57 protein-coding genes, 1 tRNA gene, 1 pseudogene and 1 riboswitch (1 of these 60 only partly in view) are annotated in these 56,760 nt (G+C 52.7%); of the genes and pseudogenes, 18 read left to right on the plus strand and 41 right to left on the minus strand.

Features of this window, described 5'->3' with window-relative positions:
* The 3 genes from AC2FNE_RS11230 to AC2FNE_RS11240 all read left to right on the plus strand — a co-directional run.
* The coding region (locus AC2FNE_RS11230; protein ID WP_496805394.1) for a TRAP transporter large permease subunit at positions 1-542 on the plus strand (542 nt) is incomplete at its 5' end.
* 23 nt (positions 543-565) lie between these two features.
* Entirely contained in the window at positions 566-1,540 is a 975-nt protein-coding gene (locus AC2FNE_RS11235) for a TRAP transporter substrate-binding protein (RefSeq protein WP_496805395.1), read from the plus strand.
* Between the two features lie 55 nt (positions 1,541-1,595).
* Positions 1,596-2,123 carry a TRAP transporter small permease gene (locus AC2FNE_RS11240; protein WP_496805396.1) on the plus strand — a complete coding sequence of 176 codons (528 nt, stop codon included), beginning with the start codon at positions 1,596-1,598 and terminating at the stop codon, positions 2,121-2,123.
* Between the two features lie 466 nt (positions 2,124-2,589).
* Here AC2FNE_RS11240 and AC2FNE_RS11245 read toward each other — a convergent pair whose 3' ends face one another.
* The 3 genes from AC2FNE_RS11245 to AC2FNE_RS11255 form a co-directional block, all read right to left on the minus strand.
* Entirely contained in the window at positions 2,590-3,318 is a 729-nt protein-coding gene (locus AC2FNE_RS11245) for a hypothetical protein (RefSeq protein WP_496805397.1), read from the minus strand.
* Positions 3,315-5,753 (minus strand): Lon protease family protein, encoded by a 2,439-nt coding sequence (locus tag AC2FNE_RS11250; RefSeq protein WP_170606369.1) that lies wholly within the window; start codon positions 5,751-5,753, stop codon positions 3,315-3,317. The genes AC2FNE_RS11245 and AC2FNE_RS11250 overlap by 4 nt, the downstream gene beginning before the upstream one ends.
* 253 nt (positions 5,754-6,006) lie before the next feature.
* Complete coding sequence (locus tag AC2FNE_RS11255) at positions 6,007-6,246, minus strand: hypothetical protein (protein WP_170606373.1); 240 nt, start codon at positions 6,244-6,246, stop codon at positions 6,007-6,009.
* An 18-nt stretch (positions 6,247-6,264) separates the two neighbouring features.
* Between AC2FNE_RS11255 and AC2FNE_RS11260 the strand changes: the two genes are divergently transcribed.
* Positions 6,265-6,567 carry a hypothetical protein gene (locus AC2FNE_RS11260; protein WP_170606375.1) on the plus strand — a complete coding sequence of 101 codons (303 nt, stop codon included), beginning with the start codon at positions 6,265-6,267 and terminating at the stop codon, positions 6,565-6,567.
* Between the two features lie 370 nt (positions 6,568-6,937).
* On the opposite strand, the pseudogene AC2FNE_RS11265 reads toward AC2FNE_RS11260, so the two are convergent.
* A pseudogene (locus AC2FNE_RS11265) lies at positions 6,938-7,156 on the minus strand (transposase); the annotation flags it as partial.
* The gene (locus AC2FNE_RS11270) at positions 7,153-7,455 is read right to left on the minus strand and encodes a hypothetical protein (protein WP_170606377.1); all 303 of its coding nucleotides are present in this window, start codon (positions 7,453-7,455) and stop codon (positions 7,153-7,155) included. The pseudogene AC2FNE_RS11265 and the gene AC2FNE_RS11270, both read right to left, overlap by 4 nt.
* A 448-nt stretch (positions 7,456-7,903) precedes the next feature.
* Between AC2FNE_RS11270 and AC2FNE_RS11275 the strand changes: the two genes are divergently transcribed.
* Positions 7,904-8,059 (plus strand): hypothetical protein, encoded by a 156-nt coding sequence (locus AC2FNE_RS11275; protein ID WP_170606379.1) that lies wholly within the window; start codon positions 7,904-7,906, stop codon positions 8,057-8,059.
* A gap of 122 nt (positions 8,060-8,181) precedes the next feature.
* Here the strand turns inward: AC2FNE_RS11275 and AC2FNE_RS11280 are convergent, their stop codons facing one another.
* Positions 8,182-9,771: a winged helix-turn-helix domain-containing tetratricopeptide repeat protein gene (locus AC2FNE_RS11280; protein ID WP_496805398.1), complete on the minus strand. Its 1,590-nt coding sequence runs from the start codon at positions 9,769-9,771 to the stop codon at positions 8,182-8,184.
* Between the two features lie 179 nt (positions 9,772-9,950).
* Here AC2FNE_RS11280 and AC2FNE_RS11285 point away from each other — a divergent pair, with 179 nt between their 5' ends.
* Positions 9,951-10,205, plus strand: coding sequence for a hypothetical protein (locus AC2FNE_RS11285; RefSeq protein ID WP_170606383.1), 255 nt, complete (start codon positions 9,951-9,953; stop codon positions 10,203-10,205).
* 142 nt (positions 10,206-10,347) lie between these two features.
* Here the strand turns inward: AC2FNE_RS11285 and AC2FNE_RS11290 are convergent, their stop codons facing one another.
* Both AC2FNE_RS11290 and AC2FNE_RS11295 read right to left on the minus strand, forming a co-directional pair.
* Positions 10,348-10,872, minus strand: coding sequence for a hypothetical protein (locus AC2FNE_RS11290; RefSeq protein WP_496805399.1), 525 nt, complete (start codon positions 10,870-10,872; stop codon positions 10,348-10,350).
* A gap of 369 nt (positions 10,873-11,241) precedes the next feature.
* Positions 11,242-11,469 carry a hypothetical protein gene (locus AC2FNE_RS11295; RefSeq protein ID WP_496805400.1) on the minus strand — a complete coding sequence of 76 codons (228 nt, stop codon included), beginning with the start codon at positions 11,467-11,469 and terminating at the stop codon, positions 11,242-11,244.
* An 820-nt stretch (positions 11,470-12,289) separates the two neighbouring features.
* On the opposite strand from AC2FNE_RS11295, the gene AC2FNE_RS11300 reads away from it, so the two are divergent.
* On the plus strand, positions 12,290-12,484 hold the full coding sequence (locus AC2FNE_RS11300) for a hypothetical protein (protein ID WP_496805401.1): 195 nt from the start codon (positions 12,290-12,292) through the stop codon (positions 12,482-12,484).
* Positions 12,485-12,493: 9 nt separating this feature from the next.
* Here the strand turns inward: AC2FNE_RS11300 and AC2FNE_RS11305 are convergent, their stop codons facing one another.
* From AC2FNE_RS11305 to AC2FNE_RS11320, 4 genes are all read right to left on the minus strand, one after another.
* Entirely contained in the window at positions 12,494-12,964 is a 471-nt protein-coding gene (locus AC2FNE_RS11305) for a hypothetical protein (RefSeq protein WP_496805402.1), read from the minus strand.
* 145 nt (positions 12,965-13,109) lie between these two features.
* Positions 13,110-13,553 carry a hypothetical protein gene (locus tag AC2FNE_RS11310; RefSeq protein WP_496805403.1) on the minus strand — a complete coding sequence of 148 codons (444 nt, stop codon included), beginning with the start codon at positions 13,551-13,553 and terminating at the stop codon, positions 13,110-13,112.
* Between the two features lie 198 nt (positions 13,554-13,751).
* Positions 13,752-14,693 carry a hypothetical protein gene (locus AC2FNE_RS11315; RefSeq protein ID WP_496805404.1) on the minus strand — a complete coding sequence of 314 codons (942 nt, stop codon included), beginning with the start codon at positions 14,691-14,693 and terminating at the stop codon, positions 13,752-13,754.
* 170 nt (positions 14,694-14,863) lie between these two features.
* Positions 14,864-14,940, minus strand: a tRNA-Arg gene (locus tag AC2FNE_RS11320).
* A gap of 116 nt (positions 14,941-15,056) precedes the next feature.
* Between AC2FNE_RS11320 and AC2FNE_RS11325 the strand changes: the two genes are divergently transcribed.
* Together AC2FNE_RS11325 and AC2FNE_RS11330 are read left to right on the plus strand one after the other, a co-directional pair.
* Complete coding sequence (locus AC2FNE_RS11325) at positions 15,057-16,082, plus strand: LacI family DNA-binding transcriptional regulator (RefSeq protein ID WP_496805405.1); 1,026 nt, start codon at positions 15,057-15,059, stop codon at positions 16,080-16,082.
* Between the two features lie 10 nt (positions 16,083-16,092).
* Positions 16,093-17,304, plus strand: a complete 1,212-nt coding sequence (locus AC2FNE_RS11330; RefSeq protein ID WP_496805406.1) for a winged helix-turn-helix domain-containing protein — start codon at positions 16,093-16,095, stop codon at positions 17,302-17,304.
* 10 nt (positions 17,305-17,314) lie between these two features.
* Here the strand turns inward: AC2FNE_RS11330 and AC2FNE_RS11335 are convergent, their stop codons facing one another.
* From AC2FNE_RS11335 to AC2FNE_RS11345, 3 genes are all read right to left on the minus strand, one after another.
* A complete protein-coding gene (locus AC2FNE_RS11335; protein ID WP_496805407.1) occupies positions 17,315-18,232 on the minus strand; it encodes a helix-turn-helix transcriptional regulator in 918 nt (305 codons plus the stop codon).
* Positions 18,233-18,328: 96 nt separating this feature from the next.
* Complete coding sequence (gene hpaR, locus AC2FNE_RS11340) at positions 18,329-18,763, minus strand: homoprotocatechuate degradation operon regulator HpaR (protein WP_170480826.1); 435 nt, start codon at positions 18,761-18,763, stop codon at positions 18,329-18,331.
* 168 nt (positions 18,764-18,931) lie between these two features.
* Complete coding sequence (locus AC2FNE_RS11345) at positions 18,932-20,080, minus strand: DUF3095 domain-containing protein (RefSeq protein ID WP_496805408.1); 1,149 nt, start codon at positions 20,078-20,080, stop codon at positions 18,932-18,934.
* A gap of 126 nt (positions 20,081-20,206) precedes the next feature.
* On the opposite strand from AC2FNE_RS11345, the gene AC2FNE_RS11350 reads away from it, so the two are divergent.
* The 3 genes from AC2FNE_RS11350 to AC2FNE_RS11360 all read left to right on the plus strand — a co-directional run bounded on the left by AC2FNE_RS11350 (position 20,207) and on the right by AC2FNE_RS11360 (position 23,568).
* Positions 20,207-21,379 (plus strand): MFS transporter, encoded by a 1,173-nt coding sequence (locus AC2FNE_RS11350; RefSeq protein WP_496805409.1) that lies wholly within the window; start codon positions 20,207-20,209, stop codon positions 21,377-21,379.
* A gap of 17 nt (positions 21,380-21,396) precedes the next feature.
* Positions 21,397-22,434, plus strand: coding sequence for a glycosyltransferase family 4 protein (locus tag AC2FNE_RS11355; RefSeq protein ID WP_496805410.1), 1,038 nt, complete (start codon positions 21,397-21,399; stop codon positions 22,432-22,434).
* A gap of 111 nt (positions 22,435-22,545) precedes the next feature.
* On the plus strand, positions 22,546-23,568 hold the full coding sequence (locus tag AC2FNE_RS11360; RefSeq protein WP_170606408.1) for an aspartate-semialdehyde dehydrogenase: 1,023 nt from the start codon (positions 22,546-22,548) through the stop codon (positions 23,566-23,568).
* A 153-nt stretch (positions 23,569-23,721) separates the two neighbouring features.
* Here the strand turns inward: AC2FNE_RS11360 and AC2FNE_RS11365 are convergent, their stop codons facing one another.
* Positions 23,722-24,195, minus strand: coding sequence for a metal-independent carbonic anhydrase family protein (locus AC2FNE_RS11365; protein WP_496805411.1), 474 nt, complete (start codon positions 24,193-24,195; stop codon positions 23,722-23,724).
* Positions 24,196-24,324: 129 nt separating this feature from the next.
* Positions 24,325-24,861 (minus strand): SRPBCC family protein, encoded by a 537-nt coding sequence (locus tag AC2FNE_RS11370; RefSeq protein WP_496805412.1) that lies wholly within the window; start codon positions 24,859-24,861, stop codon positions 24,325-24,327.
* A 342-nt stretch (positions 24,862-25,203) separates the two neighbouring features.
* On the opposite strand from AC2FNE_RS11370, the gene AC2FNE_RS11375 reads away from it, so the two are divergent.
* From AC2FNE_RS11375 to AC2FNE_RS11385, 3 genes are all read left to right on the plus strand, one after another.
* Positions 25,204-25,593 carry a hypothetical protein gene (locus AC2FNE_RS11375; protein WP_496805429.1) on the plus strand — a complete coding sequence of 130 codons (390 nt, stop codon included), beginning with the start codon at positions 25,204-25,206 and terminating at the stop codon, positions 25,591-25,593.
* A 65-nt stretch (positions 25,594-25,658) separates the two neighbouring features.
* Positions 25,659-27,041 carry a leucyl aminopeptidase family protein gene (locus tag AC2FNE_RS11380; RefSeq protein WP_496805413.1) on the plus strand — a complete coding sequence of 461 codons (1,383 nt, stop codon included), beginning with the start codon at positions 25,659-25,661 and terminating at the stop codon, positions 27,039-27,041.
* Positions 27,038-27,775, plus strand: coding sequence for an NlpC/P60 family protein (locus AC2FNE_RS11385; protein ID WP_496805414.1), 738 nt, complete (start codon positions 27,038-27,040; stop codon positions 27,773-27,775). Before AC2FNE_RS11380 ends, AC2FNE_RS11385 begins: the two co-directional genes overlap by 4 nt.
* Here the strand turns inward: AC2FNE_RS11385 and AC2FNE_RS11390 are convergent.
* The 13 genes from AC2FNE_RS11390 to AC2FNE_RS11450 form a co-directional block, all read right to left on the minus strand.
* Positions 27,772-28,122: a DUF2794 domain-containing protein gene (locus AC2FNE_RS11390; protein ID WP_170480851.1), complete on the minus strand. Its 351-nt coding sequence runs from the start codon at positions 28,120-28,122 to the stop codon at positions 27,772-27,774. The two genes, AC2FNE_RS11385 and AC2FNE_RS11390, sit on opposite strands and share 4 nt — an antisense overlap.
* A 74-nt stretch (positions 28,123-28,196) precedes the next feature.
* The gene (locus AC2FNE_RS11395) at positions 28,197-29,861 is read right to left on the minus strand and encodes an ABC transporter permease (RefSeq protein WP_170606415.1); all 1,665 of its coding nucleotides are present in this window, start codon (positions 29,859-29,861) and stop codon (positions 28,197-28,199) included.
* A 111-nt stretch (positions 29,862-29,972) separates the two neighbouring features.
* A complete protein-coding gene (locus AC2FNE_RS11400) occupies positions 29,973-31,193 on the minus strand; it encodes a phenylacetate--CoA ligase family protein (protein ID WP_170606417.1) in 1,221 nt (406 codons plus the stop codon).
* A 19-nt stretch (positions 31,194-31,212) separates the two neighbouring features.
* On the minus strand, positions 31,213-32,046 hold the full coding sequence (locus tag AC2FNE_RS11405; RefSeq protein WP_170606620.1) for an ABC transporter ATP-binding protein: 834 nt from the start codon (positions 32,044-32,046) through the stop codon (positions 31,213-31,215).
* Positions 32,047-32,127: 81 nt separating this feature from the next.
* A complete protein-coding gene (locus AC2FNE_RS11410; protein WP_170606419.1) occupies positions 32,128-33,411 on the minus strand; it encodes an ABC transporter substrate-binding protein in 1,284 nt (427 codons plus the stop codon).
* Between the two features lie 74 nt (positions 33,412-33,485).
* Entirely contained in the window at positions 33,486-34,562 is a 1,077-nt protein-coding gene (locus AC2FNE_RS11415; protein ID WP_170480859.1) for a branched-chain amino acid ABC transporter permease, read from the minus strand.
* Positions 34,563-34,565: 3 nt separating this feature from the next.
* On the minus strand, positions 34,566-34,823 hold the full coding sequence (locus AC2FNE_RS11420) for a hypothetical protein (protein ID WP_170606421.1): 258 nt from the start codon (positions 34,821-34,823) through the stop codon (positions 34,566-34,568).
* Positions 34,824-34,825: 2 nt separating this feature from the next.
* Positions 34,826-35,812: a branched-chain amino acid ABC transporter permease gene (locus AC2FNE_RS11425; protein ID WP_170480863.1), complete on the minus strand. Its 987-nt coding sequence runs from the start codon at positions 35,810-35,812 to the stop codon at positions 34,826-34,828.
* A 29-nt stretch (positions 35,813-35,841) separates the two neighbouring features.
* Positions 35,842-36,660, minus strand: a complete 819-nt coding sequence (locus tag AC2FNE_RS11430) for an ABC transporter ATP-binding protein (RefSeq protein ID WP_170606423.1) — start codon at positions 36,658-36,660, stop codon at positions 35,842-35,844.
* Between the two features lie 60 nt (positions 36,661-36,720).
* Positions 36,721-38,664, minus strand: a complete 1,944-nt coding sequence (locus AC2FNE_RS11435; RefSeq protein WP_170606622.1) for an AMP-binding protein — start codon at positions 38,662-38,664, stop codon at positions 36,721-36,723.
* A 234-nt stretch (positions 38,665-38,898) separates the two neighbouring features.
* A complete protein-coding gene (gene mutT, locus AC2FNE_RS11440) occupies positions 38,899-39,297 on the minus strand; it encodes an 8-oxo-dGTP diphosphatase MutT (RefSeq protein ID WP_170480869.1) in 399 nt (132 codons plus the stop codon).
* On the minus strand, positions 39,294-40,520 hold the full coding sequence (gene argJ / locus AC2FNE_RS11445; RefSeq protein ID WP_170606425.1) for a bifunctional glutamate N-acetyltransferase/amino-acid acetyltransferase ArgJ: 1,227 nt from the start codon (positions 40,518-40,520) through the stop codon (positions 39,294-39,296). Before argJ ends, mutT begins: the two co-directional genes overlap by 4 nt.
* 7 nt (positions 40,521-40,527) lie before the next feature.
* Positions 40,528-41,376 (minus strand): peptidylprolyl isomerase, encoded by an 849-nt coding sequence (locus tag AC2FNE_RS11450; protein ID WP_170606427.1) that lies wholly within the window; start codon positions 41,374-41,376, stop codon positions 40,528-40,530.
* Between the two features lie 176 nt (positions 41,377-41,552).
* Between AC2FNE_RS11450 and secA the strand changes: the two genes are divergently transcribed.
* The 3 genes from secA (at position 41,553) to AC2FNE_RS11465 (ending at position 46,872) form a co-directional block, all read left to right on the plus strand.
* Positions 41,553-44,270: a preprotein translocase subunit SecA gene (gene secA / locus AC2FNE_RS11455; protein WP_170606429.1), complete on the plus strand. Its 2,718-nt coding sequence runs from the start codon at positions 41,553-41,555 to the stop codon at positions 44,268-44,270.
* A gap of 100 nt (positions 44,271-44,370) precedes the next feature.
* Complete coding sequence (locus AC2FNE_RS11460) at positions 44,371-45,291, plus strand: hypothetical protein (RefSeq protein ID WP_170606431.1); 921 nt, start codon at positions 44,371-44,373, stop codon at positions 45,289-45,291.
* A gap of 24 nt (positions 45,292-45,315) precedes the next feature.
* Positions 45,316-46,872, plus strand: coding sequence for a phosphate ABC transporter substrate-binding/OmpA family protein (locus tag AC2FNE_RS11465; protein ID WP_496805415.1), 1,557 nt, complete (start codon positions 45,316-45,318; stop codon positions 46,870-46,872).
* Positions 46,873-46,875: 3 nt separating this feature from the next.
* Here the strand turns inward: AC2FNE_RS11465 and radC are convergent, their stop codons facing one another.
* The 11 genes from radC to dnaK all read right to left on the minus strand — a co-directional run.
* Entirely contained in the window at positions 46,876-47,631 is a 756-nt protein-coding gene (radC, locus tag AC2FNE_RS11470) for a RadC family protein (protein WP_170606435.1), read from the minus strand.
* Positions 47,632-47,666: 35 nt separating this feature from the next.
* Positions 47,667-48,401: an ABC transporter permease gene (locus tag AC2FNE_RS11475; protein WP_496773645.1), complete on the minus strand. Its 735-nt coding sequence runs from the start codon at positions 48,399-48,401 to the stop codon at positions 47,667-47,669.
* The gene (locus AC2FNE_RS11480) at positions 48,398-49,126 is read right to left on the minus strand and encodes an ABC transporter ATP-binding protein (protein ID WP_496805416.1); all 729 of its coding nucleotides are present in this window, start codon (positions 49,124-49,126) and stop codon (positions 48,398-48,400) included. The genes AC2FNE_RS11475 and AC2FNE_RS11480 overlap by 4 nt, the downstream gene beginning before the upstream one ends.
* Positions 49,127-49,395: 269 nt before the next feature.
* Entirely contained in the window at positions 49,396-50,361 is a 966-nt protein-coding gene (locus tag AC2FNE_RS11485; protein WP_496805417.1) for a HesA/MoeB/ThiF family protein, read from the minus strand.
* Complete coding sequence (locus AC2FNE_RS11490; protein WP_496805418.1) at positions 50,358-50,954, minus strand: thiamine phosphate synthase; 597 nt, start codon at positions 50,952-50,954, stop codon at positions 50,358-50,360. The genes AC2FNE_RS11485 and AC2FNE_RS11490 overlap by 4 nt, the downstream gene beginning before the upstream one ends.
* Entirely contained in the window at positions 50,951-51,715 is a 765-nt protein-coding gene (locus AC2FNE_RS11495) for a thiazole synthase (RefSeq protein ID WP_496805419.1), read from the minus strand. Before AC2FNE_RS11495 ends, AC2FNE_RS11490 begins: the two co-directional genes overlap by 4 nt.
* 2 nt (positions 51,716-51,717) lie before the next feature.
* Complete coding sequence (gene thiS / locus AC2FNE_RS11500; protein WP_496805420.1) at positions 51,718-51,912, minus strand: sulfur carrier protein ThiS; 195 nt, start codon at positions 51,910-51,912, stop codon at positions 51,718-51,720.
* Positions 51,896-52,873 (minus strand): FAD-dependent oxidoreductase, encoded by a 978-nt coding sequence (locus tag AC2FNE_RS11505; RefSeq protein ID WP_496805421.1) that lies wholly within the window; start codon positions 52,871-52,873, stop codon positions 51,896-51,898. The genes thiS and AC2FNE_RS11505 overlap by 17 nt, the downstream gene beginning before the upstream one ends.
* Positions 52,870-53,673, minus strand: a complete 804-nt coding sequence (gene thiD, locus AC2FNE_RS11510; RefSeq protein WP_170606439.1) for a bifunctional hydroxymethylpyrimidine kinase/phosphomethylpyrimidine kinase — start codon at positions 53,671-53,673, stop codon at positions 52,870-52,872. Before thiD ends, AC2FNE_RS11505 begins: the two co-directional genes overlap by 4 nt.
* 42 nt (positions 53,674-53,715) lie before the next feature.
* A riboswitch (TPP riboswitch) is annotated at positions 53,716-53,822 on the minus strand.
* Positions 53,823-54,028: 206 nt separating this feature from the next.
* Entirely contained in the window at positions 54,029-55,177 is a 1,149-nt protein-coding gene (gene dnaJ / locus AC2FNE_RS11515; RefSeq protein WP_496805422.1) for a molecular chaperone DnaJ, read from the minus strand.
* A 74-nt stretch (positions 55,178-55,251) separates the two neighbouring features.
* Positions 55,252-56,760, minus strand: partial view of a molecular chaperone DnaK gene (gene dnaK, locus AC2FNE_RS11520; protein WP_170480933.1) — the 3' portion only. It continues 399 nt past the right edge of the window; only the last 1,509 of its 1,908 coding nucleotides appear in the window; the start codon falls outside the window, past its right edge; the stop codon is at positions 55,252-55,254.

Here is a 56,760-nt window from a genome sequence, read left to right on the forward strand (position 1 = left end):
TGCTGGCTGGCCAGTTCTATAAAGGTCTGAACTGGCGGATGATCTTTGACGCGGTCGAGGCCACGGCAAAGATGACCGGGACGATCTTTATCATTCTCGCGGCGATTTCGGTGCTGGGGTACCTGGCGGGACAGCTGGGTTGGTCACAAGCTTTGGCGAATTGGGTGGAGTCCTTTGGGCTAACGGGCACAAAGTACCTGTTTTTCCTTGTGGTCATCTTTCTGGTCGCGGGCATGTTTATGGACACGCCTGTGGCCTTAACCCTGTTGATCCCCTTATTCGCGCCGCAGGCCTTGGAACAGGGGATCAGCCCGATCCAACTAGGCATCGTGCTGTGCTTTAATCTATGCGTCGGTTTGATCACGCCACCATTGGGCAAATGCCTTGTCGTCGTGTCTGCACTGACAAACCTCAATTATTGGCGGCTGGCATACGCTGTGCTGCCCTTCATTTTCGTTCAGGTGTTGTTGTTGCTCGCTCTGGTCTATTGGCCGGCGCTTAGCCTCACTTTGCCTCGCCTGTTCGGACTATCCGTGAACTAACCAAACCTAAGGGAGGACGACTCATGAAACTTAAGGCACTTACATTTGCGACATTGCTCGCAATGGCTACATCTGCGTCAGCAGAGGTCAAAATCGCACTTGACAGCAAGCCGGATCTGGAAACATCCGGCTCGTACAACTGGGCATTCACATTTGGCAACGCACTGAAAGAAGCAGGCATGGATGTGCGCGAAATGCCACGCGGCTCTGTCGGTAATGAGGCTGAAAAATTTGATCAGGTTTCAACCGGTCTTCTAGAAGTGTCGCTGTCTGATGTGCGCGCCGTTGCGCAGGTTGATCCATTTATGTACGGGGTCCGCCTGCCTTACATCTTCGAAAGCATCGCGCATATGGACCGCGCTTTGGCTGCCGGTGATGTCTATACGCGGATCAACGAAAACCTGGCCGAACAAGACGCGATCTTGTTGGCTTTGGCTCCGCTTGGGCCCGCATCTGGCGTAATCACCACCACTCAAGCTGTGCGCTCTCCGGCGGATATGGCTTCGCTGCGGATGCGTGCTTTGGACGATGCGCAGATCGCTATGTATCAGGCTTGGGGTTCCAGCGGCACGATCGTCCCATGGGGTGAAGTTCCTGCGGGCCTGCAAACAGGTGTGATCGATGGATATCTAAACTCGCCTTTCGTGCCAGTGATGTTTGGGCAAACAGACTTCGTTAAAAACTTTGCCGATGCAGATGTGATCTGGCCATTGCGCGCCGTGATCGCGTCCAAAGACTGGTATGATGGGTTGTCTGATGAAGATCGTGCAAGCGTTGACGGTGCTGTTGCAACTGCAGACGCAGCAGCACGTGAATGGTTGGACGCCGCGTCGGTAAATGGCTTGCTAGCACTGGAAGAAAAAGGCGTGACAGTTCAGCGTCTAACACCAGAAGAGCGCGCGGTATTCCGCGAAGCGTCTTTGCCAGTTTATGAATCAGACCTGATGTCCGCAGAAGACACTGCTTTGTGGAAAAAATTATCTGACGAAAACCGCTAAAATGATGGGCGGGCCGCGCTGTGTGGCTCGCCCCTTTTGACACCGGGAAAACAAGATGCGCGACCTAATCATCAGCACCAGTGATCGTTTGCATTTGCTAATGCGTCGCGTCGCCGTTTTTGCGGTCTGCCTGATGTTTATGACCGTCGTTGTGCAGATCATAGCGCGCTATGTCTTTTCCTCTCCACCCATCTGGACAGAGGATGTCGCGCGCTACTCTATGGTGTGGTCTGGGCTGCTGGGCGCGACGCTGTCTTTCAAAACCCAGTCGGATGCAGTTTTGATGCAAAGCGTGTTTCCCAAGCCACCGCATATTCTGGCGGTCTTCGCCACCGCCATCCAAAGCGCTGCGGTCCTGACCTTTATTCTACCAGTCATCTACTTTTGCTTCATCGGCTTAAAAGGCGGTTTTGCGAAAGGTTATCTTGCGCGGCAATCGGGTCTAACAGCAGATACACTTGGCATACCAATGGTGTGGATTTCCGTGGCGGTGCCAGTGTCTATGATCATCATTCTGATCCATCTCGTTGCCAGATGGGCCGGAGATGACGTGACTGAAAATTCTGCGGCTAAGCTTGACTAGAATAACTGTGTTGAGGCATTTGTGACGATTGGCAATGTTCAGAGTCCAATGATGGCTTTTGTAGAGGCTGGCACGCGCTTAAAGCTGTTCTCATTCAATAGTTAGAAAAAGCCTCAACCTGTCAAACAGGCTTATATTTCTAAAGACATTGATTGGCTGCTAAGCGCTTTTTGCGCAGCTAAAAACTCGGACTAACAAGCGGATGGTGCAGGCGAAAATCCTATTGAAGCGGCCATTGATCCGAAAGAGCCAAAGGTCTGAAAAGTCCGCAGAGCAGTCATTCACTGAATTCTGCCGAACGTCTGCTCCGAGCCCGTTCCAGTCATTGGTCCTAACTGCGCCATCATCTAAAAAGAGCGAAAGGTCCTCACTTGGCACACGTACGCTTTGAACTGAAATTTTGTAGAACGTGGACATCCAGGTATGAACGGTCCGTGCGAAAATCAGACCGCCTTCAACCATGCGCTCAAACTCCCAATCCTTGACCATCCGCATCTTCGACCAGGGCAGGGTGCCTTGTCCGGTTGGCCCCGATGACGACAACGGGGCAGCGTGCCGCAGAAACCAGTCGCCTGAGGTCTTCTTCGCTCGTGAGTGGCCCCACGTTGAGATCGACAACAATCGCCGCGGTACGGCTTCGATCCACTCGACTAAAAATTTCTTCTGCGTCCACATCCCCCGCCTCGATCTCAAGGACCGAAGTCTCAGACGCTTTGGCGAGTGCCTGCGCTAAATTCAAAGCGGTCGCCGAGTGTATTTTCGCCGCTCCCAGAAGTAAAACTTTGCCGTTAAACCCAAGCATCGGACGTTGACAAAGCAGCAAGACGTCATCCCCCGCTGTGGCGGCACAGGCGCAGGCCACAAGATCGCCTTCGGCGACCTCGCAGCTCCAACGAGTGGACCGCTCGGCAGCAAGCTGGGACATTAGGGTCCTTAGTGCGCGCGCTTCGCTTTTTGAGACTTGTTGCAGTTTCTCATCGGAAGGAATGTCCTGAAGCGCACCGCCTTTGGAGACGATCCTGTGTCCCGTACCGGTTGCAAAGTTTGAAATCCTCATTTTGACGAGAAGTCCCGCCGGCACAACTTGTAGTCGTTCCAGTATCAATCGGGCGAACGACATTGTCGCCTCCACATCGGCAAGGCTGATGCCTGCGACCAGAAGATGGCTCTCGGGCAAAGCGTTTTCATTAATCACCGATCCCCAGCCTCGCTCGAGTCATTGCGCGACGCGAAAGCCTTTCGATCCTTCGCGAAGCCGCGAAGCCGTTCTTCGACTTCGGCATTCACGCTTCCGTTTGGGAAATTGCCGCCATCTTCTCTTTCCCCTGCCAGGCAGCCGGTCAGGATTTCGACGCCTTCGTCCACGGTCGTGATCGGGATGATCCGGAAGGTGCCATTGTTAACTGCATCGACGACACGGTCACGCAACATAAGATGCTCGATATTCGACGCGGGGATAATGACCCCTTGGTTCCCCGTCAGGCCACGCTCGGCGCAGACATCGAAGAAGCCTTCGATTTTCTCGTTTACGCCGCCAATTGCCTGCACCTCGCCTAGCTGATTGACTGATCCGGTAATCGCGTGGTCTTGCCTGAGCGCCCTACCTGAAAGCGCCGAAAGCAAGGCAATGAGTTCCGCGCAGGACGCACTGTCGCCATCGACCCCGCCATAGCTCTGCTCAAAAACAAGGCTGGCCTGCAAAGAAAAGGGCACGTCGAGCGCGAAGGTTGACGTGAGATACCCAGCCAGAATCATCACACCTTTGGAATGAAGAGCGCCGCCGAGTTCGACCTCTCTCTCAATGTCGATCAGCTTTCCCGCTCCCAGCCGGACCCGCGCTGTGATCCGCGACGGCCTGCCAAACCTATGCGTGCCCGTCTCGATTACGGACAACCCATTTATTTGACCAATCCTTTTGCCATCGGAGTCGATCAGTATTGTTCGCCGTGAAATCGCTTCCTGAAACCGTTCCTGCACGCGCGAGGCACGCCGCTCGCGCTCCTGCACGGCGCGTTCAATGTCTACGTCATTAATTGTCGAATTTCCATCCGCGCGAGCGTAGTGTTCCGCTTCGCGCAGGAGGTCCGTCAGCAAGCCTAATCGCAGCGTCAGCTTCCTCGCATCGTCGGCGATCCGCGTGGCTTCGTCCATAAGCCTGGCGGTGCCAACATCTGATATCGGAAGCAGGTGGTTCTGCCGGACGAAGGCGCGAATGATTGATGCTATGCCGGCCAAGGTTTCGTCGCTACGTTCCACGGCGCCTTCGAAATCCGCCTGCACCTTGAAAAGTTCGGAAAATTCCGAGTCCAGTGCGACAAGCAGGGCGTGCAACATACGGTCGCCAACAAGAACCACCCTCACGTCGAGAGGAATAGGTTCTGGCTCCAGCGACGTCGTTGAGAAAAGACTCATCCGATCCGCAAGAGAGGTAATTGAGATGGATCGTTTCTTCAGGCAACGCTTCAGCGCGTCCCAAGCATAGGGTTCGCCGAGAAGTCGTCGCGCGTCGACAAGGAGGTACCCCCCATTCGCGAGGTGCAGCGCCCCGGGACGTATGAGCGAAAAATCCGTAACCAGTGAGCCCATCTGGGATAAGTGCTCAATCCGCCCGGCCAGCCGCTCCAGCGTAGGAAGGTCCTCTACAACTACGGGCGCGGCAGAGTCCTTCTCTGGGTCGTGGGAGACGATAACGTTGACCTCGTAACGGCGGAAGATCGGGTCCAGATGCGACTTTCCAACTGCTTCAGGAAAGGGGCCGGCTTGCCTCCGTGACGCAGCCTGCAAAAAGATTTCGGGGTTCTCGATCATGTCTTTTCGAACCCGGGCAAGATATTTCGTAGCGCCTTCAATCTGATTTAGGGCCACCTCCGCCTCGCTGATCCTGCCAGAAACCGCGCGCTCCGCCATCTCGGCATTCAGGGCAACGACACGCGCGCGGTGTTCACGTTCCAGTTTTGAGGCATCTCTCAGGATCTCGGAAAGTTCATCCTGGTAGCTTTCCACCTTTTCTTCAATGTAAACTTTCTCGTCTTTGGCCAGCTTCTTGAAATCCTCGGTTTTCAGGACTTGCCCGTCGCGAGTGGCGGCGACCATGAAACCCATTGGTGTCCTGATCAATGTGATATTCTCCGCGCGGGCGCGCTCGGTGAGATCGGCCATCGACTGTTCGTGACGATCGCTATACTCCTCTTCAATCGACCGCCTCTGAGTTTGGTACTCGTCGGATTCGAAAAGGGCTGGCACGTCTGCGGCCAGATCGTCGATTATGCTCTCCATCTCGATTTTCAGACGACTCGCCATGCCAAACGGTAGTTTGAGCGCGTTCGGTTTGTGCGGAGTGTCGAAATTGTTGACATATGCCCAATCACAAGGGGGGGTACGGGTTTCAGCATGAGCGCGCAGGGCTTGTTCGACCGCTGTATGACGCCCGGTACCTTTCGGCCCCAGCACGAAGAGGTTGAAGTCCTCGTGGCGAATCTCGACTGCCAGCCGCAAGGCGCGAAGTGCGCGTTCCTGCCCGACAAGTCGTTCTTCGCCAGCACTCTCGGTTCTGCCAACTTGAAGAATTGCAGGATCACATTTTTGGCGGAGCATCTCTGCCGGTAATGCGCTTGGCGCTCGGGTTACCATCTCAGTCCCCCTAAGAATTTTCAGTCAGAATCTATCTTATCATTTGTAAACAGGCGGACGTTGATTTCCATCAAGGGCTTTGTTTCCATTGATTACGAGCGGTTTGCTTGTCAGAACATTCCAGTCCTGTTCGCGAGCCAACAGTGCGATATGAAAAGCGACGCGTGCAACATAGTCGGCATTATCGCGACATGCCGCCGAAAACTGCCTCATGGAACCGCAAATGCGCGGATCCGGTAAAAACGGTAAGGTCTCAACTTGTTTCCACCTGTCGCCTGGCCAGAGTTTCGGCAGCACTCAATTCTAGTGGCGGAGACTGAAAGATCAACTTGGGCACGCCATAACTCGATAGCGTCACGGCCGGTTCCTTTGCAAGCGCGGCCTGCCACTCGGACGCATCCACAATTGAAATTTCAATCTTCTGCGCTTCCGAATTTAGTGGATAGTTGCGCCGCGCCTCGCGCAGGATTTTATTCCGAAAGCGCAACTGCACCGAAGCTACATCCTATTCATGCGTGCCGTATACTTCAGTATCGTGTATTCTTTCCAGGAGTGTCTCGATATCCTCGCTTTCATGCAGCCGGATTTCTCGGCCCGTGGAAAGAAGGATCACCCGGACTCCCGAATTATTACCGCTGATGGCGACAATGTGCCGGACGTTGACGACGTGTCTCGTGAGATCCTCGTCAATGATTTCAATCATTCGTATCATGTTTTTGCCATTGATCTACCGGCTGTTTACCGTGTCCCAGAGTGCGATCACGACATTTGCAAACCTGACCTCAACGCGACCTCCCGGCAAGTACTTCCATAGAACTATCGGAGAAAACCTGGTTTTAAAGGGCTTCGCTCAACGCGGCAGAGAGCTCGCATTGCGCAATGCTGGGTGACAAAAAATGGACTTGAGACCGGTGTAAGTAGAACTGATTCGACAAAATGCACGAAGACGAAGCTTCCGCCTGCAAACATTCTTGGAGTGACAGCGAAGTCCGCACAATGGTCATTCGTCGCGATTGAGTGAATGACCGCGTCGAGCTCAAATGTATGAACCGGCTGCTGTTCACAAGTGAGATTTTGCGTGTTCTCGGAAGTCGCTGATACGTATCCGATCTTTTGATCGGTGCGCAGGCCGTGGCCATTTTGGGGTTACGCGTGCACCTTGGTCTCATTAGCGGACAGGCCGGGATGAGCTTGTCGAGTGTTAGGTCAGAAACGGCCTTCCGCAGACGCTCATTCTCCTTCTGCAAACGCTTGAGTTCCTTTAGTTGATCGGTTCCCATCCCACCATATTGCTTGCGCCACCGGTAATAGGTTTGTTCCGTTATGCGAACCTCGCGGATCGCATCTGCACGCATCATTCCCTGGCCGACAAGCACATCAACTTGCCGCAGCTTCTGAACTATTTCCTCTGGCTTGTGTCGAAGTCAGTTTCCTCGTGTTCCTCAAAGTCGAAAACTCGATGATTGAAAGGGTTTTCAAGCGTTTCCAGCCCGTTAGCAGTGTGTCCGCAATCACCGCATTGCCAATCGGACAACTCATCGAACGTACTTGGTCCGCCATCGCAGACATTGGAGAAAGACTGGCCCGAGATGTCGACGTTCTCTGAACCACAAATTGGGCAACGCCATTCAATACTGAATGAGACGCGCACTGGGTTTTCGTTTCCAATGGGTCCAAAGGAACCGCTATATTTCTTAATCATGCCTGAAAGCTACCAGCTACGAATGACCAAGAGAAGTCACTTGCTCTCAAGGCGTTTCGGTTGACACGAAATCACAAGTCTTTTGCTCATCTTCGAAAGCCGGTCTTTTGGTTGAGAGGTATCGGATACCCGGCGCACTTTGAATTGCGACGGTTAACAAAAGTTAATCTGAAGCCAACTCAAACAGAAAGTTCAGCGCCCATTTTCGAATAAGCCAATTTACTAATCGCTTAGCTCGAGGATAAACCATGGCGCACGGATTGAGTGTAGACATAGCCCTTTGTGCTAAGAAAATTTCTTCAGAAGGGATTGAAGCTGACTTTCAACATCATGCCAAAGACGTTTGTAGAGCAATGGGGTTCCCCAAGAGCAGGGGTTAGGTTTCCGCTTATCTAATCGAATACAGCCCCCTATCAATGTTTGGTCGGAAAGATGGGATGAAGATGAAATGCGGCAAACGGCCGATCCGTCCGCAAAGTGGAAGTTCAAGCAAGGTGCAGCGAATGTCCGCTGCGATCTCAAAGCAGGCGCTGATCCAACATTTTTGTGCGGCGTTGCAGCTAACGACGGCTTTAAGGCCAAAGGCGACGTTCTAGTGGATTGATGCCGTCCGCAGTGAGTACGAAACGCAAAAACGCCGTGCAGAATGCGGCGCAGACCAAATTTCGATCAGGAGCCGAGCCATCCGCGGTAGCTTTTCCGCCAGAACTTTACACTTAAATTTTGTCAATCCGGCACGCCGGCGGCTCGGAGACCCTCGGAATATTCTGAGCGAAGTGAGGGGTCGCGGATCAACTCGTTTGAACGCAAGATTGCATCTACCGTATCCGGTGCACCGAGGGCCAAAGCCTCCTCCAGTTCCCATTCCGCGTCCTCGGTTTGTCCGGCCCGAGCAAGTGTAGCTGCCAGCCAAATTCTGGAAAAATGCGCAGTCGGATTCATTTCGGCGGACATTGTAAAATCGACAATTGCTGCATCGTAATTTCCTTCAAAATACGAAATGATTCCGCGGTTGCGGATATACCAGGAAGGTGGCTTCTGGTTCAAACCGAAGGCTTTTTCGATCGAATTGCGCGAAGCGTCGTATTCACCGTTTCCAATTTTCAAAAGTGCTAAGAAAGCATAAGCGTCAGGGTAATCCGGCTCGAGTGTGATCGCGTGCTCAAGATGATTAATTGCGCGTGCCGCACTTTCGTTGCTGCCATCTACGCGGGACAAAATTCGGGCAAGCGACCAGTGCGCAAAGGGGTTTTCCGGATCAAGCCGCGTGGCGCGCTCCGCCATTTCGAGAGCAAGTGCTCGATCTCCTTCGGCAGAGGCACTCCATCCATACCGTGACATGAAATCATACATGTTGGCGAGACGCGCGTACGCATCACCATAGGATGGATCAATATCGATCGCGCGTTTGTACAACTCGATCGCCTCAACAACCCCTGAGTGCGTCAGACTTGCCTCGAAATAACGCCCCTGCAAGAGCATTTCATACGCGCGAACATCAGCGGGACGGGCTGCGTATGCTTCATTTAGGCCGAATTCGGCCAACAGCTCGCCGAGAATTCGCTCCCTCAGGTCATCTTGCAGGTCAAATAGTTCGCCAATTTCTCGATCGAAACGCTCTGCCCAAACGGTAGCACCGGTGCTGGTGTCGACAAGCTGTACACTTATTCTAATGCGTTCGCGGTCCCGTTGGACGCTTCCATCGATAATGTGAGATGCACCAAGCTCTTCACGTATCTTTTCCGCGGCGTCATCGAATTGTCGATAACTGAAAGTGGCGCTGCGAGACAGTACTGTCAGTTCGTTATTGTGAGAAAGATCAGTCAGCAAGTCCTCAGCCAGACCGACGGACAAATATTCTTGTCCAGTGTTTTCGCTCAGATTGGCGAATGGGAGTACCGCTAAAGTCACTGGGCCGTCCAGCGTCGTATCCAAAGGTCGCAAGTACAAGATTGTTCCTGCAACCAAGAGAACCACCGCGGCAGTCGCCACAAAAAAAGCGTTTCTCAGGCGTTTTTGATTTTGCCTCGCAGACAACCCGGATTTTACCTCCGCTTCGAAATTGTGCCCCGGGGAAGCCATGAGTTTGTAGCCATGTCTTGGGACGGTCACCAACAGTTTGCTATTCGATGGGCCGAGCGCCCGACGAATTTCCGAAATGCATTGCACGAGGCTATCGTCTGTTACGTGGGTGTCTGTCCAGACTGAGTTCAGTAGATCGTTTTTTGTAACGAGCTGACCTGGATTGGCGGCTAATCTTTTCAGGACACGTGCCGTTTGGGGGCGGAGTGTCACGTTCAAACCGCCGTCGGACATTAGGACCCCGGTTTCTACGTCGAATCTAATAGATCCTAACAGAAGGATATTTTCAGTTTTCGCCAAATTTCGTGCCGGCTTTCGTGACTTTCGTGACCTGGGACAGGTTTCCTATCGGCATTCGCTCTGGGCGACCTAGCAAACGGTACCGGGCCACACAAAATTTTAAGGAGAATACTATGTCCAAGGCAATTACTTTTTGCGCCATCCTCGCAACAGTAGCTTTTCAAGAAGGTGCACAGGCTGACGAGTTCTACGATCTTTCCTTACTTCCTCCTGATGTAGCGGAACGCGTCGTCGAACTGGAAATTTACGGGGATCGGTTTGAGCCCGCCATTCGCGCAGTCCTTGCCGAGGCGACAAAACCCTTTTGGGCTCCTGCTGACTGTGGTGTTCTCAAGCAAGATGACGCCAGTGCAGAGCCACAAGGTTGACTCAGGGTGTTTTGATCTGCTGACTACCAGCACCGCATAGCAGCGAACGGCTGCTTTGTCCGCAAGGCAGACGTTCACGGAATTTTGCCGAATGACCGCGACGAGCCCAAATGGGACGTTCGTTCGAATTGTTTTATCTGGGCTAATTTCGAGACAACAGAGGCAAAATGCTTATGGAAAAGACTGCTCCTGCTGCTGATCCAACGATAACTCCTACCGCACCAACAACCAAAAACGCCGGTAATGTGAGCATCCAAAGTGCTGTCATCATGCCGACGACTTCACCCAAACCTCGCTCCGAAAGGAAGGCGCTCAAAATCAGATAGCCTAGCGCCGCACTTAGCCCTAGGACGGCACCAACGGAAACGGACATTAGTGCAGTCAAGGAGGGTGGCTCACCAGGCGTCGAGCTCTTGAGCACCTTAGAAACAATAAGCGCCAGAAGCGCATAGGGAATTTCCGTCAGAAGCATGATTGGGATTAGCAAAAAAAAGCCGTTAACTAGCCCGTCGGTCTGCACGCCGCGAGACTGCAATACTGCAATAGCAACCAAACCGAGTAGCGGTGGTAAAGCAATTCCGCCTAACAAGATGAAGTTCACCAATAACCAACTTCGGTAGCTGGGATAACCTTTGAACTCAGGTGGGTGTCTGGCAATATTTTTCATTCTCTGGCGCGTATCTGTCTAAGGCCGGTGCAATTCGGCGTTTTCAATTAACGCTAATGATACGAAAATGAGGCGGTATTCGCTTTGATTTGCAGCAATTTCCTTTAAAGATCTGAACGGAAGCTTTGTCCGCATAGCAGTCGTTCATTCCAGGCGATACGAAAGTCCGCTTTCTTTCTTCTGCCAGAATGTCCAGTCGGTGAACTTAAGTTCATTTATTCTGTCCAACAGCTCTTCTAAAATTTTCATCAGGGCTCCACAAAGAAACATACTTATATTCTAAGACTACGATAGGCGTAGCCGACTGTACGCGACGGTCACGGAGCAGAACTTAATAGTTGCAAACGTCACAAATCGCTGCGTCTGGCGTCACTGTCCCCTCAGACCTAAGGAATGGATTATTGCAATGTAAACATACCGCGTACCTATTTGAGCCCCAGCATCGCCCTGTTCCGCTAAAGGCTGCCATTCTTTGAGGGCGGTTTCGTAGTCATTTGCTTCGTATGCCTCCCTACCTTTTTCATAACTCTGTGCAAAGGCAGGGCCGCAAATGGCAAAAATCGCTGCTAAAGCTATTGCACGAAATTCTCGTTTCAATTTAGAGCCTCCGATTTTCGGAACTGGGTAAAGATCGCTGTTATTGTCTAAGCAATGCGTCACTGCTGAATTAAAGGTTTGAGACAGTCAGCAGATCGTTGGTAGGCCAACTTGTATAAAAGCCATTTTTGAAGTGGAGTTGCGTTTTGCTGGCCGAAAACAACAAGCCCGCGTTGCCAGTTTTAAAGGGGACGAGGCAACGCGGGCTTTCTGAGGTAGCAATCAAACAAATAGGCCGGGTCGACCGGAAAAAAAGTCCACACTGCCGAGGGGCTGAACAGGTGGCTGTTCAGCCCCTCTTGTGGGGGTCTTCGGAAGCAGAACTTCCCGGCTTCACTTGTGAAAACAAGAATGTCCACGTTCCGTAAACAATCAACTTATATTGTTTCTTAAATTGAAACAAAAAGATTTTGGAACCGCTCTTTCGCCACACCTAATGTGTGCAGTTCCCGTGACCGCATTTAGTCAAGCCATAGCCCTCACCATCCCTGATAGGCCAATTCCTTCAAACATTCCGCAAACGAACTGTTTCCCTGAGGTTAACAGTGAAGACATACAGTGGGTCATTGTCCGCCAAAACGATCCACGAAACGCAGTAAATTCGATCAAACCCCAATTTCGTTTTCCGCCATTTTGAACAAGCGCTAATTTGTTCCGGTAAGTTGTAATGAGTTTTGTGTTTTATCTGAGTGTTCGGGAATTTGAGCTACACACCTGGCGCTCCGCAAAAAACCCCACGCCTCCTGTCCCTCCGAAGCGGCGGCGTGGGGTTTTTATTTTCAGCGTTGACCTCTGTGAGAACAAGAGTAGAACATTTGCTATGCGCAAATGGCCTCGAACAATCCCATACGACCTGAAATGCAAGCTGGAACAGCAGCAGGAATACCGTTCCAAACCTAGCTTGCAGGACCAATGGGCGACGGTGTTGGAGTGGTTAGAGAAGCACGGAGCGGAAGCGCCATTACATCCGTTGCCAATGGAACCGGAATTGGATGGACCACCGGGGCACCAATGACACCTTGGATTATGAACCTTCGGCTGCCTTCTCCATCTCGTCGGTTAGCTTTTGGATATAATCCAACACAATTAGGTTAGCGTTTTCATACCCTTGAAAAGCGCCTCCTGCTTTGCCGACTATTTCCGAAGCAAAACCGTACCCATGCAAAAGTGAAGCTGGGGCCGCCAAATCAATAGAAACCGATCCCCAACAAATACCGTTGGTTCGTTGGGCATCTGCTTTTATTTGCATAAAAAGGTCAGGTTCTTGGTTATCTTTGACGACCGTATAACCTAGCTCCGATAGCTTATCCTCGGCGTAGGTCCGTGCTTCACCAATATTAGTCCAACAGCCATCTTCGGCCCCATCGGTAATAGCAACCGATACGGTCTCTAAATTGTTTGGGGTTACGACATCTTCCAGCACCCATGAGCCAGCCTTCGCGCTCGCCGGAATTGCCATAGCTGCCGCTAATGCGAATGGTATTATTCTAAGCATGGATTTGTCCTCCAAATGTGTTGCCTGATATTTGGGGCCGCACGCTCAGAACTGCTTGCGAATAAACGCCAATATCGGAATGGGATTGTGTTTTGTTGGCAGGAAATAAAAACCCGTTGCCGAAGGACAGTTGTCGGGGTCGTACCTAATCTGCGCTCAGGGTCCATCCCATGGCATCGGCCATCGCGGACGGAATGATCGTGTTCAGGATTCTTTTCAGGATGAGATGATCAAGCGTGTGGCCGTCGTCCTTGTCTTCTGTTCGATCTAATCCTGCGCCCTGAAGGAGCCGAAAAATGCCCCCATCACTTTGATGGTAGCATGCAGCAACCTTTGTCCAATGGAACATCTCGGTGCTGTGTTGATTGGGTGTGTTCAGTGCCGTCGTCAAGCCGAGCGCGGCGCCCGTACATTGATCGACCAAAAGGCCGAGCTCCCATAGATGGTATTCCCGCGTTTGGAACACGCGATCTAACCGCACATTGTCGGTCGTTTTCAACTCACCCGTCACCCATTCAAGCTCACTTGGCGACAGCCTCGGCAGGCGAGAGTCGAAGTCACTCCAATAGTCGCTAATGGCCTGTGCCATCTCTACGCGCTGATCACGCTCTGCATAGATTTGACAAATTGGACCGCTTTAAACGCGCGCGCCGCGGATTCTTTGTCGGCGTACGAGGCGGCTGGAGTTCCAAAGATGCCGAAACACAGAATCGCCAACAACGGGGTCGAAAAGGGTTTCATATCGATCAGAATCCTATCCAATTTAAGACTTGGCTCAGAATAAGTATCACGGCGACCAAGATCGCACCTTGATAGAACGTGTCCATGCGACCAAGATCGCACCTTGATAGAACGTGTCCATGCGCCCGCGGATGCCCCGAACGTCCCGTGCAAGGAGATTCACGACTTTCTCGAGGTCACGCTCAACAGGTTCCATCCCTGGCTCAAGATAGTCGTCGTCGGGTTCGTCGCGGCGGTCTCCCATTTTCGCTTCGAGCTTTGGAGACCACTCTAGTGTTATATCCTCCAAGCGCGCCTTTGTGTAACCGCGCGCGGCCTTTGGCGCTGCAAATGCGTCTTCGCCTTCGTCCTCACAAAGTATGGCATAGTTGTAGCGGTCACCGACTGATCCTTCCCACCAGAGCTGGTACATGTCAGCTAGGATGGTGAGCCGAACAGATCGGAGGTTGCCTCCTTTGATCGCTTGAGCCAAATCGTCAAATTTGTCTTCTTCCAGGAATACCATCGCGTAGAGTTCCAGACTGTCGTAGTACTCGCCAGCGCCGTGATAGTTAATTTGCCCGCGCTCATCCTTTAGCAAGCCGCCTTCTGGCCTTTCTTCCTCATGCCAAAAGCTTGCCCAATTATCAAAGGTGCTTGTCTCAATGAGTTTCTCAGGTTCAATTCGGTTGATGGTTACGTTCAAATGCGTGAACTCTTCATTTTCGTTCTCATCCAGCGTAACTGCGTGAACCCTGCAATTGTCTAGCTTTCCCCGTGCGTTGATGGATTCCCGTGTAGCGTACCCTGTCGTGCTTGCTGGGTAATTCCCGTCCTTAAACCTCCAATCGGTTCGATTGAAGACGGACATGCGCTCAAGCTGAACCGACAGTAAGTTAGGTACTTTCTCGGACGAACCGTCATGCCGTTTGTCGTCGACCTCGTATGAGTAAACGAACGTCGTGCTGTCCTTCTTTTTCCAGTTTGATGTATTCTTGAAATCGCTCATGAGCGAACGCTAACGCGTTGAAGATCGGAAAGAAAGATACTTGGACCGGGTTGCGGCGCTCCCTCTTGCCCGTTTGTTTTTCATTCAACGTAAATGGTCCGCACTCAAAATAGGGCCATATGGGATTGCGGACCATTTTCAATTTCAGTTCTTGCAATCAATTGTTTAGATGGCGGCCCCGGCAGGATTCGAACCTGCAACCTGCCCCTTAGGAGGGGGCTGCTCTATCCAGTTGAGCCACGGGGCCTCGCAAGGTTCTCTGTAGCTTGGATTTCTGGGGATGTCATGACCTTTGCGTAGCAGTTGTAAAATACGTCTTGTTCACGCTACCATCCGGCAAAACAACAACGCAGGTGCCCTCTCGTGACAACAGAAAACAAACGCCCGCTTACTCTTCGAGATGTATCTGAAGCATCCGGAGTGTCCGAGATGACAGTAAGTCGGGTCCTGCGCAACCGGGGCGATGTTTCCGACGCCACGCGAACCCGGGTTTTGGCCGCCGCGAAAGAGCTGGGTTACGTGCCAAACAAGATCGCTGGCGCGCTTGCGTCCAGTAGGGTCAATCTTGTTGCAGTCATTATTCCATCACTGTCAAATATGGTTTTTCCTGAGGTTCTGACGGGCATTAATCAAGTATTGGAAGATACCGAACTTCAACCGGTCGTTGGCGTAACGGATTACTTGCCCGAAAAGGAAGAGAAGGTCCTGTACGAAATGTTGTCATGGCGGCCGTCGGGCGTAATTATCGCTGGACTGGAACACACAGATGCAGCGCGCGCCATGCTGGATTCGGCAGGTATCCCAGTTGTTGAGATCATGGATACGGATGGAAAACCGGTCGATGCGATGGTCGGAATCTCTCATCGCCGCGCGGGGCGCGAGATGGCACAAGCGATCCTTAAGGCGGGGTACCAGCATATCGGCTTCATGGGCACTAAGATGCCTTTGGATCATCGGGCCCGTAAACGGTTCGAGGGATTTACCGAATTGCTGGGCAAACATGGGATCGAGATTGAAGATCGCGAATTTTACTCGGGCGGGTCGGCGCTGGCTAAAGGGCGCGAGATGACGCAAGCGATGCTCGAACGGTCACCTGACTTGGACTTTCTGTATTACTCCAATGATATGATCGGCGCGGGCGGGTTGCTGTATTTACTTGAAAAGGGAATTGAAATACCTGGTCAAATTGGCTTGGCCGGGTTCAACAATGTTGAGTTACTGCAGGGTTTGCCGCGCAAACTGGCGACCATGGATGCCTGTCGTCTGGAAATTGGCCGCAAAGCGGCCGAAATAATCTCGACCCAACTGAAAGACCCGGAAGTAGAGATAGAATCCCGCATAACCCTGACCCCCAAGATCAGCTTTGGTGATACGCTCAAGCGGCGCTGACGGAAACTAAATGCAAAAACTAGATAATAAGGCGGCCCGTGCCCTGTTCATGGATCGCCATGCTCTGCTAGAGCAACCATCCGGTTCGGCCAAAGGTGCCGACTTGTTGAACTTGATTCAGCGGTTGGGCTTCGTGCAACTCGACAGCATCGACACTGTCGCCCGCGCACATGACATGATCCTGTTTTCACGCAGGCCATCCTATCGGACCAACAACTTGAAACGCCTATATGAGGCGGATAGAGCGTTGTTCGAACATTGGGCGCATGACGCTGCAGTGATTCCAATGGAATACTATCCTCATTGGCACCTACGTTTTCAGCGCGATGCAAAAACGATGAAGGCGAGATGGAGTAATTCCCGGCGCGTGACAATGGAAGAACAATTCGGCGCAGTCTTGCGCCATGTTCGTGATCATGGGCCGGTTAGCTCTTCTGATTTGGGGAAAGGCGAAAAAAAGGGAACGCCAGGCGGCTGGTGGGATTGGCATCCTTCCAAAACCGCGCTGGATTACCTATGGCGTTCTGGTGCCCTGACGGTCATTGGGCGCGAGGGATTCCAAAAACGATATGATCTAACTGAACGTGTGATCGAGGAGCATTTATGCCCCGGTTACCAGGAATTCAGTTCGGCGGATACCATCGATTGGCTGTGCAACGCCGCGCTTGACCGACTAGGATTCGCCTCATCGGGCGAACTGGCGGCCTTTTGGGACACCGTTAGCCCGGCCGAGGCAAAAACTTGGACAGATCAGGCTCTATTACGGGGAGAATTAGAGGAGGTCAATGTTTCATGCGCGGACGGACGCATCCGCAAAGGGGTGGCGCGCCCCGGAACTAATGATGTGGCCTTGTCATTACCACCGGCCCCAAGGCGGATCCGAATACTCAGCCCATTTGACCCGATGCTGCGCGACCGCAATCGCGCTGAACGCCTTTTCGGATTTCATTACCGGATCGAGGTTTTCGTGCCCGGGCCCAAACGCATCTATGGCTACTACGTCTTTCCAATGCTTGAAGGCGACCGCCTTATCGGAAGAATGGACATGAAGGCGCATCGAGACGAAAGCGTTCTAAAGGTGAAAGCGGTTTGGCCCGAAAGATCGGTGCGATGGTCACAAGCGAGAACAAAACGACTGGAATCAGAGCTGGACAGAGTGTGCCGGCTCGCCAAACTTGATCGGTTTGATTTTGCAGAAAACTGGTTGAAAGACCCAAAATAGACTCACAATGTCAATCCAGAAACTTCATTTCCTTGATTACCGCCTGAACCTCTTGCAACGAGGAATCGACTGAACGACCCGATGTGTCCAGCTGAGCAGAGGCCTGAGCATACAACGCCTCGCGGTTGGCAAGGATCGATTTCAACTGATCCATCGCGGCCGGGTTTCCGGCCATAGGTCGTTCATCCCCTTGCGCACGGACACGATCCATGTGTTCTTGAGGCGACGCACGCAACCAAATTGTGTGAAAACGGTCTAGCAACTTTGAATATGTGGCTGGTTCCGCCACAATTCCCCCAGCGACGGCAAGCACCATTCGTTCGTTAGACTCGATAGTTCGGTCAAGAGCCTGCGTTTCCAGCTTGCGGTAACCTTCGTGCCCGAAGAACGCCATGATGTCCTGTAGTGGCATCCCAGCCATGTCCTCGATCACACGCGTCAGCTCTACAAAAGGTAATCGCAATGTGTCTGCCGCCAACGCGCCCAGAGTCGACTTTCCGGCACCTCGCAAACCGATGAAGCAAATCCGGTGCGCACGATGGGAATCCAAGGGTTCGGAACTCAGTTTTCGCAACACGGTGTCCTTGACACTGCGATCTGCCCTCTGAAACAACTCAACCACACGCAGGGTTTCCGAATCCCAAGGCTCATTTTCGGCAATAAGCCATTCAATCCTGTAATCCAAAGCCTGCGCAACGCGCTGTAATAACCCGATGGAAATATTGCCCTCTCCCGCCTCAAGCTGGGCCAAATACCGCGTTGAAATTCCTGACTTTTCAGACAGCTCTCGACGTGACATTCGCTTGATCTGCCGGGCCTTACGAACGCGAGCACCCAAGTGAGAAACCAGGTCCAGAAATGTCGAAACAGATCTGCCGGCTGCGTCTTTTGAGTTTTCCGGTAATGTCGGTCGGTTCTGTCCTGCCATCGAATCCAACCCAATCGTGTATTACGGTGCAAAAATTATGCCGAAATCATCTATTTCTCAATTCCGTGAGAAGACTGCGTGGCTGATCCATTGTGATCAAGTTTCTAGATCATCCAATTCTCCCAAAATATCCAGAAGCAAGTCATGTCGATCCGGACCCAGAAGATTGCGAATTTGTTCAGCCTGACCCAAGCTTCTGGCGATGTTTGCCTGAATAATCTGTTCACCGCCTTCGCTGATTTCCACGATCTGGCGACGCCGGTCGTTTGGAGAAATATGGCGAAAAATCAGGTTCTTATCTTCCAGTTTCTTGAGGATCCGCGTCAAACTCGGCAAAAGCAAGCAGGCGCTGGCCGCTATCTGTGTTGGTTCCTGCGGCCCCTGCTCTTTCAGAACCCGCAATACACGCCATTGCTGTTCGGTCACACCAGCATCAGCCAAAATGGCGCGGATCGGTCCCATAACCTTTTCCCGAGCTCTCAGTAAAGCGATTGGAAGAGACCGGGACATCAGTGGCAGTTCATCAGACATGGTCAATTCTTGCTTAAATCTCACCTAAGTGCAACTCATCGTAAAATAAGAACTTTTCGAGTTTATTTGCCAGATCAACAAAAAACTGGAACATCGTAGGCTTGCTCAGATCACATGCGAATACCATGTTTTTCAGGTGAAAGCGCAATCTCTTATTAAAACATTATCTTACTGTGCGCGCATCATCGCCGCGGCCTGCGCATAGCCGCCGGATGCACCATCAACGAAATGCACGTGGTCATCGCGCATCGCTGAAGGGACAAAGCAGGTCATCATCGCCTCCTGTTGGGCGTGCAAGCCATAACGGATTTTACCGATTTTCTGTGCGTCGTCTAAAATTTGGACGATCCGGGACAGCGTGGCAGGGTCGCAATCCAGCGTCATTTTCAAGCCGTCGTCAAATTTGCGGAAATCTGAGTTACTGCTGACCATTCGCTGATAATGCACTGGTTCAAAGTTTCCCAATCGCATGCCCGACTTGAACAAAAGTCCTAGGAATAGGTTTTCGGCAAGCAGTCTGAGCTTGTGCAGAAACAAGTTTCGTCCCTGACGTGAGACATGCGCATCCAAATCAACACCTGGCGGAGGCCATTTTATTGGAGGTCCGTGTTCGGGAACCGGGTGCCCAGCCCTGTCTAAGGACTGTGCCGTGGACAATACCAATTTTGCAATTTCCGCAAAATCGCTTTCGTTAGACTCGGAATCGGGCTGAATAACGAGTGAAACGATTTGACCATGGCGAGCTGCACTGTTGGACCAGCGACAAGAAAGCCCGGTCAAATCGGGCTGCGTGTCGCTATCGTTGGGTGGCACAGCAAAATTTCCAGCTTTCATTTGCCCTTCAGTCCAGGCCAAACCGCCGCCAGATAACATAGCATAGTCTACACCTGATGAAGGCGCATATCGGGCCACTCTGATGTCGCGACCTGCCTGCCTAATGGCTTTGACTGGTATCAGAGCCGCACGCAAGGCGATATCAAACTCGGCTTTGGCCCAACTACGCAAAATGGCCAGAGTTCGATGCGCAATTTCAGCATCCTCAGACGGCACCGCAAATGCTGCGCCATCCCCTCCAAACACGTAGGGAAAGACGCGACCATCCAAAGCGTTAATCATACCCGATATCACCGCCGCGCCAACCATATTGACGGTTTTGTACCGACCTCGCGCAATTTCTCCGGTCGAGTCAACGATATCGGCCACCCCGACATACCAGCTGTCGGGTAGAGCCCGGAACTGATCGGGCTCGCTTAGGCTGAGGAAGTCGTCAGAAATCGGAACCGTCGCATAAAATTGAGAATCTCTGTCAGTCATCATTGATCCGCAAAAAGTAATTCTCGTTGAAGATAGCGTGATCCTTATCGGTTTCCCAAACCTGAATCATATCGCATGAGCTTGTGCACGGCAGCGTGACATGCCAAGCATTCGGATAAGGAGGACTGGATGCAGGCAGGTTTGATCATTTTGTGTCTGGCTTACGTCCTCAGCCAGTTCTTCAGGGCATTTCTGGCGGTTCTGACCACCGACTTGGGACGCGATATTGGTGCGTCGCCAGAGGACTTGGCGTTTGCCTCGGGTCTTTGGTTTTTGATATTTGCCGCCATGCAAATCCCGGTTGGTTGGGCACTGGACCGTATCGGACCCCGCAAAACCGCATCGATCTTGTTGTTGCTTGGCGGTGGAGGCGGAGCAGCATTGTTTGCGGTCGCCACAACGCCAATGCATGTGTCTGTGGCGATGGGGCTGATCGGCGTTGGATGTTCACCGGTGCTGATGGCTTCTTATTTCATATTCGCCCGAGAGTTTCCGCCTGCAAAGTTTGCGACCCTCGCCGCAGTTATGTTGGGTGTTGGCTCGATCGGAAATCTGGTCGCGTCCTATCCAACAGCGCTGGCTGTTGAGCTAATGGGCTGGCGCGCTACTCTGGGCGGTTTGGCATTCGTCTCCACCGTTGTGGCGATGGGAATCTGGGTCTCTGTAACCGACCCCAAGAGGGTAGAGACAGAACATAAAGGTACTGTGCTAAGCCTTTTGAAAAACCCTGCTTTATGGACGATCCTGCCACTGATGCTTGTAGCCTATGCGCCATCTGCCGCCTTGCGCGGACTTTGGGCTGGGCCTTACCTGCGGGATGTTTTTGGGCTAAGTACCACACAAATCGGTCAAGTTACATTGATCATGGGTGCCGCGATGATCGCGGGAACCTTCGCTTACGGTCCCTTGGATCGAATCTTGAAAACCCGCAAATGGGTAATCTTTGGTGGAAACGCCCTGGGCGCGGGTGCTCTGGCGTTTTTGTGCCTTTGGATCGAAGATTCCGTGTGGTTCTCGGCTTTGTTATTGGCCGTCATAGGATTTCTGGGGGCCAGCTTTCCGGTCATCATGGCACATGGGCGTGCATTCATTCCGGCGCATCTAGTTGGCCGCGGTGTGACACTGCTAAACCTGTTTGGCATTGGCGGAGTTGGGTTAGCGCAATTTGCGACCGGGCGCATTCACGCGGCCAATGTCAATATTAGTCCAACGGCACCATACACTGAGATCTTTGCGTTTTTTGCAGTTGCCCTTGTTTTTGGCTGTCTGATCTACCTATTCAGCCGGGACAGCGTGGACTGACGGATCGGAGACAGCCCGTGCAGGAAATCGAAGTAATAGCCCCCAATCTGAAACACAGTCTTTCTGGCGTAACCACAACCGTTGTTCGACTGCTTCCGATTCAGCAAAAAATGATTGGAATTCGCGCGACCGGACCCGGGCTTCCGTCTGATATTCCCCATATTAGGCTCTGGAAAGTACCATTTCTTTCGCGAAAAATCCGTCGGGTTTGGCATGCGCGACGAAACACCGAGATGCTGATGGGGCTAGTGTTAAAGTCGATCTTGCGGTGTAACTTTAGGCTTTTGTTCACTTCAGCCGCACAACGCGACCATTCCCGGTTTACCAAGTGGCTGATTTCCAGGATGGATGGGCTGATTGCAACGACACCTCAGGCGGCATCCTTTCTGAAATACCCTGCTACCGTGATAATGCACGGCGTGAACACTGAATTATTCCATCCAACAAGTGACAAACAGTTACTTCGTGCTTCGGTTGGGTTACCTAATGGCACTCTCATTGGATGCTTTGGCCGAATTCGGCCGCAGAAAGGCGTCGATCTGCTGGTAGATGCCGCAATCGAGGTTCTTCCCAGGCATCCCGACGCCCAGATCGTGTTCACCGGACGTGCAACCAAAGAATTTGAAGGTTTCCAAAAGGAACTAGAAGAAAAAGTTGCCGCAGCCGGGTTGTCCGACCGGCTGCATTTTCTTGGAGAGCGTCCGTGGGAAGAAATCGTTGAAATGTACCGCGCTCTTGACTTGTTTGTCGCCCCAGCGCGCCACGAAGGGTTTGGTCTGACACCATTGGAGGCGATGGCTTCGGGCGTGCCGGTAATAGCTAGCGACGGTGTAGGCGCCTTTAGTGCTCAGATTAAAAATGGGGTGACTGGTCGGCTGGTGGAAAAAGACAACGTACGGGCGTTGGCCGACGCCCTGCATGACATGCTCAGCGATCCTGAAAAACTATCCGAAACAGGAAACGCTGCCCGCGCCCATGTCGAACAATACTTTCGAATCGAGGACGAGGCGCAAGCAATCGTCCGGGTCTATCGCGCTCTGCTGGACGCACCGTAACGGCCACAATCACGTCAAATCGGTGATTTGCGCGGAATTCCTGTGCAATTGGCCTTTTTTCTTTTCTGCAACGCAGCTATGAACGCGCGTCCTTAACTTTGGAGACATGAAATGGGCTATCGCGTCGTTGTCGTCGGCGCCACGGGTAACGTGGGCCGCGAAATGCTGAACATACTGGATGAACGCCAGTTCCCCATCGATGAAATTGCCGCACTGGCTAGCCGTCGTTCCTTGGGTACTGAGGTCAGCTTTGGCGACAAAACGCTCACGACCAAAGACCTGGATACGTTCGACTTTGCAGGTTGGGATATTGCTTTATTCGCTGTGGGATCTGAGGCGACCAAGATTTATGCCCCCAAAGCGGCCGATGCAGGCTGCGTGGTTATAGATAACTCTTCGCTTTACCGGTACGATCCGGATATCCCGTTGATTGTGCCAGAGTGCAACCCGCAAGCGATCCACGATTACAAGAACAAGAATATAATCGCTAACCCCAATTGCTCGACCGCACAGATGGTTGTGGCGCTTAAGCCATTGCACGACCGCGCCAAGATCAAGCGCGTTGTTGTTTCAACCTACCAGTCTGTATCTGGCGCTGGCAAAGAAGGGATGGATGAACTGTGGGATCAGACCAAGGCCATCTATAACCCTACAACCGAAGTTGAACCTAAAAAGTTTCAGAAACAGATCGCGTTTAACGTCATTCCGCAAATCGACGTCTTCATGGAAGACGGCTCGACCAAGGAAGAGTGGAAGATGGTCGTTGAAACAAAGAAGATCGTCGACCCTTCGATCAAAGTCACCGCGACCTGTGTGCGTGTACCGGTCTTTGTTGGCCACTCCGAGGCAGTAAATATCGAGTTCGAAGAATTTCTGGACGAAGATGAAGCACGCGACATCTTACGCGAAGCTCCGGGAATCATGGTAATCGACAAGCGCGAAGCCGGTGGATACGTGTCACCGGTAGAGTGCGCAGGAGATTTTGCGACTTTCATCAGTCGTATTCGGCAGGATTCGACTGTGGAGAATGGCCTGAATTTATGGTGTGTTTCTGACAACCTGCGCAAAGGCGCCGCATTGAACGCAGTTCAGATCGCTGAGTTGTTGGGTCGTGAGGTTCTGAAAAAAGGCTGATTTGAACATCCATTCATGCGTTGACTGATAAAGAACCCCGCCAGCACATGGCGGGGTTTTTTGTGTCACTTGACGATGAGCGGGTTCACGAAAGGCCGTGTGCAAAAATTGAATATTACCTAAGGGCCTCAAGCGATCCCACTTTGATGACCATCATGGTTGGTATGGCAAAGACGAATGATGCAATATGATGCGCAGCGTTCCGTTGGCATCTTTTTTGTAACCCCAACTTTTATCCACCTTGGCCTCATTGCCATCTTTGTCCGTCATCAATACCCAACCCATCCACATCGCAACATCGCCTTCGATGAAAGTTGCAGATGTCTCTGATGTAACCGTTCGCCAACCTTTTAAGCCAAAGCCACTGTCCAAAGGGTATTCTGCATCATGACCAACGAAATAAGACAACGCGCCCTTTCTGGTTGGGCGAAATGTTTGCTTGCCGCTTGCCATAGTCGGTTTGAACAGAACCGGTCCAAGGTTATAGCCATAAGCAGAATCCAGTGTCTTTTCCGCAATCAACCGCGCGCCATCTATACCCTCGACCTCGTAAGCCTTGGCGATTGCCACTAGTGCTTTGCCCCAAGCTACCCGAGCCTCAGCTATCTCGCTCTCGGTGATTGCCATCAGATTACTTCCCCTGCCATTCGGGCAAAATGCCCTGAGTTTTCGCCATTATCTGAAAGGTGTTAGATCATTTGGTCTGCTCAGTCGACCTTGTTTTCAGACCATAAAATACTTGGACACCGTCGATTTTCAGGCCTGCTGTTCAACCAGAGTTTTCAAATTCACTAGACCCCTTTCATAATCGCCACCAACCCAATTATCCATCATCAGCCCCATCCAACGCGACATAGGGTTCAATCCCAATTCAGATTCGAATCCCCAAGTTACTTGCGTTTGATTTCCCTCAGGTTTCAATTGAAACGAGGCCGAAGCAGTCCCCATCGGCCCAAAATTCAAAGCCGTCTTAACGGATTGATCTGGGATGCTCTCGATGATCTCCTGCGATCCACTGCCAACTTGCGGATGGTCAGAGCTCCATAACAAAGTATTGCCCACCCCAGCCTCGGGACCGCTGTATGACAACTCGGTCTGCGGGTCGCGGGACAACCATGGCGACCATTTTTCGGTCTGTTGCATGGAATTTACATAAGGAAAGATTGCACTGGCGGGAGCGTTGATAGTGATACTGCTGGAAACTTCCGCCTTACTCGGCAACAAATAAGAGACGCCAACAAGAGCCAAAATGAGGACAAGCAAAGTTAAGAGAATACGTTTTATGAATCGCATGTCACGCTCCTTAATAGAAATTGGTTGGGGACGTTATACAGACAACTCGCGATATCAGACATCAGATACGCACAGCTCAATACAAGATTTCCAACTATTGCATGAAGAAGAAAAAAGGCTCTAACCCGACACAAATGGGCAGAAATGACCTTGGCGACCCTGGTAGAAATTCAAGCGTTTCCAGCAAAGGCTGTGCGCAATCCACCTTTGAACTCTCCCAGGTAAAGAAAGCAGCTCGTACAAATTCTCAAAAAATTCGAAACATAATCTTCCTGCAGTGCAACGATTTAGCAAGGATTGGACGCAATTTTTGACCGGCGCCGTGGGGGCGCAACAATTGGGGTGAATGTGGTGAACAATATTATCACACTAGAACAAAAGGAATCCGTGCGCCTGGATCCGGACCGCTTGAACGTTCTGTACCGGCAATTGGTTGATGCGAATGCTACAGACGTGCTGAGTCGCACGATCGAGGAACTGGCCTTACGCATTTCCAATTGCGAACAACACTGGCGTCAGCGGAATTGGGCCAATCTGCGCAAATGCGTTCGGTCGCTTGTCGGTATTTCGGATCAGGTTGGGATGACAGCACTTGCCCGCGTGGCAGAAGACGTGTCCCACACAATAGATGCTGGTGACGCCGTCGCTACGGGAGCGACACTGAGACGATTGATTAGGGTAGGTGAACGCTCCTTGACTGCCGTTTGGGACCAAAAGGACCTGACAGTCTGACCGGGGGTTGCAGGCAGGACTTTGGCGGATAATCTTGGCGCGAACACAACAGCCCCGAGAAGCCTATGCCTTTGTCCTTTGCAGCACCCGACGAGTCCACCATTGCTCTTGAAGTCGTGGCACAACCTGATCTTGAAGCATGGTTGCAGGAACAGCCAACTCAGGTTGCCGCATGGGTCACGGCAAACGGATTCACCGGTGCTTTAGGGCAAGTCATTTTGTTGCCGGAGCCGGACGGTTCACCGGCCAAAGCCGTTGCAGGATTCGGTAGCGCAGAAAAACGTGCACGTAAACGATTTCCGTTGGCTGCCGCAGCTGAAGCTTTGCCAAAAGGCTCGTACCGAATCTCATCAGAGCTGCCGGATGCCATTCTGGAAAACGAATGTTTGGGCTGGCTGATGACAGCCTACAGCTTTGACAAGTACGCTGACCAATCGTCAAGCAAAGCAAGGCTGACTGCACCCGAAGGCGTGGATGTTACTCGGATTGAAACATTGGCCAATTCCGAGGCTTTGACCCGCGATCTGGTCAACGCACCTGCATCCGACATGGGCCCCGAACAGCTGCAGTCTGCGGCCGAGGCATTGGCGCAAGAATTTGACTCCTCGTGCAAAGTGGTCCTCGGAGAAGCCCTGTTAAGGGACAACTTTCCAATGATTCACGCCGTTGGCCGTGCCGCAGAACAAGCTCCGCGATTGATTGAGGTGAACTGGGGACACAAAGGGCCCAAACTGACTTTGGTTGGCAAAGGCGTCTGTTTTGATACCGGTGGACTGGACTTAAAACCAGCTTCTGCCATGGGGTTAATGAAAAAAGATATGGGTGGGGCCGCAAACGTGTTGGGCTTGGCGCGCATGATCATGGCTTTGGAACTGCCCCTACAACTACGCGTTCTGATTCCTGCGGTTGAGAATGCTGTGGCCGGCAACGCCTTCAGACCCGGGGATATTCTGACGGCAAGAAACGGTTTGACAGTTGAGATTAACAATACTGACGCCGAAGGTCGGCTGGTGCTGGCCGACTCTCTTGCTTTTGCTGCTGAGGAACACCCTGACCTTGTTATCTCGATGGCCACTTTGACCGGGGCCGCTCGCGTTGCCGTCGGACCAGATATCGCCCCTTTCTATTCCAACGACGATAAAGTTGCGGAAATAGTGCAGCAGAAAGGACAAGCCACCGCTGATCCAGTCTGGAGGCTTCCGCTTCACACTCCATATGAGGCCATGATCGAACCTGGGATCGCGGATTTGGATAATGCACCATCGGGCGGTTTTGCAGGTTCGATAACCGCAGCTTTGTTCCTTCGTCGATTTGTCGACGAATGCCGTTACCTTCATTTTGACATCTATTCCTGGCAACGCACGAAGGAACCGGGTCGCAGCAAAGGTGGATTGGGGCAGGGGCCTCGCGCAATACTCGCCGCGCTGCCGGAGGTTTTGGGTTTATGAGCCAACGACGCGTAGTAAACCCTGTAGTTGATCTTCTTCGGGAGCCCAAGGGTCAGCGGGACCGGCAACTGTTATTTGGCGACACCGTCACAGTGTCCGATGTCGCTGACGAGTGGAGTTTGGTGATCTCGGACAAGGATGGCTACCGCGGGTGGGTTGCCTCTGGTCAACTGGGAGAACTTAGCCCCGAGACACATTGGATACTTGCTCCGGCAACTCATGTGTATACCCAACCAGACATGAAAAGCGCCGATATTCTGTCGTTGAGTCATGGCAGCAGGATAAGAGCATTGTCTGAACAACATGGCTTTCTGGAAACCGAGTTGGGGTATGTACCCCAGGTGCATGCCATTCCAACTTTTTCCCGTTTGACCGATCCTGTCGCAGTGTCTGAGCAGTTTCTTGGCACACCTTATCTTTGGGGCGGCAACAGCCGGTTCGGTCTGGATTGCTCAGGTCTGGTACAAGCCGGGCTACTGGCTTGCGGAACAGCTTGCCCCGGCGATAGCAGCGATCAAGAACGTCAGCTGGGCAAAACCTTGCCCGGGGGCACACTGGCCGAACGCGGCGACTTGTTGTTCTGGAAAGGTCACGTTGCCTGGGTCGCGGGCGAGAATTTGCTGCTACACGCAAACGCCTACCACATGGCTGTGGCATATGAGCCGATGGACAAAGCGATCTATCGTATCGAGAAACAGGGAGACGGAGCCATTACGTCGCACATTAGGCTTTAATCAGGGTCTACAGCCCGGATTAATTTTCGCTCCAGAACCCTAAGAACTGTTCGCAGATCTTGCCCTCGTTTCAGGATACGACCATCCATTCCGACCACGGAATACATCCCTTGACGCAAACGCAATCCCGGGTGCTTTTCCACACGGTAGATCGGGTGTTCTGCTGTTCTTCGGAATATGGAGAATATCGCCACATCGCGCAGGTTGGATATTCCATAGTCGCGCCATTCCCCGGCGGCGACCATCCGGCCATATACGGACAGAATCTGAGACATCTCACGCCGGTCAAAGGAAACCGGCATCTGCGCCGGACGTGAGGGAAACCGGCTGGGAGGCTGCATGTTCATGATCCAAGCCTCGCCGGAAATCCAAATAGAATCAAGCCTACCGCTCTTAGATTGCGCATTTTCATTTCCACCTGTTACCGTCGGCCAACCTGACGACAGATCAGAATTACTGGTAACAACCCTACTGCCAATATGACCAGTGACGGAACCGCTGCGCCCTCCAACCGTTCGTCCGAAGCCAGCCGATAGGCCTGAACCGCAAGTGTGTCAAAGTTGAACGGTCGCATGATCAGTGTCGCTGGCAGTTCTTTCATTACATCAACGAAAACAATCAATAACGCAGTCAGCAGCGATGGTGTCAGAATTGGCAGATGAACCCGGCGCAATGTGCCCAGAGGCGTTTGCCCCAATGACCGAGCCGCCGCATCCATGTTGCTGTGAACAGTGCTTAACCCGCCTTCATACGCGCTGAGGGCCGCAGCGAGAAATCGAACCATGTATGCCGCTATCAACAGCCAAATTGATCCTGTGACCAACAATCCTGTCGATATTCCGAAATTTTGGCGCATCCAAGCGTCCAAAGTATTGTCGAACATGGCGAAAGGCACCATCAGCCCTACGGCGATAACGCCTCCGGGCACTGCGTAGCCCAATCTGGCCATATAAGCCGCCATATTCGACCCGCGCCCCGGTCTAAGGCGTTGAAAGAAACCAACGCCGATTGCGGCGCAAACCGTGACCAGCGCCGCTGTTCCCGCCAACAACAGCGAGTTACGGATAAAACCCAGATAGCGCCGGGAAAACAAATCCTGCTCGGAATCCATACCCATTTGCACCAGAATGAAAACGGGCAACAAAAACCCCAACAACACTGGTATGCTGCACAACGTGAACGCGGCGACTGATTGCCAGCCATTCAGCTGTGCCGCACCCATTCCCGCGTGACGCTTGCCGGTTTGATAGTATTTTGCCTTGCCACGTTGAGTCCGTTCGGCCACTGCCATTACCAAGGCAAAAACCAGGAGGCAAGACGCCAGTTGAGCCGCCGCTGCACGATCAGCCATCGAGAACCAGCTTGTGTAAATACCCGTCGCAAAGGTCTGAACGCCAAAATACGCAACAGTGCCGAAATCTGCGATTGTCTCCATCACCGCCAAAAGCACACCGCCTGCTATAGCTGGACGCGCCATGGGCAATGATACACGCCAAAAAGCCGCCCATGCGCTGTTTCCCAGTGCTCTCGCGGCTAAAAATGCGGTAGCGCTTTGTTGAAGAAAAGCCGCTCGAGCCAAAAGGTAGACATAAGGATACAACACAAGGATCAGCATTACTGCTGCACCTTCAATGGATCGAATTTCAGGAAACCAGTAATCCCGGGGACCCCAGTCCATTACTTGCCGCAAGGTGGACTGTACAATGCCGGGATGATCCAGAATAAACGTGTAGGCGTAGGCTAATACGTAAGCTGGAAATGCAAGCGGAAGGACCAGCGCTATTTCCAAAAATCTAACCCCCGGAAAACGCGTCATGGTCACCAACCAGGCAGCACCAACCCCAACGGAAAACGTGCCTGCCGACACCAATAAAACCAAAATCGCAGTGGTCAGGACGTATTCCGGCAGAACTGTTGACAGCAAATGTGCGATTGTATCCGTGCCGCCAGTGACCGCCGCCACGACAACAGCCAACATTGGTAAAAGACAGGCTGCCGCCACGGTGTAAGCAATGCACCCGACAAATCGTGTGCCCAGCGCTCCGCGATTGCGGGTTCCGTGTTCTGCAAATTCGATTTTGGCCATTTACCAGGCTTTTGATCGACAATCCCAACGATTTGTCTTTAATCGACTAAAACGCTCGGAAACACCAGTAGGCGCGTCAAAGTTTCTTTGACGCTTTTGTTGTTCACCCAGTTATTCGTAGACCCGCTGATCTTCGATTACCAACCCATCCTTAGGCAGCGAGCCTGGCGCGACAACTTCTATGGCTCCCTTTAGTTTTAGTACCTCAACAACGGTTTTTGCGTAGGCCGAGTCGTCGCCACCGGGGCTTTCGATCTGCACGGTCAAAGTATCCATCTCTCCGTGACGAGCCGCGATGACGCGCGCCTTGACGATTTCCGAATGTTTATCGACCAATGCGGCCACCTGTTCGGGGCGCACAAACATACCCTTAATCTTTGTGGTTTGGTCTGCGCGGCCCATCCAACCCTTAATACGCATGTTGGTTCGCCCACACGGTGACACGCCTGGCAGTACTGCAGACAAATCTCCTGTCGCAAAACGTATGAGTGGATAATCAGGGTTCAACGAGGTGACGACCACTTCGCCCACATCCCCATGCTCCACCGGAGTTCCCGTTCCCGGGGTCACGATCTCGACGATCACATGTTCATCAATGATCATCCCCTCCATCGCGGGACTTTCATACGCGATGTTGCCAAGATCCGCAGTTGCATAACATTGAAGACAGGCGATCCCGCGATCCGCATATTCCTGCCGCAAAGAAGGGAACAGAGCCCCGCCTCCAACAACGGCTTTCTTGAAATTTAGCAAAACGCCCATTTCTTCGGCCTTGTCCAAGATTACTTTAAGATAATCCGGAGTGCCGGCATAAGCTGTGCATCCCACATCACGTGCCGCAGTGACCTGCAATTCGGTCTGCCCTGTTCCGGCCGGAAGCACTGCCGCCCCTACCGCACGGGCGCCGTTTTCAAAAATCATTCCTGCGGGGGTCAAGTGATAACCAAAGCAATTTTGAACAATATCTTCGGGCCCGACTCCGGCAGCATGGACAAACCGCCCCATCCGCCACCAATCGTGATCCGTACTTCCGGGTTCATAGATCGGACCCGGCGACTGAAAGATGTGATGGAATCGTGCCGCCGGCTTTAACGTGAATCCGCCAAATGGTGGATGATCCGCCTGAGCGCGTACTAAGTCAGACTTTCTAAGAACGGGAATATTCACCAAATAATCCATCGAAGAAATGGATTCCGGTTCCACATCTGCCAGATACGCAGCATACCCTGACGCAGTTTTGGCCTTTTCAATCTGAGCACGCAATGCTCGCGTTTGTTCGGCAGCACGCTGATCTGCCGAGCGGGTTTCGAGGGCATCGTAAAACTTCGTCATCACCTACTCCTCCATCCGCTTACAACCACCTCTTGCGGCGGCGGTATGAGCGCACGTCACGAAAACTTTTGCGGCCTTCTTCGGACATGCCGAGATAGAATTCTTTTACGTCCGGGTTCTCACGCAGTTCAGCCGCAGGACCATCCATCACGACGCGGCCAGACTCCAGAATGTACCCATAGTGCGCAAACCGCAGGGCGACATTGGTATTTTGCTCGGCCAGTAGGAATGAAACGCCTTCTTGTTCGTTCAAATCCTTCACAATACCGAAAATCTCTTCGACCAACTGCGGCGCCAGTCCCATAGAAGGCTCGTCCAACAAAATCGTTTCCGGACGGGACATCAGCGCGCGTCCCATCGCGAGCATCTGTTGCTCGCCACCTGACGTATAACCAGCCTGAGAACGGCGGCGCTCCTGCAACCTGGGGAAATATTTGTAAACTAATTCAAGGTCTTGCTGAATAGCCGTATTGCCATCCTTCCGCGTGTAGGCCCCGGTTAGCAGATTTTCTTCGACGGTCAGGTGCTCGAAGCAGTGGCGACCCTCCATAACCTGAATAACGCCTTTCTCAACCAGATCTGCCGGGTCGCTTTCGTGAATGCTCTGGCCGCGATACTCGATTGTGCCCTTTGTAACTTCGCCTCGCTCTGAATGCAGCAAATTCGAAACCGCTTTTAGGGTTGTTGTCTTGCCAGCACCGTTGCCACCCAACAAAGCGGTGATCCCACCTTTCGGCACAGTCAGGCTCACGCCCTTCAGCACAAGGATAACGTGATTGTAGATCACCTCGATGTTGTTGACCTCAAGCAGGGTTTCCGTCTGAACGTCATTGCTTTGTGCCGCATCCAGCATCAGCGTGTCCTCATGCCTGTCCACTAGTGGACGTGGGTGTTCAGGACGGCAGCAATCTGCCGTCCCGGTTCGCTTTTCACTTTAGTTGCAGCGCGATGCGATGTTGTTTTCCGAGGCATAGGCGCCAGAGTCCGCATCAATCAGCGGGCCAATTACATCGCCGTCCGTTGCCTTGAATTCGGAAATCAGAGACCATGTTTTGTTGGCCGCATCCCATTGGGTCACACCTACCAGGGCGTCACCACCATGGTTGTCACATGACACCGCAAAGGTCGGGCCAAAATTCGGCATGCCAAGTTCCGCCATCTTCGCTTCGGTCATTTCCAATGCCTCCATGCCATCGCGCATGTCGGCAGGGGTGATGTCTGCATTACCAGAAATCTCTTGCGCCTTTTTGGCGGCTTCGGCTGCCAACATCGCCGCATAGAGACCACGGTTATAGAGAACGGTTCCGACTTGATCGCCAGCGCCAGCCGCTTTGCCCGCATCAACGACGTACTTTTTCAAGTCGTCATAAAGCGGATAGTCCGCACCAACGTTGTGGAATGTAAGCGCCTTGTAGCCATTTGCTGCCTCACCTGCAGGCAGTACGTCGTTCTCAGAGCCTGACCACCAGATGCCAATGAAGTTCTCCATTGGGAACCGGATGTTGGCGGCTTCCTGTACGGCAACCTGGTTCATGACGCCCCAACCCCACATCAGGACATAATCGGGACGATCCCGACGAATCTGAAGCCACTGCGACTTCTGTTCCTGACCTGGGTGGTCGACCGGCAATGCTACCAATTCAAAGCCATGCTTTTTCGATAGCTCCTCGAGGGTACGGATTGGTTCTTTTCCGTATGCCGAGTTGTGATAGACCAAAGCAATCTTCTTGCCATTCAGGTCGCCGCCGTTTTCATCCAGCAGGTAATTTATCGCGCCCGAGGCACCATCCCAATAGTTAGCCGGATAGTTAAACGTATGGCTGAACACGTCGCCGTTCTTTGCCGACGTTCTGCCGTACCCCATCGTGTGCATCGGAATTCCGTCTGCCATTGTTTTCGGGATCAGCTGATAAGTAATCCCGGTCGACAACGGCTGGTACACAAGCGCGCCTTCGCCCTTGGTCGATTCATAGCATTCAACACCTTTCTCGGTGTTGTAGCCTGTTTCACATTCAATCACCTTGGCTGGAATACCGCCAATTCCGCCGTCACGTTCGTTCAACAGCGTGAAATAGTCAGCATAGCCATCGGCAAATGGAATGCCGCCCGCTGCGTACGGTCCGGTCCTATAGCTAAGCGATGGGAACACAAGATCGGCCATAGCCGGGCCCGCGGCCATCAGTGCGCCCAGCGCAATGGTTGCCAGTTTCTTTTTCATCGGGTGTTTCCTCCCTTTTTTGATCCGATGTTGGTCCGGGCTTAATGCCCGTCTTTTCTTTGGGCCAGCCCCGCTCAGTGCGGGAACGGCCATAGTCTGAGTTTCTCTTTCGCGACGCGCCAAAGCTGCGCCAAGCCGTGTGGCTCAAGGATCAGGAAAATGATGATCAACGCACCTACGATCACCAATTGCAGGTGGGCAACGATATCTGTCGGCCAACCCAACCAATCGGCTCCGACAACTTTTAGAACCACCGGTAACAGCACTAGGAATGCAGCGCCCGCAAAGGATCCGAAAATCGAGCCTAACCCGCCGATAATGACCATGAACAACACCAGAAATGATTTCTGGATGCCGAACACTTCGCCAACTTCGACAGCGCCGAGATATACCGCAAAAAACAGTGCACCGGATACTCCTACAAAGAACGAGCTGACTGCAAACGCGGTAAGTTTCGCTTTTAGAGGGTTAACTCCGATTATCTCGGCGGCGATATCCATATCGCGGATTGCCATCCACGTGCGCCCGGTTGTGCCGCGTGTAAGGTTGCGAGCAATAATGGCGCAAACAGTCAGGAAGATCAGGCAGAACAGATACGTCGCCCACGCCGGAGCGTTTGGCCCCGTGATGATAATGCCGAATACATCGCGTTCAGGTGCGTTGATCTGGCCTGATGCAGAGTAGTTGTAGAACCACGGCACTCGGTTAAAAAGCCAGACCAGAAAAAACTGGGCTGCAAGCGTGGCAACGGCCAAGTAAAAACCTTTTATTCGCAGCGAAGGCAACCCGAATAACACGCCGACAAGAGCTGTGATGCCGCCCGCTAGCAAAACGTGAATGAACATGCTGACATCGGGAAAGGCGGTCATCAGTTTGTAACAGGCGTATGCACCGACCGCCATAAATCCGCCTGTACCAAGGCTGACTTGCCCGCAATATCCAACCAGAATATTCAACCCAATTGCGGCGATCGCATAGATCAGGAATGGCAGCAGAAGGGCGTTTGCCCAATAATCATTGATGACAAATGGAATAATGCCGAACGCCACCGCTAAAACAAAGTAATACCGATATCTGTCAAACTTGATTGGGAAAGTCTGGCTGTCATCAACGTAGGAGACTTTGAAGTCCCCTGCTTCACGATAGAACATGTCTTACTTTCCCCATTCTTCTTGTGCCCGGTTTCGAGTGGCGGCGTCCAATTGATTGGACCTTTTTGCATATCCGCTCGATTCTGAGGCGCGCACTAGTTTCATGTAAGCCAGAACTCCTGTGACCAGCCCGGCAAATGCGAGCAAGGCGGCGACAACCATCTGGCTTTGACTAAGACTGTCAGAGGTGACAGCGATATAACCAAATGCCCAGAAGCCAGCCCAAGCAATGACATTGACGATGGCGATCAGCTTTTGCATCGCTACACCCTCTCGATGATTTTCTCGCCGAACAGACCTTGTGGCCGGAACACAAGAAAGATCAGGGCCAAGACGTAGGCAAACCAATTCTCCGTGGCACCGCCAACCATGGGACCTATGGTAAACTCGAACAGCTTCTCGCCGACCCCAATGATCAACCCGCCCACAATCGCGCCCGGGATCGATGTGAACCCACCCAGCATGAGGACTGGCAATGCCTTAAGAGCGATCAGCGATAATGAAAACTGCACTCCGGACTTGGTTCCCCACATTATGCCCGCGACCAGCGCGACAAAACCGGCGACTGACCACACCATCACCCATATGAAATTCAGCGAAATTCCGACTGACAACGCAGCTTGGTGATCGTCCGCAACCGCACGCATCGCCCGGCCCTGTTTGGTATACTGGCTGAATGCAACCAGAGCTGCCACCAACAAAGCTGCGATGACCGTGGCCACAATATCCAGATTATCGATGAAGAAGCCGTACCCGAATATGTTGAACGTTGCCTCGTCAATCCACAGGTTGATGCCTTGCGGCAAACCAACATCCAGTGTCTTGATCTCGGACCCCCACATCAGATCCGCAACACCCTCCAGGAAGTAGGCCAATCCTATCGTGGCCATAAACAGGATAATAGGTTCCTGGCCGACCAGATGCCGCATTACGAACCTTTGCACCGCCCATGCCAGAAAGACCATGACGGCCATAGTCAAAAGGATGGCCACGAACGCCGGTATATTCCAGCCAAACTTATGAATATGTGTTCCAAAAACGGCGTTGATCAGATGTGCAAACGGCACCTGACCGTTCATTATGCCCACCAGTGTCATAGCTGCAAACAAGGCCATAACACCTTGCGCATAATTGAAAATTCCTGACGCTTTGTAGATCAGAACAAAGCCTAGCGCGACCAGCGCATACAGTACACCGGCCATCAAACCGTTGAGGATGACCTCCATCGCAAATACCAGTTGCTCAGGCATTATTACCCCCCCAAATGTCAGACCGGAAATTAGTCATGGCTGACTCCCAAATAGGCGTCGATAACTTCTTGGTTGTTGCGCACCTCATCAGGTGTGCCGTCACCAATTTTGCGCCCGTAATCCATCACGACCACACGGTCGCTCAGGTCCATCACAACGCCCATGTCATGTTCGATCAAAGCAATGGTGGTGCCGAATTCATCATTCACATCGAGGACAAAACGGCTCATGTCCTCTTTCTCTTCAACATTCATTCCAGCCATCGGCTCGTCCAATAACAACAGCTTTGGCTCGGCCGCCAAAGCACGGGCCAGTTCCACACGCTTTTTCAAGCCATAAGGCAGCCGCGAAACTGGCGTTTTGCGAATGTGCTGAATTTCGAGAAAGTCGATAATTTTTTCGACCGCTTCACGATTTTCGACTTCTTCTGCCTCGGCCTTTCCCTTCCACAATGCCTGCTGGAAGATATTTGTTTTCATGTAGTTAAGGCGTCCCGTCATCACATTATCCAACACGCTCATTCCTTCGAACAATGCAATGTTCTGGAACGTTCGAGCGATGCCTTGCCGCGCAACCTCGTAAGGGCGCATCTGGGGGCGCTTTGCGCCATGAAACCAAACCTCACCTTCTTGCGGTAAGTAAAACCCCGAGATCACGTTCAACATCGAAGACTTGCCGGCTCCGTTGGGGCCAATGATGGCGCGGATTTCGCCTTCGCGGATATCAAACGAAATATCCTTGATCGCCACCACTCCACCAAAACGCAGGGTGATGTTTTTCATCTCCATCACCACGCCACCGATCTTTCGGCCATCTTCGGTGATATATCCTTCGGAGTTATCCAGCATCCGTGGCTCCTTGACTTACGCAAAAACGGGAAACCGAATGAGGCGGCGCACTGTGGGCAATCATTCTGCGGCCACCCTGTGTTCAGTAGACTTTACAACTGGCGCATCGACAATTTCTAAGGTTGCACTGATCGAACCCTTGCGACCGTCTTCGTATGTGACTTCAGTGGTCGTAGATACGGTTTTTGAACCGTCATAGAGCGCATCTATGATGTCCTGAAACTTTTCTTCGACAAAGCGGCGGCGCACTTTTCGGGTTCTGGTCATTTCGCCATCATCGGCATCCAGTTCTTTGTGCAGAACCACAAAGCGGTGCACCTGACAGCCCGATAGCATCTCGTCTGCTGCAACTGACTTGTTCACTTCTTTAACATGGCTGCGTATGGTCTCTAATACTCGGGGGTGGCCGGTTAATTCCTGATAGGAGGCATAAGCTACGTTGTTCCGTTCCGCCCAATTGCTCACGGCCGTCAGGTCAATATTGACAAAAGCTACGCAACGGTCTTTTCCATTGCCGAACAGAACGACCTCAAGGATGTCAGGATAAAACTTTAGTTTGTTTTCAACATACTTGGGGGCAAACATCGATCCGTCAGCCATTTTGCCGACATCTTTAGCGCGGTCGATAATACGCAGATGGCCGGATTCTTCTTCGATAAATCCGGCATCGCCTGTGGCAACCCATCCTTCAGCATCCTTTGTTGATGCAGTAGACTCGGGGTTCTTGAAATATTCGACAAACACCCCGGGCGAGCGATAGTGAATCTCACCTGTATCGTCGATTTTCAGTTCGACGTCCGGCGCTGGCACACCCACAGTGTCAGCTCGGACCTCGCCGTCCGGCTGAATAGTAATAAATACAGTTGCTTCGGTCTGGCCGTATAGCTGTTTTAGATTTATTCCCAGTGAGCGATAAAAGTCGAAAATTTCAGGCCCGATCGCTTCGCCTGCCGTATAGCCGACCCTGAATCGACCGTATCCCAAGGTGTCTTTCAGCGGTCCGTATACCAGCAAATTGCCCAATGCATATTTCATGCGATCGGCAAGTCCTACTTGACCACCGTCAAGCAGACGGCCACCCACTTTCTTCGCGTGCGCCATAAAATAACGGAACATCCGCTGCTTCAGATTGCTCGCATCCTCCATCCTAATCATGACGTTTGTTAGCTGAGTTTCGAATACACGCGGCGGAGCAAAGAAATATGTCGGCCCGATCTCACGCAGATCGGTCATCATCGTATCGGCACTTTCGGGGCAATTTACGCAGAACCCGCACCAATAGGCCTGTCCGATCGAAAAAATGAAATCCCCGACCCAAGCCATTGGTAAATAGGAAAGTATATCCTCTTTCTGGTTCAGGTGATCAAAGTCCGACGAATTCTTAGCGCTTTCGATAACGTTCCGGTTCGACAATACTACGCCCTTGGGCTTGCCCGTGGTGCCCGACGTATAAAGCATTACACAAGTGTCGTCGTAAGTGATTTCAGAGATACGTTTGTCCAGTTCGGCATCAAATCTCGCGTGCCCGGCGCTTCCCTCGGCCATGATGTCGGACAAAGCATTCATCTGGCTGTGGTCGTATTTCCGCATCCCCCGCTTGTCGGTGTAGAGGATATGTTTGACCTGATGCAGGTTTTGCTGGATCTCGATAACTTTGTCGACCTGCTCCTGATCGCCACATACTACGTACTTTGCGCCGCAGTGCTCCATCACATAAGCCATCTCTTCAGCGACGGATTCCTGATAAAGCGGCACTGGCACGGCGCCCACCATTTGCGCCGCTACCATAGACCAATAATGTGCCGGACGGTTGCGTCCGATCACGGCAATGTGGTCCCCTTTTTCGACGCCAATTTCAAGAAAACCCAATGCAATCGACCGAACCTCTTTGGCTGTTTCAGCCCAGGACCAGCATTGCCAGATTCCAAACTCTTTTTCCCGATAGGCCGGGGCATCGCCAAATTGAGTCGCATTGCGATGAAGCAGCGCCGGAAGAGAATACATCCCTTCGGCGCCCGACAGCGTCTGAGCCAATCTTTTTTCCTCCCTGTCCAACCCCTCCCAGGGTCGGAAATGGCGGGTCCGGACCATACCCCGGCCACCTGCGTTCCGATTAGGAACACAAGAACGATCAGCGTCAACTTTTTCCTGATGTTTTCTCAATTCTTACGAATTGTAACAGGGTGCCCGTTGTGTTGTTATGCGCCGAACTGAAGCCGACTCTAAGTTGCCCCGAATTTACAACCAATCCCGCAAAATCGGAATCAATGGCACGTCTGCTGCAGGCATCGGATAATTGCGTAAATCTTGCGCACGGACCCATTTCAGTGCCTGACCTTCCTTGGACTGCGGTATACCTTCCCATTTGCGGCAGGCAAAGAGTGGCATCAGCAGATGGAAGTCATCATAACTGTGGCTGGCAAAAGTGAGCGGCGCCAGGCACGAGGCCCAAGTATCGATGCCAAGTTCCTCGTGCAATTCGCGGATCAGCGCGGATTCCGGCGTTTCGCCATGTTCGATCTTGCCTCCGGGAAATTCCCACAAGCCAGCCATGGATTTACCTTCGGGGCGCTGCGCCAACAACACCCTTCCTTCGATATCAATCAGGGCAACTGCAGAGACTAATATGGTCTTCACGAGCGATAATCCGCGTTTATCTCGATGTAGCCGTGGGTCAGGTCACAGGTCCAAACAGTGGATGCTCCATCGCCTAGCCCAAGATCGACGGCAATAACCAGGTCCTGACCTTTCATATAATCTGCGGCGTCTTCCTCACGGTAACCCGGGCTGACCCAGCCGTTTTCAGCCACCAGAATATCACCAAAGGAAATACTCAACTTGTCGCGGTCTGCTGCCGCTCCTGATTTTCCGATCGCCATTACAACACGGCCCCAATTCGGGTCTTCGCCTGCTATTGCAGTTTTCACAAGCGGTGAGTTGGCAATTGCCGATCCGTGGACCTTGGCATCGCCGTCCGAAACGGCTCCTGTAACGCGGACCTCCACGAACTTCGTTGCACCTTCTCCGTCGCGGACGACTTGCTGAGCCAAGTCCAGCATTACGGTTTCCAGCGCTTGGGCAAATTCCGCGCTCCCGGTTACGTCCACGCCGGAAGCGCCGGTTGCACACAGCAGTAACGTGTCAGATGTCGACGTGTCACTATCGACGGTTATACAGTTAAAAGTTCGATCTGTTTGAGTGCTCAACAGGCTTTGCAACTCTGATTGTTTCACCACCGCATCCGTGAATATGTATACCAGCATCGTCGCCATATCTGGCGCGATCATTCCCGACCCCTTGGCTATCCCTGCAATAGAGACTGTTTTTCCACCGATTTCGACCTTTGTACTGGCCCCCTTGGGAAATGTGTCGGTGGTCATAATTGCCCGGGCGGCATCTTCAATCGCGTGGCGACTGAGCCGAGATTTAAGCGCTTCAAGCTGTGAGACAATTCTATCGTGGGGTAATGGCTCGCCAATGACGCCTGTCGACGATGTGAATACCCTTTCAATTGGCACGCCGGTGGCTTTGGCGACGGCCTGTGTCAACTCCGTCACCGAAGTCTGACCGTATTGACCCGTAAACGCGTTTGCGTTGCCTGAGTTCACAAGAATTGCTGCCGGCTTATCGTTAGCGCCGCCAATTTTTTCCTGACAGTCGAGAACTGGTGCTGCACGGGTTGCTGAACGCGTAAAAACTCCGGCAATCGAAGTGCCGGGGTCCAAAACTGCCAACATGACGTCTGTGCGACCCCGGTAGCGTACTCCAGCCTCAACCGTGGCAAATCGCACGCCATCGATCGATGGCAATTCTGGAAAGCCCGCTGGAGCCAGCGGGGAAACTTTGGTGATCGCGGCCACGTTTGGTCTACTCCTGAATTAGGTCCAACTGACGGATAATTTCCGGACCGGCGCCCTCAATTTCAGGGCGTTCGATTTTGGACTGTTCGGTCAATTCGTCCAACCGAGCCTGGATAGCGTCCTGCCGAATGGTTTGAGCCAATTCTTCACGAATAGCGTCGAATTCCGGTGCCTTTGATTTGCGCCGGTCATTCAGAATCACAAGGTGCCAGCCAAATTGGGTTTGCACCGGTTCCGAAACTTGACCCTTTTCCAGTTCGACGACCGCAGATTCAAACTCAGGAACCATCTGTCCTTTGCCGAACCAACCAAGTGCACCGCCATTCGGACCAGAGGGGCCCGTGGACTTCTCTTTTGCCATTTCCGCAAAGTCTGCTCCATCTTCGAGCTGAGCCTTTATTGCCTTGGCCTCATCTTCGGTTTCTACAAGGATATGGCTTGCGTCAAACTCGTCGTCGCCTTCAAAATCTGCGAACCGCGCATCATAAGCGGCCTGAATTGCCTCTTCGGTGACTTCTGTTTCGGTGATGGCATTCACGGTTTGCACAGCAAGCAGTGATCGCGACTCGTTTTCCAACGTCAGGGCATTTCTTTGGGTCAGGTTCTCTTGCTGCTGGCTTAGAAGTTGCTGCTGAACCAACTGCTCGAGAATAAAGTCGTATAAAACCTCATCCTCCAACTGCTGGTACTGCTGCGGCAGGTTTGCAGTCGTTGCAATGACGTGACCCAATGTGATCTCGTCACCATTGACGCGGGCCACAACTGTTTTCGCATCTGGCTTGGTTTCAGCGACAAGCGGCAGCGCCATCACGGCAGCAAATGCCAACGATGGCAAAAAAGTGAGGCCTTTGGGCATGGAATCATCCTATTTTCTTGCCACGACAGGGCGCGGCGTTGACACTCTGGAACCTGCCGCTTACATCGCTTTGAAGCCTTGGACAGGGCCGCCTTTCACCCCCCGTATCTATGGGTTGCGCGCAAGGTGGGCAAGCCTGTCGCAACCAAGACAAGATTTGATCCGCTGGAGTGAACATGCTGGGACTCGGAACGCTCGCCAAAAAGGTGTTCGGAACACCGAACGACCGCAAGATCAAGGCGACCCGCCCCCTGATCGAAAAGATCAACGCGATGGAGCCAGAGTTTGAAAAACTGTCGGATGAAGGCCTGAAGGAAAAAACCGAAGAATTGCGTAAGCGCGCGCTGGGCGGCGAAAGCCTGGATGACCTAATGCCAGAGGCGTTCGCAAATGTGCGGGAGGGTGCGAAGCGAGCTTTGGGCCTGCGTGCATTTGATGTGCAGTTGATGGGCGGCGCCTTTCTGCACCAAGGCAACATATCCGAGATGAAAACAGGTGAAGGCAAGACTTTGGTCGCTACTTTCCCTGCTTATCTGAACGCGTTGACGGGTAAAGGTGTTCACGTTGTTACGGTAAACGAATACTTGGCCAAACGAGATGCCGAGTGGATGGGCAACGTATTCAATGCCGTGGGCATGACAACTGGTGTAATTTGGTCCGGCCAACCCGACGACGAGAAGATGGCTGCTTATAATTGCGACGTCACCTATGCCACCAACAACGAACTGGGATTTGACTACCTTCGCGACAATATGAAGGCGGACCTGAACCAAGTTTACCAAAAGCACCACAACTTCGCGATCGTGGACGAAGTTGATTCGATCCTGATCGACGAGGCGCGAACACCTCTTATTATCTCAGGCCCCTCACAGGATCGCTCGGACTTGTACACTGCAATCGATGCCGTGATCCCGACCCTGAACGAAGAACACTTTACACTGGACGAAAAGACCAGAAACGTGACGTTCACGGACGAAGGCAACGAATTTCTCGAGCAACAGCTGATTGCTGCAGGTCTGCTTCCCGAAGGTCACTCGCTCTACGATCCAGAAAGCACGACTGTAGTGCACCATGTCAATCAGGGACTGCGTGCGCACAAACTGTTCGTGCGAGATAAGGACTACATCGTTCGGGATGGTAATGTCGTTTTGATTGATGAGTTCACTGGGCGCATGATGCCAGGGCGACGTCTGTCGGAAGGTTTGCACCAAGCCATCGAAGCCAAGGAAGGTGTTCAAATTCAACCTGAAAACGTGACCCTTGCAAGCGTGACGTTCCAAAATTACTTCCGCCTTTATGAAAAACTAAGCGGCATGACCGGGACCGCTTTGACCGAAGCTGAAGAGTTTGCCGAGATTTACGGTCTTGGCGTCGTTGAAGTACCCACGAATAAGCCAATCGCACGCGAGGATCGCGACGACCAAGTCTATCGCACCGCTGCGGAAAAATACGACGCTATGATCCAGCAAACCAAAAAGGCCGCCGACAAAGGCCAACCGGTTCTATTGGGTACGACATCCATCGAAAAGTCAGAACTGCTCAGCCAGCTGTTGACCAAAGAAGGTATCGAGCACAACGTCCTGAATGCTCGTCAACACGAGAAAGAAGCGCAAATCGTGGCAGACGCTGGCCGTTTGGGTGCGGTTACCATCGCCACGAATATGGCCGGTCGAGGTACAGATATTCAACTAGGCGGAAATGTCGAGTTGAAGGTTTTGCAGGCCTTGGCTGAAAATCCCGAAGCTGATCCGGCCGAGCTGCGCGCTGCCGAAGAAGCGCGGCATGCTGAAGAAAAAGAAAAAGTACTGGAGGCCGGGGGTCTGTACGTCATGGCCTCAGAGCGTCATGAAAGTCGCCGCATCGACAACCAGCTGCGTGGCCGGTCCGGCCGGCAGGGCGATCCGGGTCGCACTGTTTTCTACCTGAGCCTCGAAGACGATCTGATGCGCATCTTTGGCTCGGAAAGACTGGACAAGGTGTTGACCACGTTGGGAATGAAAGAAGGTGAGGCGATTATCCACCCGTGGGTAAACAAGTCACTGGAACGCGCTCAGTCCAAGGTCGAAGGGCGAAACTTCGACATGCGCAAAAACGTCCTCAAGTTCGACGATGTCATGAACGATCAGCGCAAGGTAATATTTAGCCAAAGGCGCGAGATTATGTCCTCGGACGACCTGTCAGATATTGTTTCGGACATGCGCGAGCAGGTGATCGAAGACCTGATCGACGAATTTATGCCGCCAAAAACATATGCTGACCAATGGGATGTAGACGGTCTGTACGAAGCCGTTAAAGAAAAGCTGACCATCGATGCTCCGGTTCAGGACTGGGCAGCCGAAGAAGGCGTGGACGACGAAGAAATACGCGAGCGTTTGGTCAAGGCAGCCGACGAAATGATGGCTCAGAAGGCAGTCGCCTTTGGTCCGGAAAACATGCGAAACATCGAAAAGCAGGTTCTGTTGCAGACAATTGACACCAAATGGCGAGAGCATCTGCTGACGTTGGAGCACCTGCGTTCGGTTGTTGCGTTCCGCGGCTACGCCCAGCGTGATCCGCTGAATGAGTACAAGAATGAGAGCTTCCAGCTTTTCGAGGGCATGCTTGACGGCCTGCGCGAAACCGTCACACAGCAATTGTCGCGTGTTCGCCCTCTGACCGAAGAAGAACAGAAGGAAATGCTAGCGCAGATGGCAGCGCAACAGGCTCAGGCACAACAGGCGGTGGATCAGGCGACAAATCGAGCCGAAGCAGTAGCAGAGGCCGAAGCTTCGGGTGATGCTTTGCCGGGATTTGTTGAAGACGATCCATCAACTTGGGGCAATCCGTCGCGTAACGACAAATGCCCCTGCGGATCTGGAAAAAAGTTTAAGCACTGCCATGGTCGCCTGACTTAAACCGGCCCAATTCCGGACACAATGACTCCGCCGCGCGGCCACATATAAGCCGTGATTGTTAAAGAGAGTCAGAGTCGCTCCGGTTATTGGGGATGGTGAATTGTTTGTTGTAAGAAACTACGTGACCATGGGTGGCACTGTGGCATGCGCCCTGGCGATTGGTTATCTGATGCAGAATGGTTCTGCAGGACGGGCCGACCAAGTCGAAGCTGTTGGTGAACTAACGGAATCTGATCAAGCTTCGGTGCTGGCCGGACTTGAAAGAATTACTTTAACGTCTTCTCCGACGCCGTCTCATAGTCCAACTTTGGCGTTCGGGCCTCAAAGGGGCTTGCAGCGTGCGCAACCTGTCCCACAAACGAATTGTTCCCTGAATGCTCGAGCGACGGCAGCACCTGACGCCTCAGCACGTTTGACGTTAAAAGCTCCGTGCCATCAGAACGAGCAAGTCCAGATCCTTCACAGCGGCCTTACTTTTACTGCGTCTACCGATGCTAACGGCACACTGAAACTGACTGTTCCAGCTCTCTCTGAATATGCGATTTTCCTGATCTCTTTTGGGGATGACAAAGGTACAGTGGCAACGACGCATGTTCCCGATATTGAGGCATTTGAACGCGTGGCTTTGCAGTGGCAAGGCGAGACCGAACTACAACTACACGCGCTGGAGTTTGGCGCAAGTTATGGGGACGACGGCCACGTTTGGGCAAGTTCGGAATCCAATGGTACGGGTTCGGTAATTCATTTGGGTCAACCTGAAAATTCAGGGACGCGCCAGGCCCAGATTTATTCTTACCCCAACGGACCCGAAACGCCGACAGGCGAAATAGCACTGAGTCTGGAAGCAGAAGTAACCGAATCCAATTGCGGTAGCGCGTTGAACGTGCAGACGCTGGAGCTTCGGGGCGACCGGCGCCTGCGATCCCGAGACCTAACAGTGACACTGCCTGACTGTTCAACTTCAGAGGACTTTCTGGTGTTGAATAATCTACTTCAAGACCTGACAATCGCCGCAAAGTAAGGGCAGTCAGGTCAACGGGCAAAAATGGCAATTTTTCGTGCGGCGATTATTGCGCTGACCGGCGTATTCGCCGCAACCAGCACACTCGCTCAGGACATCACTTTGACTTCGCATGACGGCAAGGTCGAAGTAGTCGGAACTCTTTTAGGTTACGACGGTGACTTCTATCGATTGGAAACCCAGTTTGGCGAACTGACGATCGATGGCTCTGGCGTGACCTGTGATGGCCCAGCGTGTCCAAATTTGATCGACTACGTAGCTGAAATTCGGTTCTCCGGTTCATCCGTAATGGCAGAAGCACTTTTGCCAGCATTGTTAAAGGGCTTTGCACAACGAGAAAACCTGACCGTCAGCCGCCAAGAAGTAGACGGTCGGGAAACTCTTTATAGTCTGTTTCAATCCGATCGCAAGGCGGCGTTGGCCAAATTTTTTATCCGCTCAACAGATACAGGCGGCGGATTTGAAGACCTCGTCAACAACAAGGCAGATGTTGTTCTTGCTCAGCGAGAGGTTCGACAATCTGAGATGGATGCGGCCAAGGTAGCTGGCCTGGGTGATCTTTCCCATCCAGTACGGTCACGCGTTTTGGCGCTGGACGCCATTGTGCCAATGGTTTCCTCAGACAATCCCGTGCAAAATATTTCGCTATCAGATCTGGTGCGCGTTTTTGCTGGCGATATTGCGAACTGGTCAGAGTTAGGGGGGCCAGACGCTCCGATTTCTTTGCACTTACCTCCAAATGGTTCGGGACTTGCACAAGCCGTTGACGATCAGTTGCTATTCCCGTCAAAAACAACACTTTCCGATGATGTCATTAGGCACACTCAAATTCGTAAGTTGACCCAAACCGTCGTCAATGACCCATTTTCTATCGCGATCGGCAGTCTTGCGGAAATCGGGGATGCACGCGCCCTGGCACTGTCAGGAGGATGCGGGCATGAAATTACCGCCACACGAAAATCGGTGAAGACCGAAGATTACCCACTGACCGCGCCTATGTTCTTGTATCTTCCGCAATATCGCCTGCCTCGAATTGCCCGACAGTTTTTAGCTTATACGCAAACTCCTGCGGCCCAAGTCGTGATCCGCAAAGCAGGGCTGGTCGATCAGGAACCAGAAACAATACGCATAGGGCTGCAGGGCGATCGCCTTGCAAATTCGATTGCTTCTGGCGGAGCCGAAGTTGGTCTTGATGAACTGCAACGCATGATTGAAGTCTTACGCCCAATGTCCAGGCTGACTCTTTCATTTCGATTTGAGACCGGATCCTCGCGCCCGGATGCTCAATCCCGATCTAACATATTACAACTGGCGCAGGCTCTTGAGGGAGGCGTGTTCGATGCACGCAAACTGACTTTTGTTGGTTTCAGCGACGGCGAGGGACCAGCTTCTTCGAATGCACAAATAGCGAAACTCAGGGCAAATACCGTTAGAAATGCTGTTCTGGCTGCGGTTGAAACAGCAATTCCAGACAGTACCGAACTAACCACCGTAGGGTTCGGCGAAGCAATGCCTATGGCCTGTGACGACACCGAATGGGGGAAAAAGATCAATCGCAGGGTCGAAATCTGGATCCAATAGACCTTACAAATATCCTTTGGCCCGAAAACTCAGCTCAGTCGATTTTCCGATTATCAAATGATCATGCAGTGTAAGACCTAGCGCCAAGCATGCGTCCTGAATTCGGTTTGTCATTTCGATATCAGATTGCGACGGCGTCGGATCACCTGACGGATGGTTATGAACCAGAATCAATGCTGAGGCGTTTAGCTCGAGCGCGCGTTTGGCAACCTCGCGCGGATAAACCGGTACGTGGTCAACTGTGCCCTTTGCTTGTTCCTCATCAGCGATCAGGACATTTTTTCGGTCCAAAAAGAAGACGCGAAATTGTTCTGTCTCTCGATGGGCCATCGTTGTGTGGCAATAGTCTAGCAAGGCGTCCCATCCGGAAATCACATGCCTCTGAATAACGCGCGCGCGCGCCATTCGATGCGCGCAAGCCTCGAGTATTTTCAGGTCGGTGATCACCGTGTCGCCTACGCCTTTCACCTTTCGCAACCGTTCTACTGGTGCCGTTAAAACACGGTTGAAGTCACCGAAAGTGTCCATCAAAACCCGCGCCAACGGCTTAACGTCCTGCCGTGGAATCGAACGGAACAGTACAAGTTCCAGCAATTCATAGTCCGGCATAGCCGCCGAACCGCCTGACATGAACCGTTCGCGCAGCCTTTTGCGGTGATCCTTGATGTAAGATGGCAACTTACCAGAAGGCAGCGGCTGTACCGGGGCTTCGTCAATTTCAAATAGCGTCGGTGCTTCAGCAAAGGCGTCCTGTGTCATGTTTGAAATTTGCGGCAGAATCAGTTTCTGAAAGGTTAACGGCTTTCGCCTATCAGTCGAGCCGTCGCGTGGTGAGCGATCAAATGCAAGGTGATCGAAAATACACCAAGTGTAAGCATCGCTGCGAACATCAGGTCGGTCTTGGCGCGACCGTTTGCAAGCAGCATCAGATAGCCCAAACCCTGTGCCGACCCAACCCATTCGCCAATAACTGCCCCAATCGGGGCATAAATTGCCGCCAGACGCAGCCCCGTGGCCAGCGAAGGTAAAGCTGCAGGAATTCGGATGTGCCAAAGCACCGCCTTGGGGCCAATTTGCATAACGCGAGCCAGATCAAGGTAACCGGACGGAGTCCTCATTAACCCGTCGAAGAATGACGAAGTAATTGGAAAGTAAATGATAAGAACCGCCATCGCCACTTTGGACCAAAGTCCGTAACCCAGCCAAAGGGTCAGCAGAGGGGCAAGAACAAAAACCGGCAGAGATTGACTAAAGACCAGTACGGGCTGAACCAACATCCGGGCAATACGCGAACTGGCAAGTTGAAGCGCGGTGGCGACGCCAAGGGCGGTACCGCAGAACAGAGCGACAACAACCTCGACCGCTGTTACCCATGCGTGCTCGGCGATCAGCCAGCGGTTCTGCCACCAAGTATCGGCGACCCGTACCGGACCCGGCAAGATAAAATTGGGCAGCCCAGTCAGTTCTACAAGGGCCTGCCAAACCGCAAGCCCGAATAGAACGGCGAAAAACCCGGAAAGATATTTCAAGCCGCATCCTTCCGTAGCGGGCGCAGCAATGCTCCTTGAACTTCCAGCGTTGAAAGATCATCAACGTTGCGCGGCGGCAATGTGTTCGGTGGCTGAAACCGTATAAGACGTTGTTCCGTCATGACCGTGATCGACTGTCCAAGCCGGGAAGCCTCGCCAGGGTCATGAGTTACAAGCAACACTGTGCGGCCCTGCAGGGCCTCGCTCGCCAAGTCCTGCATATCTGCGCGGGTGCGTGCATCAAGTGCTGAAAATGGTTCGTCCAATAAAACGAAGGGGCAGTCCTCCATCAAAGTGCGGGCTAGGGCAACACGTTGACGTTGACCACCAGACAAAGCACCGGGTTTTTTGTTCCGGTGGTCTTGTAGACCCATCCGCTTGATCAGGTGATCCTGACGGTCAGAATCTGGTTTTTCACCCCGCAAGCGAGCGCCTATGGACACGTTTTGAGTCACAGTCGCCCAAGGTAGCAGCAGGTCATTCTGGGCCATGTAGGCGACTCGACCAGAAATTGGCTGCTCATCGCCTGCTGTGATTTGTCCGGAAAATTTCGCTTTGGTTGCAAGTCCAGCGATCAGACGCAGAACGGTGGTCTTGCCCACTCCTGACGCTCCCAGAAGGCAATTCCATTGCCCGGCAGCCAGAGTCAGATTCAAGGTACCGAACAAAGGAGCACCACGGATTTTCGCCGCACCACTGATTGTCAGAGAAGGCGCCTTCGTCACAGCTTTGCGTCCAAATGGTATTTGCGTGTGCGCGGCTTCAATGCATTTCCTGTTGGCAAGTTTGCCGATATCGGAATAACCAACAACCCCACACACGTTGTTAAATTGGGCGTTGGAATGGGCCAAACTCTGAAAAACACACCTATGGAACGCAAAACCGTCGCGAAAAATTTCGAAAACGATACACGGCGACGATTTTGCTTGCTCATTTAATTGCTCGTGTTCGGTCATTTGTGATTTTGGTTGTCATTTCCAGTATTGCCCTTTGCTCACAAAGCCGAAGCTGCGGCCAGAACGATCTCAGCTGACCAAATTGATTGAACCGACTCTGCAGCACGCCAAGCACGCAGACCCGTCGCGCAGCACAAAACCAGTCTTCGGCCTTGTTTAGGGGCTAATTTCTGAAGCTCACCGACAGTGATTCGTGCTGCGGACGGATGAATCGGCACTGGTGCCTCAAGTGTGTCGCGCAATTCGATAATTTGATCGCGCTCGGACATTTGATTGGCTGAGACAAATGAGAAATACCGCTCAGGTTCAGGCGCATCGTCAAAACGAAATACTGTGCTGCGGCCGGTCCGGGCATCAAACTGTACTAACTGTCCCAACGGCGAAGGGTCAAAACTAAGAAGTTTATTCAGAGCCATTTGCGCCTGCATGGCCCCAATCATGCTTACGACCTGACCCAACACACCCACTGTCGCGCAGCTCGCCGAGGTATCAGGAGCATCTGGGAAAAGCGCTCGCAGAGACGGAGAGCCACCACAAAACCCGCCAACGTAACCGGACAGACCAAGGGCCGAGGCACTGATAAGCGGCTTTTTTAGCGTAAAACACACATCAGACAGCGTGTAACTGGCAGCGTAGCTGTCCGCACAATCCAAAACAACATCGGAGTCAGCAACCAATTCTGGCGCAATGTACGGTGTTAGAGCCTGTTCCAGAACGTTGGTTGTGATTTCGCTGTTTATCGCACGGCATCGTTCTGCCGCGACTTGTGCCTTGGGTCGCCCGCAATCGGTTTCGCTGAACAACGTTTGGCGATGCAAGTTCGATAGTGCCACAACATCGCCATCAACGATTGTCAGATGTCCTAATCCGGCCCCTGCGAGCAGTTGCAAGACTGGCGCGGCCAACCCGCCAGCACCCACAATCAAAACACGGGCTTCGGACAAACATTTTTGTCCATGCGCGCCCACTTCCGGCAGTATTGTTTGACGCTGGTACCGGTTCACCTAGTCGCCTCAATCCATTGGATTAAACGTGACTCAGGATTCGAGTTCAGCGTTATGTCTGTCACCGCCGAAACAACATCCGCACCGGCGGCCAAGACCCCTGGCGCGCGTTCGACGCTCATGCCGCCTATCCCAACCAATGGGATACTGCCAACTCGTAACTTCCATTCTGTTACACGCTGCAGACCTTGTTGGCGCCACTTCATCTTCTTGAGAACCGTCGGATAAATCGGACCAAATGCCACATAGTCGGGGTTTATTGCCAAAGCTCTTTCAAGCTCTAGGTCGTCATGGGTCGATAGGCCGAGTTTTAAGCCGGCCTTCTTGATCGCCGCAAGATCGGCCCCGTCCAAATCCTGCTGTCCAAGATGAATCCAATCGCACCCCGCATCGATCGCTTCTTGCCAGTAGTCGTTAATCACCAGAACAGCGCCTTGGCTCTGGCAAAGTTCGCGTAAAATCGCGATTTCTTCGCGGACCTTGCTTTTTGGCTGGTTCTTGATGCGAAGCTGAACAAGCTTTACCCCGAAAGGCAGCATTCTACGCAACCAATCCGAGTTATCGAATATCGGGTAAAACCGAGCCAAATTCATGTTAAAAAGGCCTTCCCGATAACCGGCGTGGACGGTTCTGCCATGTCGCTAGCTTCAATGGGATCAGCCCGATGGGCTTTCGTCCCCGCCTCAATTGCCTGCGCCATAGCTCGTGCCATTTCCACTGGATCACCCGCATGGGCTACTGCGGTGTTCATCAGCACAGCATCAAAGCCCAGTTCCATCGCATGAGCCGCATGGCTAGGCAAGCCTATCCCCGCGTCTATCACCATTGGGACATCCGGAAATTCTGCACGCATGGCCCGTAAAGCATATTCATTGTTCAGCCCAAGGCCTGATCCAATTGGCGCGCCCCAGGGCATCAATATTTCGCAGCCTGCATCCAAAAGCTTTTCGCCAACAATCAGATCCTCCGTTGTGTAGGGAAAGACTTGAAACCCATCGGCGGCCAATATGCGTGCGGCTTCGACCAGCTGAAAAACATCTGGCTGCAGACTATCTGCATGACCAATGACTTCCAGCTTGATCCAGTTGGTATCAAAAACTTCTCGCGCCATGTGTGCTGTAGTCACGGCCTCTTTAACCGTGTGACATCCAGCTGTATTGGGCAGGATCAGCACGCCCAGGTCCTGGATCATCCGCCAGAAAGTTTCCCCGGCACCTGACTCACGACGCAGAGACACCGTCGCAACACTCGCCTTGCTGGCACGAAACGCCTGCGCAAGGACTGCCGGGCTTGGGTATTGAGCCGTACCCAGCATCATTCGGCTGGGCAACTGCGTCCCGTAAAAAGGTTTCACAATTAGCCTCCCTGCATCGGCGAAAGAACTTCGACGCGATCCCCGTCCCTTAGCTGATGACCCGCGCGCATGACTGATGACACAAATTCTTCGTTTACCGCGGTGGCGACGCGACTGTTTAGCCCGCGCTCCACCAGAACTTCCGCGAGATTCATTGCCTGAACTTCACAAAGCTCACCATTAAGAACTATCTTCATCGACCATCTCCGAGTGTTTATCTTCCAACGCCAAGTCGGCCACGCCTTGCGCCAAAGCAGGGGCAAGTAAGTACCCGTGACGATAGAGGCCGTTGGCGTAAATTGTGCGTCCTCGACGCCTGATACGCGGCAGGTTGTCCGGAAACGCAGGGCGTAAGTCGACACCAACTTCCAGAACTTCTGCCTCACCAAAGGCGGGGTTCAGGGAATAAGCAGCGCTCAGCAATTCCAGCATTGACCGGGCGGTAATGCGACCACGATCCTCAGCCTCAATCATGGTCGCACCCAGCATGTAGACGCCGTCGCCACGCGGCACGACATAAAGAGGTATTCGCGGATGCAACAGTCGCACAGGTCGAGACAATCGTACGTCGGGACAACGGATGATAAGCATTTCACCCTTGACCCCCCGCAAATCTTTAAGAACGTCCCGAGCACTCAACCCCCGGCAGTCAATCGTGTTTCCAAGGTTGCTTGGTGCAGTTTGACGACTGATTTTCACGCCTTGGTTGATTAAGTAGTTATGCAGATCACGCAGGGCCCTTCTGGGATCCAAATGGGCTTCTTCTGCAAAAAACAGTCCATCGTCAAAACCAGTCAGGTCAGGCTCTAACTTTAGCAATTGGACATCCTTTATCTTGCAGAAACCCCCGGTTCGCCGCCCGAACCTCTTTAGGTCCGGAGCGTCGCGCTTGTTCGCAACGACTAAAGTTCCGTTTTCTGTAATTTCGGTTCTGTTTGCCCACCAAGCGATCGCTTTTCGGCCCAGCCTCAGAACCGGTTCTTCCGCCTTTTCGGATTCGCACCAAGGTGCCAACATGCCACCTGCCCACCACGAACAACTTTGCTTTCCGGGCAATCCTTTGGTGTCATAGACGGTCACCGACTCACCCCTGGCAGACAGCTCGCTCGCCACAGTCAAGCCCGCCACTCCGGCACCAATTACCGACCACTTGCTCACGTCGCCCAAACCTTATGGAAGTGATGAACTGGACCGTGGCCAGAACCGATTTTCAAATCGTCCGCATGCGCGATCGCGCCCTGCAAGTAGGCATGTGCAGTTGCGGTGGCCAGCTTCAAATCAAGCCCACTTGCCAACCCTGCAGCAACGGAAGATGACAGGGTACATCCCGTACCATGAGTATTCTTCGTCTTCCTTCGTCGGGCCTTGAATTCACCAACTATACCTTTGCAGTCAATCAATAGATCGTGGCAAGTTTCCCCGATTGCGTGGCCGCCCTTCATCAGGACTGCACCCGCGCCGAACTCGCACAAAGCCAACCCCTGTTCTGCCATTTCCTTCGGTGATTCCGCCAAAGGGGCATCGAGCAATAGGGCGGCCTCGGGCAAGTTGGGTGTCAAAACCGTTGCGCGCGGCAACAGTGTTTCGCGTAGCGTCCGAACTGCATCTTGCCGCAACAGAACATCTCCGGACTTTGCTATCATGACTGGATCAAGTACCAGTGGACCTTCGTAACCCTGAAGGCCAATCGCCACGGTCTGGATTATCTCGCGCGTTGCAAGCATTCCCACCTTGATCGCGCCGACATCAAGATCGGACAGAACTGCTTCGATTTGTGCTGCAATTACGTCCTGCGGGATACCGTGAACAGCCTTGACGGTCTGTGTGTTTTGAGCGGTTACCGCAGTGATTACGCTGGCGCCAAAAACGCCAAGCGCGGACATGGCTTTTAGGTCCGCCTGAATGCCCGCGCCCCCGCCGCTGTCGGATCCAGCTATTGCCAAAGCTACGTACGCCATGCCTTTGCTCCAATAAAAGGCAAAGCGAACATAGAAAACGTCTGTGCATAATAGACCGTTCCCTACGCCGGTATTGCCCGGATCAGGTTCGATGGGTTGACGCAGCAACGCCTCTCAGCCCTCCAATCAGGGCACCCCAACGGTTGGAGGGACATTCTCAGGTGGTGAGTCTGAGTTCAAGCGCAAATACGAAATTCTATCGTCAAATTTGGAAAAAATAGAGTAAATGAACTTGATTCAATTCACAGATAGCGCCAACCACCACAGAGACAGTGAGACCAGATCAAAACTAGTTGTCCCCATTGATCTGGTCCAAAAATATGAGAAGTGTCGGCAAAGCCGAGTCAAGTTGGACTCAGCCTTTCATTCCGTCCCAGAATGACTTTACAGACGAAAAGAAGTTTTTAGATTCCGGGTGATTGTCTTCGCCCAAATCTTCAAACTCTTTCAGAATTTCCTTTTGGCGGCTTGTCAGGTTGACCGGAGTTTCCACCGCTAACTCGATGAACATATCGCCAACGCCGCCGCCGCGCAGGGCCGGCATGCCCTTTCCGCGCAGGCGCATCTGGCGACCAGATTGGCTGCCTGCTGGTATCTGAACGCGCCCACGCCCACCGTCGATGGTCGGAACTTCGATCGAGCCGCCCAGCGCCGCCTTAGCCATGCTGACCGGAACACGGCAATAGAGATTCACGCTGTCGCGTTCGAAAAGTTTATGATCAGAGACCTCGACAAATATATACAAGTCACCCGGAGGTCCGCCGCGCATTCCAGCCTCGCCCTCGCCTGCAAGACGAATGCGTGTACCTGTTTCAACACCTGCGGGAATGTTGACCGACAACGCGCGTTCTTTTTCGACGCGACCAGCACCTTGGCACGACTTACACGGGTTCTTAATGATCTGGCCCAGCCCCGAACAGGTTGGACACGTACGCTCCACCGTAAAGAAACCCTGTTGCGCCCGGACTTTTCCCATGCCAGAGCACGTCGGGCAGGTCGTGGGCTCAACGCCACCCTCCGCGCCGGTACCTTCACAAGACGAACAGGCAACTGCCGTCGGCACGTTTATGGTCTTCTGCAAACCGCCAAAGGCTTCCTCAAGGGTTACCCGAAGGTTATACCGTAGGTCCGAACCCCGCGCGGCACGACGACCGCCGCCGCCCCTTTGACCGCCCATGAAGTCGCCGAACAGATCATCAAACACGTCCGAAAACGCGCTTGAAAAATCTCCCTGACCGCCGAACCCACCGCCGGGGCGGCCTCCGCCTCCCATACCGTTTTCAAACGCGGCATGACCGAAACGGTCGTAGGCTGCCTTTTTGTCGGCATCGCGCAGAATATCATAGGCCTCGTTAGCCTCTTTAAACTGCGCTTCTGCGTCGGGGTTGTCCTTGTTGCGGTCCGGGTGAAGTTCCTTGGCTTTTCTACGAAAGCCCTTTTTGATCTCATCCGCCGAAGCGCCCTTGGACACACCGAGCACTTCGTAATAGTCGCGTTTTGACATCAGCATGTCCTTCTGCCTCAACGTAATCGGGCCGGCCCGGCAACCGGACCGGCCCGAATTGGCCCGGCTTTCCGTTAGTTACGCTTGTCGTCGTCCAGATCTTCGAACTCGGCATCGACGATGTCATCTTCGCCCGGAGCAGCGTCCGCAGCCGCCGGTTCATCATCAGCCTCTTCGGACTGAGCCTTATAGATAGCTTCGCCGAGCTTCATAGCAGCTTCGGTGACGTTTTGGATGCCCGACTTGATCTTGTCGGCATTTTCGGTTTCCAACTCATCCTTCAGTGCAGCGATTGCCAGTTCAATGGCTTCGATCGTGGTCGGGTCGACTTTGTCGGAATGCTCTTCCATTGACTTCTCAGTCGAGTGGATGAGGCTTTCCGCCTGGTTTTTGGCGTCTACCAGTTCACGGCGTTCCTTGTCAGCTTCGGCATTCTCTTCGGCGTCCTTGACCATCTTTTCGATATCTTCATCGGACAATCCGCCAGAGGCCTGGATGGTGATCTTTTGTTCCTTGCCGGTACCTTTGTCCTTGGCTGAAACCGAAACAATACCGTTGGCGTCGATGTCAAAGGTAACTTCGATCTGAGGCATGCCTCGCGGTGCGGGCGGGATGTCTTCCAGGTTGAACTGACCCAATATTTTGTTGTCAGTCGCCATTTCACGTTCACCTTGGAACACTCGGATCGTTACAGCGTTTTGGTTGTCTTCGGCCGTAGAAAAGACCTGGGACTTTTTCGTTGGGATCGTCGTGTTACGGTCAATGAGCCGGGTGAACACACCACCAAGCGTTTCGATGCCCAGCGACAGCGGAGTAACGTCCAGCAGAACCACGTCTTTGACATCGCCCTGCAGAACACCGGCCTGAATTGCGGCGCCCATGGCAACCACTTCGTCCGGATTCACGCCTTTGTGGGGTTCTTTACCGAAGAATTTGGTAACCTCTTCAATCACTTTCGGCATACGGGTCATGCCGCCGACAAGAACAACTTCGTCCACATCGCCTGCAGACAGACCAGCGTCTTTCAGAGCGGCCTGACAGGGTTTCATCGACTTTTTGATCAGGTCAGAAACCAAGGATTCCAGCTTTGCACGGGTCAACTTCATAACCATGTGCAGCGGCTGACCGTTCGAACCCATCGAAATAAATGGCTGGTTGATTTCGGTCTGCGAGGTTGACGAAAGTTCGATTTTGGCTTTTTCAGCAGCCTCTTTCAGACGCTGCAGTGCCATCTTGTCGGCGGACAGATCGACACCGTGTTCCTTTTTGAACTCATCCGCCAGGTAGTTGACGATGCGCATGTCAAAGTCTTCGCCACCCAGGAAGGTGTCACCATTGGTCGATTTGACCTCGAACAGGCCGTCGTCGATTTCCAGAATGGTCACGTCAAAAGTACCACCGCCAAGGTCGTAAACCGCAATGGTTTGAGTTTCTTCTTTGTCCAGACCATAGGCAAGTGCAGCCGCTGTCGGTTCGTTGATGATCCGCAGAACTTCAAGACCGGCAATTTTACCAGCATCTTTTGTAGCCTGACGTTGAGCATCGTTGAAGTATGCCGGAACGGTGATTACGGCTTGTGTGAC

It is taken from the genome of Ruegeria sp. YKSD179 (assembly GCF_059612885.1).

Excerpts from the sequence above, each read along its gene's own strand:
- thiS (WP_496805420.1), bottom strand. The coding sequence starts at position 51,912 with ATGAAGATAGTTCTTAATGGTGAGCTTTGTGAAGTTCAGGCAATGAAT.
- AC2FNE_RS11270 (WP_170606377.1), bottom strand. The coding sequence starts at position 7,455 with ATGATTAAGAAATATAGCGGTTCCTTTGGACCCATTGGAAACGAAAAC.
- AC2FNE_RS11315 (WP_496805404.1), bottom strand. The coding sequence starts at position 14,693 with ATGAGCGATTTCAAGAATACATCAAACTGGAAAAAGAAGGACAGCACG.
- AC2FNE_RS11395 (WP_170606415.1), bottom strand. The coding sequence starts at position 29,861 with ATGGCCAAAATCGAATTTGCAGAACACGGAACCCGCAATCGCGGAGCG.
- AC2FNE_RS11435 (WP_170606622.1), bottom strand. The coding sequence starts at position 38,664 with ATGTATTCTCTTCCGGCGCTGCTTCATCGCAATGCGACTCAATTTGGC.
- AC2FNE_RS11415 (WP_170480859.1), bottom strand. The coding sequence starts at position 34,562 with ATGTTCTATCGTGAAGCAGGGGACTTCAAAGTCTCCTACGTTGATGAC.
- AC2FNE_RS11400 (WP_170606417.1), bottom strand. The coding sequence starts at position 31,193 with ATGACGAAGTTTTACGATGCCCTCGAAACCCGCTCGGCAGATCAGCGT.
- secA (WP_170606429.1), top strand. The coding sequence starts at position 41,553 with ATGCTGGGACTCGGAACGCTCGCCAAAAAGGTGTTCGGAACACCGAAC.
- AC2FNE_RS11410 (WP_170606419.1), bottom strand. The coding sequence starts at position 33,411 with ATGAAAAAGAAACTGGCAACCATTGCGCTGGGCGCACTGATGGCCGCG.
- AC2FNE_RS11490 (WP_496805418.1), bottom strand. The coding sequence starts at position 50,954 with ATGAATTTGGCTCGGTTTTACCCGATATTCGATAACTCGGATTGGTTG.
- AC2FNE_RS11390 (WP_170480851.1), bottom strand. The coding sequence starts at position 28,122 with ATGAACATGCAGCCTCCCAGCCGGTTTCCCTCACGTCCGGCGCAGATG.
- AC2FNE_RS11345 (WP_496805408.1), bottom strand. The coding sequence starts at position 20,080 with ATGATGACTGACAGAGATTCTCAATTTTATGCGACGGTTCCGATTTCT.
- AC2FNE_RS11285 (WP_170606383.1), top strand. The coding sequence starts at position 9,951 with ATGTCCAAGGCAATTACTTTTTGCGCCATCCTCGCAACAGTAGCTTTT.
- AC2FNE_RS11280 (WP_496805398.1), bottom strand. The coding sequence starts at position 9,771 with ATGTCCGACGGCGGTTTGAACGTGACACTCCGCCCCCAAACGGCACGT.
- AC2FNE_RS11250 (WP_170606369.1), bottom strand. The coding sequence starts at position 5,753 with ATGGTAACCCGAGCGCCAAGCGCATTACCGGCAGAGATGCTCCGCCAA.
- AC2FNE_RS11450 (WP_170606427.1), bottom strand. The coding sequence starts at position 41,376 with ATGCCCAAAGGCCTCACTTTTTTGCCATCGTTGGCATTTGCTGCCGTG.
- AC2FNE_RS11290 (WP_496805399.1), bottom strand. The coding sequence starts at position 10,872 with ATGAAAAATATTGCCAGACACCCACCTGAGTTCAAAGGTTATCCCAGC.
- AC2FNE_RS11420 (WP_170606421.1), bottom strand. The coding sequence starts at position 34,823 with ATGCAAAAGCTGATCGCCATCGTCAATGTCATTGCTTGGGCTGGCTTC.
- AC2FNE_RS11430 (WP_170606423.1), bottom strand. The coding sequence starts at position 36,660 with ATGCTGGATAACTCCGAAGGATATATCACCGAAGATGGCCGAAAGATC.
- AC2FNE_RS11405 (WP_170606620.1), bottom strand. The coding sequence starts at position 32,046 with ATGCTGGATGCGGCACAAAGCAATGACGTTCAGACGGAAACCCTGCTT.
- radC (WP_170606435.1), bottom strand. The coding sequence starts at position 47,631 with ATGACACAGGACGCCTTTGCTGAAGCACCGACGCTATTTGAAATTGAC.
- AC2FNE_RS11235 (WP_496805395.1), top strand. The coding sequence starts at position 566 with ATGAAACTTAAGGCACTTACATTTGCGACATTGCTCGCAATGGCTACA.
- AC2FNE_RS11330 (WP_496805406.1), top strand. The coding sequence starts at position 16,093 with ATGCAAAAACTAGATAATAAGGCGGCCCGTGCCCTGTTCATGGATCGC.
- dnaJ (WP_496805422.1), bottom strand. The coding sequence starts at position 55,177 with ATGTCAAAACGCGACTATTACGAAGTGCTCGGTGTGTCCAAGGGCGCT.
- AC2FNE_RS11360 (WP_170606408.1), top strand. The coding sequence starts at position 22,546 with ATGGGCTATCGCGTCGTTGTCGTCGGCGCCACGGGTAACGTGGGCCGC.
- thiD (WP_170606439.1), bottom strand. The coding sequence starts at position 53,673 with ATGGCGTACGTAGCTTTGGCAATAGCTGGATCCGACAGCGGCGGGGGC.
- hpaR (WP_170480826.1), bottom strand. The coding sequence starts at position 18,763 with ATGTCTGATGAACTGCCACTGATGTCCCGGTCTCTTCCAATCGCTTTA.
- AC2FNE_RS11365 (WP_496805411.1), bottom strand. The coding sequence starts at position 24,195 with ATGGCAATCACCGAGAGCGAGATAGCTGAGGCTCGGGTAGCTTGGGGC.
- AC2FNE_RS11305 (WP_496805402.1), bottom strand. The coding sequence starts at position 12,964 with ATGCTTAGAATAATACCATTCGCATTAGCGGCAGCTATGGCAATTCCG.
- AC2FNE_RS11350 (WP_496805409.1), top strand. The coding sequence starts at position 20,207 with ATGCAGGCAGGTTTGATCATTTTGTGTCTGGCTTACGTCCTCAGCCAG.
- AC2FNE_RS11240 (WP_496805396.1), top strand. The coding sequence starts at position 1,596 with ATGCGCGACCTAATCATCAGCACCAGTGATCGTTTGCATTTGCTAATG.
- AC2FNE_RS11465 (WP_496805415.1), top strand. The coding sequence starts at position 45,316 with ATGGCAATTTTTCGTGCGGCGATTATTGCGCTGACCGGCGTATTCGCC.
- AC2FNE_RS11300 (WP_496805401.1), top strand. The coding sequence starts at position 12,290 with ATGCGCAAATGGCCTCGAACAATCCCATACGACCTGAAATGCAAGCTG.
- AC2FNE_RS11425 (WP_170480863.1), bottom strand. The coding sequence starts at position 35,812 with ATGCCTGAGCAACTGGTATTTGCGATGGAGGTCATCCTCAACGGTTTG.
- AC2FNE_RS11385 (WP_496805414.1), top strand. The coding sequence starts at position 27,038 with ATGAGCCAACGACGCGTAGTAAACCCTGTAGTTGATCTTCTTCGGGAG.
- AC2FNE_RS11310 (WP_496805403.1), bottom strand. The coding sequence starts at position 13,553 with ATGGCACAGGCCATTAGCGACTATTGGAGTGACTTCGACTCTCGCCTG.
- AC2FNE_RS11335 (WP_496805407.1), bottom strand. The coding sequence starts at position 18,232 with ATGGCAGGACAGAACCGACCGACATTACCGGAAAACTCAAAAGACGCA.
- AC2FNE_RS11275 (WP_170606379.1), top strand. The coding sequence starts at position 7,904 with ATGCGGCAAACGGCCGATCCGTCCGCAAAGTGGAAGTTCAAGCAAGGT.
- AC2FNE_RS11370 (WP_496805412.1), bottom strand. The coding sequence starts at position 24,861 with ATGCGATTCATAAAACGTATTCTCTTAACTTTGCTTGTCCTCATTTTG.
- AC2FNE_RS11260 (WP_170606375.1), top strand. The coding sequence starts at position 6,265 with ATGCGTGCCGTATACTTCAGTATCGTGTATTCTTTCCAGGAGTGTCTC.
- AC2FNE_RS11380 (WP_496805413.1), top strand. The coding sequence starts at position 25,659 with ATGCCTTTGTCCTTTGCAGCACCCGACGAGTCCACCATTGCTCTTGAA.